Source organism: Velazquezella soli (assembly GCF_977018685.1).
In genome coordinates this window covers 220692-275495 of the sequence record NZ_CDRNXF010000004.1, presented here as the reverse complement: position 1 = coordinate 275495, position 54804 = coordinate 220692, and the positions used below count along the sequence as shown (strand labels likewise).

Genomic DNA, 54804 nt, shown 5'->3' with positions numbered 1-54804 from the left:
GATGCCTTGCGCGAAGACCTGTCGCGGTCGTTGGACGGGTCGGACTGCTTGCGTGTCTTGCGGGGCGGGAGATCGTCGTACTCGTCATCGGCCTTCTGCGCACGCCGGGTGGAGCGTCCATTGCCAATGATGCGGTCGTCCGCGTCGAGACGGAAGTCATCTTTGTCCTGCGATCCGCCAAAAGACGGTTCGACGCGTTTGTCCGATTTTCTGGCTGCCATGATGAGCCGGCATATCCCCGTTACGCGCATCCTGAATGCGCTGTTCTCACAAATTGTCGCCCGAGTTATCTCGCTGCAGTGTAAATGCGGCGATTTAAGGAGATGTAAAATCCGATCGGACGCTATTTAATATGAGTGCCGCCTAAAAAAGGCTGGATTTCTACGTAAAACAGTTGCTTTCTATATACGGTAATTTGCCTGTCGGATCGGTTTGAGTTCCACCTTGGAGGAGGGGAGTGCATGAACAGGATCGTTGAGGCTGTGGTCATCAATGGCGACCGGCGTGTTCCGGTCGGTCTCGTTAGCGTCAAGCAGGCGCTCGAGATGCCACATAACGGTGTCTTTTCCAGCGGCATGTTTGAATTCAGTCATCCGGCCTATGAGGCTGGAAAGACCGATGTGTTTCTGACGCGAGAGGCGCTGACGAAGTTGCAGCTCATGTAGAAGCTCGGTGGCCTTGCCCGCAAACCCGCTACGGCGGCGCTGCATGCCCAGTCGCGTCTTGCGGACGGAACTTCATTCCGGCCCGTGGATTGTCTTCAAAAGGAGATGACCATGGCGAGAAAACCACTCAATGTCGGCTTCACCGGTGATATCGACCCTGAAACGGGCGTCGTTGAAAAAGCAAAATCCACAGCCGCGAAGGTGAAGGACGAAGCGGGAATGGTCGCAGCGCATGCTGTGGATCACCCGGCCGCTACTGCATCCGTTGCCGCATCCATCGGCGTGGCGGCATTTCTACTCGGTTATCTGCTAGGCGTTTCGTCCCGGCCCCACGACAGGCAACGCTGGCTTTGACCCGCGATCCGCGTCCAGCGCTAGCCCTGCCCGATGAGCGGACCGGAACAATCATTGGTTATAGCCGTTTCCTCTAGACCTACCCGGAGACAAAGGAGGCATTCATGCCGAATCGTGACCCATTGCCAACTCCCGGCGTCGAGACTCCCCGTGGTCCCGTGGGGACTGGCGGAGTGCCCGACCGCACGCAGGAAAAGCCGCCGCTGACCCCGACGCAGGATCCGGGGGATACGAAAAACCCGCAGGATCCCACATTGGAGCCGGCTCTGATGCCGACGGGAGACCCGGCAGGCGCTGCCTGATTCGTGGTCCGAAGAAATTGATGATCTACGCCTTCCGGTGACAAGCGCGCCGGGCGGCGTGGCTCGCGATAAGGGTGTGGCTATTGTTAATAACCCCCTAAATTGCACCCGTGCGATCTTGTTATTGCTATTCAATTAGTCAGATCTCACACTGCCGGCTGCATCCACTCGTTTCCTTCGCTGAGGTTTGGAGGCTGCAAGCGGATAAGTCTTTTAGCCTGATCGCGGCTCCCAGGGGTATGGGGAGGAGCCTCGCCATCCGCACGTGAGGGGCAAATGCCAAGTCAGCTTATCCGCAAGCCGGTCAGTTCCGGCCAGCTCAACCTATTGCAGCAAGTCTTCGACGAGACCTGCTCCGAGCACCACATCGATAAAAGCAGTCCAGATGCAGAAGCACTGGCGCTCATTCTCGTCAACTCGCTTCAAAAGGGCGCCGACGAAAAAGAGAAACTGGCTGCATTGGCGGAAACTCTCGCCAAGGCGCGGTAGATTCCGGGTCGAACAGACATTCGGGCCATTCAAGGAACATATCCTGTCTTCGAAAGTTGACCGTGCTCTCGATCAACAACAGACAGGAGGCCAAAATGGCAGAATCCGTAAAGAGCCTGAAGCCAACCGAATCCCAGTCGCCATCCTTCGATCATGTGCCGAGCGAAAATTCGGCATTTAATTCCGAGATCGCCAGCCTCAAGTCCGAGATCGCCAATTTGCGTGATCTGTTGGCAGAAAAAGGCAGCGTTGCTTATGACCGCGTTGCAAGCCGCGCGTCCGATGCCGCAAGCTACGTTTCGGAAGAAGCAAATTCCGTGGCCGCCACTGTCCGCGAGCATCCTGCAGCAACCACGACCCTGATCACCCTGATTGGCGGTATCGGCTTTGCGATCGGCTATCTCGTCGCCAACGCGTCCGTCGACAGCAAGCAGGCCTGGTATCAGCGTTACATCAACGACCGCTTCTAAGAATACCTTATCCGTCTAGCCGGCCGAACTATCCGTTCGGCTGGCGCAGTCGATCCAGAAGGCCTTGGTGAGTTCTGCAAGTCGTTCCGGGTCTATCCTGATCGCAGCATTTGTTGCTCCAGCCGCGGGCACGACCTCAGAGTAATCCTTTAGCGAAAGGTCGCAATAGACCTGGAGCTCAGTCGCAAGACCAAACGGGCACACCCCTCCGATCGGATGGCCAGTTGCCGCCATGACCTCATCGCCGGACAGCATACGCGGTTTGGCGCTGAAGACCGACCTGAACTTCTTATTGTCGATGCGACTATTTCCCGACATTACGACCAACAGCATGACATCGCCCGCTCGCAGGCAGATTGTCTTCGCGATCTGGTCAGGATCGACGCCATGCGCGAGTGCTGCAAGCGGAACGGTCGCCGAACTCTGTTCGGTCTCGATGATCTCGATGTCAGGCGCGCGGGTCGCGAAAAAGCTGCGTACGGATTCAAGGCTCATGGATGCAGCATGACCGAAGCGCATCCAGCGGGCAAGTCTCGCGAGGCATGCAATTCTTGCAATGCTGCGGTGCGAAATTACGTCTGTTTTTTGTGCGTTTCCGCTGTATGTTTAAATCATCGACGGACGCACTCCTCCTCCCAGCGTCCCCGATGGGGCCGGCAACACTCCTCCTCCCAGTTGTTGGCCAGTTTCAGAAGCCCGACGCACCTCCTCCCGCGTCGGGCTTTTCTGTTTTCTGAGGGGCTGGAGCGATGAGATATCGGAAGCGCCTGAAGCTCTCGAAAAGGCCCGCAACTCCAAGAACTTGCGTCGATGTAGCGGATGCAGGGCACCACGATCGCGTCTGGATCGATCGATTTGCGCCCGGTCCTGCAGGCTTGACGCCAAAACGGCCAGACCTTAAATCCTCTGCATCGATATTTGTTTGACAAGCCAGCACGTGGCTAAACTGCCCCGCCTGCGACGATCTTTCTTCAAATACGAAACACAAACGCCCCGGGAAATTCCGAACGGGGCAGTCGGTCATTTGCAAGAGAAAGGCATCGTTATGGCGACTGGTACTGTAAAATGGTTCAACGCAACCAAGGGCTACGGCTTCATCACCCCTGACGACGGTGGCAAGGACGTTTTCGTTCACGTCACCGCGGTCGAGCGCGCAGGCCTCGGCCAGCTGCAGGACGGTCAGAAGATCGGCTTCGAACTGACGACCGACCGCCGTTCCGGCAAGGAATCGGCTGACAGTCTCCGCGCCGTCTAAGATACCCGTTTCATTTATTTATGAAGGCCGGTCATCGACCGGCCTTTTTGCGTTCCGACGATGCCTTTCGAGCAAGGCACAGAGCGCCGTTAACCAAATATTAACCAATTAGCGAGACGATGAACATTAGAGCCAATGTCGTCGACGGCGGCTGTTTCGCATTGCATGCCCATAAGAGTGACCACGGATGTACTGGCACTTGTGATTGGGATCAGAAAGGTCGGGCTAGCCCGACCTTTTTCGTTTCGTATGAGTTGGACGTGCATCGGCAAAGGAGCTGTCTGCTGCGCCCCGCCGGTGCCCTCACTTTGCGAGGGCCGTGATGATCCGGACCCAGGACCTGATCCCCTTGTGGTAGGACTTCAGGTCATACTTCTCGTTCGGCGAGTGGATCCGGTCGTCATTGAGTCCGAAGCCGACCAGCAGACTATCCATTCCGAGCATCTTCTGGAAATCGCCAACGATCGGAATGGAGCCGCCCATGCCGATGATGACGGCTGGATTTGCCCATTCGTCCGAAAGTGCACTCTTGGCCTTGGTCAAGGCCGGTGAGTCGTAGGAAAGCTGGATCGCAGGCGAGCCACCATGCGGGTGGAACTCGACGTTGCAGTCCGCCGGGATCTTGGATGTCACATAGGCGCGGAACGCGTCGCGGATCTTGTCCGGGTCCTGCGTGCCGACGAGGCGGAACGAGATCTTTGCCGAAGCCTTGGCTGCAATCACGGTCTTGAAGCCATCGCCGGTATAGCCACCCCAAATCCCGTTGACCTCGCAGGTCGGTCGGGCCCAGGTCATTTCCAGAACCGAACGGCCCTTTTCGCCGGCCGGCTCTGAGAGCCCGATTTCGCCGAGGAACTTTTCGGCCGAGCGACCAAGCGTCTCCCAGCTTGCCTTGATGTTTTCAGGCGTTTCCTCGACGCCGTCGTAGAAACCCTCAAGGGTGATGCGGCCTGTGTCGTCGCGAAGGCCGGCGATGATACCGGTGAGAATGTGGATCGGGTTTGCGGCAGCACCGCCGTAAAGGCCGGAATGCAGGTCGCGATCGGCAGCGGTGACAGTGATTTCTTCGCCGACCAGGCCGCGAAGGGCGGCAGCGATTGCCGGTGTGTCGGTGTCCCACATGCCCGTATCGCAGACCAGGGCGAAGTCGGCCTTGAGCTCTTCGGCATTGGCTTCGAGGAAAGGCTTCAGCGACGGCGAACCGGATTCTTCCTCGCCCTCGAACAGGATGGTGATGCGGATCGGCAGCGCGCCATGCACGTCCTTATAGGCGCGGCAGGCTTCGACGAAGGTCAGCAACTGGCCCTTGTCGTCGGATGTCCCGCGTCCGGTCATGATCTTGCGGCCACCCGGGAGCTCCTTCAGCTTCGGATCGAAGGGATCATCTTCCCAGAGCTCGATCGGATCGACCGGCTGCACGTCGTAGTGACCGTAGAACAGAACGTGCGGCGCATCCGGCGTTGCTCCCGCGTGATGACCGACCACCATCGGATGACCGGGGGTGTCGCGCAATGATGCTTCAAAGCCCAGCGTCGTCAATTCCTCGACAAGCCACTCAGCCGCTTTGCGGCAATCGTCCTTGAAGGCCGGATCAGTCGAAATCGACTTGATGCGCACGAGATCGAACATCCGATCGATGCTGGCGCTGAGGTTCTGATCGGCACGGTCAAGAACGGGAGAAAGTTCGGTCATAACAATATCCTGTGTGTGGATGCTCGGCGCCGCTGTAGACGTGGCTTGCGACGCTCGTTCCGGAAACTAGCAAGCCTTTATGTCACCGTACAATGGAAAAGGCTGATTGGTGCAGGACAACTAGCGGGCAGTAACGTCGACTGCAACCTTGCACTGACAAGTCTCTGGCGCCCCCTAGAGCTTGCGGGCGTTCTCCAAAATCATCCGCATGTATTCGATCATCAGGTCACGCTCGAATCGCTTGAACCCGGAAAACAGGGCCGCGTCGGCCTCCGCTGCCGCCTCCACCGCACGGGCCTCCAGGCTGCGGCCAAGCGCCGTCAGGGTAATGATCTTTGCCCGCTTGTCGTCAGGATGGGGGATGCGCTCGATGAGACCGTCGCGCTGCATCCGCGCGAGCGTATTGGCAACCGTCGCCTGCTCCACCTCGAGCTTGTCCAGGAGTTGCTTCTGGGTAAGGCCATCCTGCTGCCAGAGTTCCAGGAGAACGGGAAACTGGCCCGGGGAAAAGCCGAGGCTGCTTGAGCGCTGTTGCAGGGATCGCGCAAAACCCTTCGCAAGCTGGTTGGCGAGATAGGTTGCGGAATGAGAGCGATCGAATGCCATGGCTTCGGTATCTTGCTTCCCGGTTGAAAGTCCAAACAGACCTTGCCAGGAAGGATATATCGCACGCCGTGCTTTCGCCAACCCTGCGACGCTTCGCTAGATGCTGTGAGCCGCAAACAAAAACCGCCACGACCGGGAGGGGAGCGGTCGTGGCGGCATGATAGAAGAACAAAGGCCCGGAGAGGGGGTTGAGCCTTTGTCCGGTCTGACGCGGCAGGGGGCAAGCCGGGTGCCAGACTGCGGCGTGATCAATCGCCGGTAAGCTTGAAATGTGCGGCGGAATGCGGCTTTTCAAGGGATTGGTCTATTACAAATCGGTAACGTTGCGGTGAGCGATCGGTGGCGCTGCCGGCGAACTTTTCGTGGACGCCGAAGATGCCTCGGGGTATTCCATCCCCATGAAAAAAGGCGATCATCTCTTCCTCATCGACGGCTCCGGTTTCATCTTCCGGGCGTTTCATGCATTGCCCCCGCTCACCCGCAAATCAGACGGGCTGCCGGTGGGCGCCGTGTCGGGGTTCTGCAACATGTTGTGGAAGCTTCTGACCGATGCGCGCGATACGTCTGTCGGCGTCACGCCGACGCATTTCGCCGTCATTTTCGACTATTCCTCGAAGACCTTCCGCAAGGAGATCTACGATGCGTACAAGGCCAACCGGTCCGCGCCGCCGGAAGAGCTCGTTCCGCAGTTCGGTCTGATCCGCCAGGCGACCCGCGCCTTCAACCTGCCCTGCATCGAGACGGAGGGGTTCGAGGCGGATGACATCATTGCCACCTATGCCCGCCAGGCCGAAGCGACCGGCGCCGACGTCACGATCGTGTCCTCCGACAAGGACCTGATGCAGCTGGTGACGCCGATGGTCCACATGTACGACAGCATGAAGGACAAGCAGATCAGCGTGCCCGACGTCGTCGAAAAGTGGGGGGTAGCGCCTGAAAAGATGATCGATCTCCAGGCTCTGGTCGGCGATTCGGTCGACAACGTGCCGGGTATTCCGGGCATCGGGCCGAAGACGGCAGCGCAGCTTTTGGAAGAGTTCGGCGATCTCGAAACACTTCTTTCCCGCGCCGGAGAGATCAAGCAGGTCAAGCGCCGCGAAAGCATCATCGCCTTTGCCGAGCAGGCGCGCCTGTCGAGGCGACTGGTGGAGCTGCGCACCGATGTTCCCCTGGAGCTCGAACTCGACGCGCTGGTCCTCGAACCCCAGAACGGCCCAAAGCTGATCGGCTTCCTCAAGGCCATGAACTTTGGAACGTTGACGCGAAGGGTTGCCACAGCCTGCGACTGCAACGCCGATGAAATCGAAGCGGCGGATGTCGAGGTCGAATGGGACGATGCCGCCCGCGGTCCAGACCTCGATGCGGGCGAGGCGGCGAAGGCCGATACGGGAGAGGCCACAGCTCCGGCGCCCGCCGAGCGAGCGGTTTCGACGGTCGCAAAGGTAACCGGCGAAGCGACGCCAGCCTCCTTTGCCGAAGCTCGTATCGCCGCATTCGGGCAGGCCAAGCTCGATATGGAAAACTACGTCACGATCCGCGATGTGGAAGTGCTTGATGACTGGATCCGCGCGGCGCGCGAGACCGGTTTCGTCGCCTTCGACACGGAGACGAACTCGCTCGACCCGATGCAGGCCGAACTGGTCGGCTTCTCGCTGGCGATCGCCGACAATACCGAAAGCCCGTCCGGTCTCGAAGTCCGCGCCGCCTATGTTCCGCTCACCCACAAGACCGGTGTCGGCGATCTCCTAGGCGGTGGTCTGGCCGAAAACCAGATGGCCAGCCGCGAAGCGCTGGATCGCCTGAAACCGCTGCTGGAAGATCCGACCGTCCTCAAGGTCGCGCAGAACCTCAAGTTCGATTACCTCGTCATGAAGCGGCACGGCATAACCGTCCAGGCCCATGACGATACGATGCTGATGTCCTACGTGCTGGAGGCCGGAAAGGCCAACCACGGCATGGACGCATTGTCCGAACGCTGGCTCAATCATAAGCCGATCGCGTTCAAGGACGTCGCTGGCTCCGGCAAGAGCGGGGTGACGTTCGATTACGTCGATATCGAGAAGGCGACTGCCTATGCGGCCGAGGACGCGGATGTCACGCTGCGTCTCTGGATGGTGCTGAAACCGCAGCTCGCGGCAGCCGGCCTGACACGCGTCTACGAACGGCTCGAGCGACCGCTGGTCTCTGTTCTTGCCGATATGGAAGAACGTGGCATCACTATCGATCGGCAGATCCTGTCGCGCCTTTCCGGCGAGCTTGCGCAGAAGGCGGCGGCCTTCGAAGACGAGATCTATGCGCTCGCCGGCGAGAAATTCACCATCGGCTCTCCCAAGCAGCTCGGCGATATCCTGTTCGGCAAGATGGGCCTGCCCGGCGGCGCCAAGACCAAGACCGGCCAGTGGTCGACTTCGGCAAGCGTGCTGGAGGATCTGGCGGCAACCGGTCATGATTTGCCCCGCAAGATCGTCGACTGGCGCCAGCTGACAAAGCTGAAATCCACCTACACGGATGCGCTTCCGGGTTACGTCCACCCGGAGACCAAGCGCGTCCACACGTCCTATTCGCTGGCGTCGACCACGACCGGGCGTCTTTCCTCGTCGGAACCCAACCTTCAGAACATCCCGGTCCGCAATGCCGAAGGCCGCAAGATCCGCACCGCATTCATCGCGACCCCCGGCCACAAGCTTCTCTCCGCGGATTACAGCCAGATCGAGCTGCGCGTCCTCGCCCACGTCGCCGACATTCCGCAGCTGCGTCAGGCCTTCGCGGATGGCATCGACATTCACTCGATGACCGCATCGGAAATGTTCGGTGTTCCCGTCGAGGGCATGTCGAGTGAGGTCCGTCGCCGCGCGAAGGCGATCAACTTCGGCATCATCTACGGAATTTCCGCTTTTGGTCTTGCCAACCAGCTGTCTATCGATCGCTCGGAAGCAGGCGATTACATCAAGCGGTATTTCGAGCGCTTTCCCGGTATCAAGGACTACATGGAGCAGACGAAGGCCTTTGCCCGTGAGCATGGCTATGTGGAAACGATCTTCGGCCGTCGCTCCCATTATCCCGATATCAAGTCGTCCAACCCGTCGATGCGCGCCTTCAGTGAACGCGCTGCCATCAACGCCCCGATCCAGGGGTCGGCCGCTGATGTCATCCGCCGTGCGATGATCGGGATGGAGCCTGCCCTGAAGAAGGCCGGTCTCGACGAAAAGGTCCGCATGCTGCTGCAGGTGCATGACGAACTGATCTTCGAAGTCGAGGATGCGGCGATCGAAGAAGCGATCCCGCTGATCGTATCGACCATGGAAGAGGCGACAATGCCGGCTGTTTCGATGCGGGTGCCGCTGAAAGTGGACGCGCGCGCCGCCGCGAACTGGGACGAGGCGCACTGATCTGGCTTGATCAGCCGTTGGGGTAAAGAGACAGAAGAGCTGTCGATAGCAGCTCGTCGGCGTATCGGTGCGCCGACTGGCTGCCTTCATCCGTCATGCCCAGTTCACGACAGCGGTGGTGGACGGTGTCGAGGATCAGGCTGGCAATGCCCTTGGCATGATCAACATTCGCGTTTTCGGAGGTATCCAGCGCCATGGCGAGCGAGGTGATGGACACGATCTCGAGCACGGTCATCCGGGCTTCCAAATTGAGCCTTGCCGTTCCCGCAGCCTCCCCGTCGTCTAAGTCATCAAGCCTTCGCGTTTGGTCCATGCTGCGCCCCTTATGTTAGAAAGTCCACATAGAGGCAAAATCGGGACTGTAAAGTGCCCGTCGTGAAGATAGTCGCAAAATCACACGCGCCGGAAAAGACGTCGTTCCAGCGTGTCGATCAGTGTCTGGGCGGCTTCGCTCAGGGACCCGCTGTTGTCGATCGTTACGACCGAATAGTCGCCATCGACAGTGAGGGAGCCGCGCTCGAGACGCCGCAGGATGTCCTCGCGGCATTCCCGTCCCCGCGCTTCGAGCCGCGCGGCGAGCACGTCGCGCGAGGCAATGACGTTGATGACCAGCATGGCCGGATACGCTGAGTGGAAGTGTGCAAGCGCCGAACGGGAGCCATTGGCGATGACCAGACTGCCACCTTCGACGGCATCGAGCGTATCCTTAGGAATGCCATAGGATAGCCCATGCGCATTCCAGGACACGGCAAAGCGTCCGGCTTTTTCCAACGCAGCGAACTCGTCCTCCGAGACACCGTCGTGGTCCTCGCCGCCGGACGCCGGGTCCCGGGTGATTGTGCGGCGGGCAAACACCACGTCGTCACGATCCGCAAAATGCCGCGCAGCCTCCGCCATCAGCGTGTCCTTGCCCGCACCGCTCGGGCCGACCACGACGACGATCACGCCGCTTTTGCCACTGTCGCTATTCGCCGGGCGGCCGTCCATCAGGCGACCCGCCGACCTTCGCGCCACACGGCACGCGCCACCGGCACGCCCTCCGGACGATGAACCCGGACCAGATCGGCGCGCAGGCCGGTGGCGATCCGGCCGCGATCGTCGAGGCCGACGGTGCGGGCAGGCGTCGCACTCACCATGGCTATCGCCTTCGGCAGCGAGATGCTGTCGACCTCGTCTGCCAGGATGAACGGCGCGTAGAGCAGGCTGAGTGGCACGTAGTCGGACGAAAGCACGTCGAGCACGTCTTTCTCAGCCAGATCGCGGGCGGCAATATTGCCGGAATGCGACTTGCCCCGCACGATATTGGGCGCGCCCATCAGCACGCTCATGCCGGCCTGGTGCGAGGCCTTGGCGGCATCGAGACTGGTCGGGAATTCGGCGAGCTTCACACCGTTGCCGATCGCCTCGTCCACATGCGCAAGCGTCGCATCGTCATGGCTGGCCACCGTAATGCCGTTATCGGCGCAGACCTTCGCGATGGCGATGCGGTGCGGCGTCGAATTGCGCTCGGACTCCTCGACGCGCTTTTCGATGAAGATCTTGAAGGCCTCGTCGGAAAGCCCGCGCTTCTTCTGGTAGTAGAAAATGTACTGGTCCATCGTCTGGAACTGCCGCTGACCCGGCGCATGATCCATCAGCGAAACGAGCCTGACATAAGGGTCGTTGGCAAAATCGGCGAAGTGATCAAGCACATTGTCGGCCGAAACCTCGCAGCGAAGGTGGATCAGGTGTTCGGAGCGCAGGCGGCCCTGGCGTTCGGCGGCCTGGATGGCGTCGGCCATCGCCCGCATCTCGCCCTGCTCGAAGCCGCCATCCTCGTCCGATCCCATACGGAGGCAATCGAACACGGTGGTGATGCCGGAAGAGGCGATCTGCGCGTCATGCGCCTGGATCGCCGCCGTCGCATTCCACCGCACGCCCGGACGCGGCGAATAGTGCTGTTCCAGATGGTCGGTATGCAGCTCGACAAGCCCGGGGATCAGATAATCGCCCTCGAAGTCCTCGCCGACCTGTGCGGACCCCTCGGAAATGTCTGCAATCTTGCCGTCCCGGATCTGGATGGAGCCGGTCACGATGCTGTCCTCCAGCACGATGCGGGCATTTGTGAATACGGTCTCGACGGTCATGGGGTCGTCTTTCTGATATCGGAGGCCGGCGCCAAAGGCAGCCAGCGGTGAACTGTAAAATCTGCGCCACGCTCGCGCTCAGTGAAGAGCGCAATTCCGTTGATGGAGAGCGGTGCGTTGGTAAAATCTGCAAATCTGGTTTCAAGCGCCGTTCGCATCGAAGGCGCCTGTTCGAGCGGAACCTGTCCGGTCAGCGTCATGTGAAAGCGGAACTCGTCCATCACGTAGGGGTAGCCCCAGGTCATCAGGTTGTCGCGGTGTTCGGGTGAAAGGTTCTCCGGTTTGCGCCGGGCAATATCGGCATCCGAAAGCGGCGCGCGGAACGGCTCGAAATCTTGGACCACGCTTGCGGCAAAGGCCTGTAGTTCGGGATAGACCCGGTCCGGCACCAGAGCGAAGAAGCGCCCGAGCTGGCCGATGATGGCATTCGGAATGTCGAATGCAGGTGTTTCCGCTGCAAACGCCTCGAAAGCGTCGATCAGTTCAGCCTCGCTGCGTCCCTCGGCAAGCTCGAACGGCGCCTTCAGCGTCGCATGAAAGGCGTAGCGCCGCGGATCGGCCGTCAGCGCGTGCACGTCCTCAGTGGAAATGCCTTCCACGACCGCCGTCTCGAATCGCTCACCGCTGAAGGCATCGCGGCCGAGCCAACGGGAGGCGGTCTTCGTCAGCGGGTGATCCGCTGCGGGCGAAAAGTAGAGAGCATATCGCAAGGCATGGTTCCGGAATCAGGAAAAGGGCGATGTCCGAGACTAACCATCTGTCGCGCCTCGAGACAGCCTTCGGCTAAAAGATTTCCATGACAGAATGATGATGCGGCAACCTTTTAATGTGTCGGGCCACCGATCAGACGTGAGCGGATCGCGTTGGACACATTGTCGAACAGGAAGACCACCATCAGGATGAGCAGAACCATGTAGGCAACCTTGTCCCAGTCCGCATTGGTGCCCATCGCTTCGAGCAGCTTGAGGCCGATGCCGCCCGCACCGACGGCGCCGATAACAGTCGCCGAACGGGTGTTCGATTCCCAGAAATACAGCGACTGCGAGATGAACACCGGCAGCACCTGCGGCACGACGCCGAAGCGGTTGACGATGACGGAGGGCGCGCCCACCGATTTGACACCCTCGCGCTGCTTGTCATCGACATTCTCCACCGCTTCCGAATAGACCTTGCCGAGCGCACCGGCATCCGTGAAGAAGATCGCCGCGATACCGGGGATCGGTCCGGGGCCGAAGGAGCGGGTGAAGAACAGCGCCCAGATCAGCATGTCGACGGAGCGCAGGAAGTCGAACAAGCGCTTCATGCCCCAGTTGGCGGCCCGGTTGCGGGTAATGTTGCGCGCAGCGATGAAGGCGAGCGGGAAGGCGAACAGCGTCCCGAGGAGCGTGCCGACAAAGGCCATGACCAGCGTCTGAAGCAGTTTCGACAGAATGTCCGCATGCTGCCAGACATTGTTGCCAAGGAAGTCGTCGCGCATGTGGCCGATGTTCGAGCGTTCCGGATCCAGCCGCTCGCCGATCGTTGCAAGGTGTGCAAGCTCGCCCCAGCTCTTGCCCCAGAATGCCGACTTGGTGTCGAACAGGAAGTTTGCCCATCCAAGGAAGCGACGCTGCACATAGACCTGTGCCGGCCGGATTTCCGCCTGCCCCTCGAAGCCGTAATCGACCAGCACCTTGGCTCCGTCTTGGCGGAGTGCCGAGGGCGCATCGGCTGGCGCCGTCGCTGCGTTGCTGTCGATCGTGACTGGATAGACCGTGCCGTTCAGATAGACATCGACCCGGCCCGGCGTCACATCCAGACGGTCCGCATCACTGCCATAGGTCACGCGGTAGCCGCCGCCTTCGGTCGGCTTAAGCCAGGAGATGTCGGAACCTTCGGCATACTGCCCGCGGCTCGACCACTGCGGCTTGACGGTGCCGTCGTCTTGGAAACGCAGGCGCGGCTGGGCGCGCCAGGAATACCAGTCCTGGAGATAGAGCGATGCTCGGTCCCACTGGCCGTTCCTGAAGGCGGGACCGACATTGAAGGCGAAAAAGCAGGCAACCAGATAGGCGAGGATCAGTCCGGAGCCGATCACCAGTCCGTAGCGCTGCAGGAAGGACCGTTGAAACACCTGCGGATAGGTTTCGCGCAAGCGCTCTCTGTCGGATGCATTGATGGCAGGTACCGATGGCATCAGGCTGCTCCCCTGCCAAGTTCGAAGGACTGCTGGCCGATCAGCCGGCGGCGAAGCCAGGACGAGAACTGGTCGATGGCAATGACGCTGACGAGCAGCAGAATGATGATGGCATAGGTCTTGGCCGCATGATCGCGACCGATCGCCAGGCGAAACACCTCGCCGATACCGCCGCCACCGACCGCACCGATAATGGTCGAGGCGCGCACGTTTACCTCGGCGCGCAGCAGCGTGTAGGAGACGAAATTCGGCAGCACCTGCGGAACGATCGCGAAGCGTACCCGCTCGACCCAGGACGCACCGGCGGCCCGCAAACCCTCATCCGGCTTCATGTCCGAATTCTCGACCACCTCGAAGAACAGCTTTCCGAGCGCGCCGATCGTGTGGACGGTGATCGCGATGATCGCCGCGATCGGCCCGATCGACAGGATCGCCGTCAGAAGTCCGGCAATGACGATTTCCGGAAAGGCACGCAGGATTTCCATGATGCGGCGAACGACGAAACGCACAGGCCCGGCACCGACAAGATTGGTGGAGGCGAAGAAGCACAGCAGAAAGGCGATGGCGGAACCGATGATCGTCGAAACCAGCGCGATGTTGATGGTGATGATCAGCTGGTAGAAGAAATTCGGGATGTAGAACGTGTCGGTAAGATAGTGGCGATCGGCCGTATAATCGTATTTCAGCGAGCCGTCGGCATAGGGGGAGGGAAGGTCGAACATCGCCCGGATGATTTCCATCGGGCTGTCAGGCACGAAGCTGCGAATGAAATCGAACATATAGGGCAGGCGTTCGAAGAACTTGCCCGCATTGGCGTCATTGGCGAATTTCAGCGAGGCGAACAGCACGACCAGAAACACGCCGATCGTGATCGCGGTATAGACGCGGCGGGTTCGCAGCTGCTGCCGGTAGTGCTGCATCATCAGGGATGCCGCCGGTCCCAGTCTGCTAGCGGGAGCGCCGCCGAGATGTCCGGTCGTCTGTTTGCTGATCGTCGCCATGCCCGTGTCTCTCGTTGCAGAACGGCGGCACCTTCTGCAGATGCCGCCGCCAGGTCTTTTGAAGGGTGATCAGCCGCCGATAACGGACTTACGGGCGTCGACGATCGTCTGGTAGAAGGCCGGATTGACTTCGATGTAATCCTTGTTCTTGCCCTGGGTGAAGGACTGGAAGCAAGCGAGGTTCTTCTTCGGCAGTTCCATGAAGAAGGCCTTGACCTTGGCCTTCATGTCGGCCGGAACCTTGTTGGAGACCATCAGCGGACCGTTCGGGATCAGCGGCGACTTCCAGACCTGGACGATATCGTCCATGTCGAGGTTACCCTTGGCGACCATCTGGTGCAGGTTGCCGCCGCTATAACCTTCTTCCCACTTGCCAACGCCCGAACCGAAGGTCGTGCCGGCATCGAACTTCTTGTCGAGGACTGCGAGAACCAGGTTCTCGTGGCCGCCGCCGAAGCCGGTTTCGGAGAAATACTGCTTGACCGGCATGCCGATTTCTTTCGGCAGCGCGACATTCGGGACGAGATAGCCCGAGGTCGAATCCGGATCGGCGAAGCCGATCTTCTTGCCCTTCAGGTCAGCCAGCGTCTTGATGCCGCTGTCCTTGCGGGCAACCATGATCGAGTAGTAACCGCTCGAGCCGTCCGAACCCGTGTAGGTCAGGATCGGGTCCACAGCCTTGTCGTCCTTGAGCGCGATGGCTGCGTAGGAAGCCGCACCCATCGAAGCAATGTCGATCGTGCCGCCGAGCAGGCCCTGGATAACGCCGTTATAGTTCGGCGACGGGAACAGCTTCACTTCGGATACGCCGGTCGCAGCCTTCAGGCCATCGGCAACGCACTGGGTGTTACGGATCTGGTCGGCTTCGTTTTCCGAGCCGTCGAGACCGATGCGCAGAACCTTGACGTCCTGGGCAAGGGCGGAACCGGCGAGCAGGCTGAGCGTCGCGGCAGCAAGCAGAGTTTTTCTGAACATGGTGATCTCCTGTTTCCGGATCATCCGGAGTTGGGTCGTGAAGCAACGCGCCCTTAACGTGGGCAGACGATCTGGATGCGGCTCAGGCCCTGGCGCTTGCCAGGCTGCCCATTCCGGCCGATTGCTTTGCGGCAGCCGCGGGGGCCACGGGATTGTTGATGCTGGTCGAGGTCATCGTCTCGTCGATTCCGGCACCGTCGCGGTCCGATCCGTAGATCTCGCTGACGGCCTGCGCGTTCAGCTGCGACGGCGTGCCGTCGAAGACGACGCGGCCGCCGGCCATCCCGATGATCCGCTCGCAGTAGGCGCGCGCCGTATCGAGCGTGTGCAGGTTGGTGATGACGGTAATGCCCTCGCGCTCGTTGATGTCGCGCAGCGCGTCCATCACGATCTTGGCGTTGAGCGGGTCGAGAGAGGCGATCGGCTCATCGGCCAGAAGCATTTTCGGGGCCTGCATCAGGGCGCGGGCGATGGCCACGCGCTGCTGCTGACCGCCCGAAAGCGTGCCGGCGCGCTGCATGGCAGTCTGCTCGATACCAAGACGCTCGAGCGCTGCGATCGCCGCCATGCGCTCGTCGTCGGTAAAGATGTTGAGAAGGCTCATGATGCTGGATCGGTGGTTCAAGCGGCCGAGCATCACGTTGGTCATGACGTCGAGTCGCGGCACCAGATTGAACTGCTGGAAGATCATCGCGCAGTCGCGCTGCCAGTTGCGCAAGTCGGCGCCCTTGAGAGCGGAAACCTCGAGATCGCCAAACCGGATGGAACCGGAGCTCGGCTCCTGCAGGCGGTTGATCATGCGCAGGAGGGTCGACTTGCCGGCGCCGGAGCGACCGATGACGCCGACCATCTGACCTTGAGGTATCTCCACGCTGACGGCGTTGACTGCGATATGATCGCCGAAACGTCGGGTGACATTCCTCAATTCAAACTTCATGTTTTTCAATCCGTCCCATTGCCTGGTGAGGATCGGATTAGCCTTCGTTGATGAACCCTGAATGTCGGTTTTATGTAGGTTTTGTTACATCTTTGCGCGGCTGGAATGCTTTGCTAAGCCGCGTATTTGGCAAGAAAGTCCTCAGCCGAAAGCGCCCGGAAATCGTCGAGTGCGGTGCGCAGCTTGAGGTGATCCCAGTCCCACCACGCAAGGCGATCCATGCCTTCGCCGACCTCCCTCGTAAAGCGTTCCCGGATCAGCTTGGCCGGCACGCCGCCGACGATCGTGTAGGGGGCGACATCCTTTGACACCACGGCTCCGGCGCCGATCACCGCGCCGTTGCCGACCGTCACGCCCGGCAGCACGGTGGCACCGTGGCCGATCCAGACGTCGTGGCCGATCGTCACCCGGTTGTCGCGTCGCCACTCGAAAAAGTCGGTCTCGTCTTCAGCGTCGTCCCAGTAGTTGGCGGCACGATAGGTGAAGTGATGCAGCGTGGCCCGCCATGTCGGGTGGTTCGTTGCATTGATGCGGACGGAAGCGGCCATGTTGACGAATTTGCCGATCGTCGCGCACCAGATGGAGCCGTCCTGCATGATATACGAGTAATCGCCGATCTCGGCCTCGTCGATGCGGCAGCGCTCGGAGATTTCCGTGTAGCGACCGATCGTCGAATTGCTGACGCTCGCCGTCGCGTGGATAACGGGGTTGATACCGACCTTGGCACTCATGCGGCAACTGCCTTTCGTGGTGAAAACGCACTGACATCGAGAATACGGTCCGCAACGGCCTCGCGCACCTCTTCGTCGTGGAAGATGCCGAGCATGGCAACGCCCTCGGCTTTCTTGGCAGCGATCATCTCGATCACAACCCGCCGGTTGGTCGCGTCGAGCGATGCGGTCGGCTCGTCGAGAAGCAGAATGCGGTGGCTGGTGATGAACCCGCGGGCAATGTTGACACGCTGCTGCTCGCCGCCGGAAAAGGTGGCGGGCGGAAGCGACCAGAGTTCGCGCGGTAGGTTGAGTCTGGCGAGCAGTTCAACCGCCCTGTCCTTGGCTTCCGCGGCATCGATACCGCGGGCAACAAGCGGCTCTGCCACCACGTCGACGGCAGCCACGCGCGGCACGGTGCGCAGGAACTGGCTGACGTAACCCATCGTATGCCGGCGAACCTCGATAATCGTGCGCGGATCTGCTGCCGCGATATCGACGATCTTCTCGCGGTGATTCACCAGGATCTGGCCCGCATCGACGGCATAGTTGCCGTAGAGCATTTTCAGGATGGAGCTCTTTCCGATCCCCGAGGGGCCGCCGAGCACGACGCATTCGCCGCCGGCCACGGAAAAGCTGACGTCGTTGACGACCGGCAGCTTGATGCCGTCGCGCAGGTGCATGATGAAGCTTTTGAAGACTTCGGAGACGACGAGTGGAGTGGCCATCGGTCTGTCCTATACCTGGAGAATCGAGGAGACGAGCAACTGCGTGTAGGGCTCGCGCGGGTCGTCGAGGACACGGTCGGTGAGCCCCTGTTCGATCACGTGACCGTCCTTCATCACCATCATCCGGTGCGACAGAAGGCGGGCGACCGCGAGATCATGGGTGACGACAATGGCCGAGAGACCGAGATCGTTGACCAGACCGCGCACAAGGTCGAGCAGCCGTGCCTGTACCGAGACGTCGAGGCCGCCGGTGGGTTCGTCCATGAACACGAGGCGCGGACCTGTCACGAGATTGCGGGCGATCTGCAGACGCTGGCGCATGCCGCCGGAAAAGGCGCGCGGCTGGTCGTCGATGCGATCCGCGGAGATTTCCACGCGTCCCAGCCAGTCGGTCGCCGTTTCGCGGATCTTGCCGTAATGCCGGTCACCGACCGCCATCAGCCGTTCGCCGACATTGGCGCCCGCCGATACCGTCATGCGCAAGCCATCGGCCGGGTTCTGGTGCACGAAACCCCAGTCGGTGCGCATCAGGAACCGCCGTTCCGCCTCACTCATGTGATAGAGATCGCGGAAATTGCCGTCGCGCATCCGGTATTCGACACTGCCGGCGCTCGGCATCAACCGGGTCGACAGGCAGTTAAGCAGCGTCGTCTTGCCGGAACCGGATTCGCCGACGATGGCGAGCACTTCGCCCGGCCACAGATCGAAACTGACATCCTGGCAACCAATCCGGCTGCCATAGAATTTCGAAACGCCGCTGACTTTGAGAAGGGGATTGTCGCTCATTCCGCAGCCTCCTTGTTGGGGGCGAGCATCTCGCCGACATGGCCGTGTTCGCGTCGGTCTTCGCAATGGTCGGTATCGGAGCAGACGAACATCCGTCCGCCCTGGTCGTCGAGCACCACTTCGTCGAGATAGACGCCGTGTGCGCCGCAAAGCGCGCAATCCTGCTCGAATGTCTGGATCTCGAACGGATGGTCCTCGAAATCCAGGCTGACCACTTCGGTATGCGGCGGAACCGCATAGATCCGCTTTTCACGTCCGGCGCCGAACAGCTGCAGCGCATCGGACATGTGCATTTTAGGATTGTCGAATTTCGGCGTCGGCGACGGGTCCATCACGTAACGACCGTCGACCTTCACCGGATAGGCATAGGTCTTGGAGATGCGGCCGTTATGGGCAATGTCCTCGTATAGCTTCACATGCATCAGGCCGTATTCTTCGAGCGCATGCATTTTCCGGGTCTCGGTCTCGCGCGGCTCGAGGAAGCGCAGCGGTTCCGGGATCGGCACCTGATAGACCAGCACCTGGCCTTCGGTCAGCTTCTGCTCGGGAATGCGGTGGCGCGTCTGGATGATCGTCGCGTCCTTCGTGTGGGTGGTGACAGCGACATTGGCGACCTTCTGGAAGAAGGCACGGATGGAGACCGCATTGGTCGTGTCATCGGCACCCTGGTCGATGACCTTCAGCACATCGTCCGGACCGATGATCGCGGCCGTCACCTGCACGCCGCCGGTACCCCAGCCATAGGGCATCGGCATTTCGCGCGAAGCAAACGGTACCTGATAGCCGGGTATAGCGATCGCTTTCAGGATCGCGCGGCGGATCATCCGCTTCGTCTGTTCGTCCAGATAGGCGAAATTGTAGGTGGCGAGATCGGCACTCATTCGGCAGCATCCTTCATCTCGGTATCGCCGTAGCGAGCGGCCTCAACCTCGGCGCGCATCTTGCGCACCATGGCAAGCTCCGCCTGGAAGTCGACGTAATGGGGCAATTTCAGGTGTTCGACGAAGCCCGTCGCCTGCACATTGTCGGAGTGCGAAATGACGAACTCCTCGTCCTGCGCCGGCGCGGTAATGTCCTCGCCAAGCTCTTCCGCACGAAGGGCGCGATCCACCAGCGACATCGACATCGCCTTGCGCTCGCTCTGTCCGAACACGAGACCGTAGCCGCGGGTAAACTGCGGCGGTGCTATGGAGGAGCCCTTGAACTGGTTGATCATCTGGCACTCGGTCAGCTGGATGCGCCCGAGCGAGACCGCGAAGCCGAGTTCCGGCATGTCCATTTCCACCTCCACCTCGCCGATCCGGATCTCGCCGACGAACGGGTGGTTTCGGCCATATCCGCGCTGGGTCGAGTAGCCGAGGGCAAGCAGAAAGCCCTCGTCGCCGCGGGCGAGTGCCTGCAGCCTGAGGTCACGACCCATCGGAAATTCCAGCGGCTCGCGGGTCAGGTCTCCGGCAGCGTGGTCATCGGGCAGGTCGCCGTCCGGCTCGATCAGTCCTTCGTGTGCGAGAATGTCGGAAACGCGCATGATCTCCTCGCCGGACGCCTCTTTGCGTGCAGGATCAGCGATCGCTTCATCCGTCAGAAGCGAGGGATCGAGAAGACGATGGGTGTAATCGAAGGTGGGACCGAGCAACTGGCCGCCCGGCAGATCCTTGTAGGTCGCCGAGACGCGTCGCTCGACCGTCATGGCTGCGGTATCGACCGGAACGGAAGAACCGAACCGGGGCAGCGTGGTGCGGTAAGCTCGAAGTAAAAAGATCGCCTCGATGAGGTCGCCACGGGATTGGCGCACCGCAAGCGCTGCGAGCGACCGGTCATAGAGCGAGGCTTCCGCCATCACCCGATCGACAGCAAGACCAAGCTGTTCGGCGATCTGCTCGATCGTGAGTGCGGGAAGCGCCCGGTCGCCGCGACGGCGGTCGGCAAGCAATGCGTGAGCGTTGGTAATGGCGGCCTCGCCACCCTTGACTGCAACATACATGGGTTTGATCTCCTTCGGCTCAGCCGGCAATCCGGGTGGTGCGCGGCAGGCACAGGAACTGCGCTCCGGCGGTGAGGATGACGTCGACTCCGCGGGGAAAGAGCGCCCTGTTGTCGTCCCAAAGCCTCCCGAACATATCCGGCAGTCCCGAGACTGCGACCGTTTTGGTGCCGAGGATCCCCGGTCCGGTCAGGCTCAGTTCTTCGCCGTCGCCAAGAGCCGAGACCTCGAGGATCAGGGTCGTGGATCGATCCGGGTATTCCTGGGTACCGGCGGCAAACAGGCCGAAGGAAGAGGGCGCTATCCCGGCTTCGATGAAGGCAAAGCTGCTCTGCGCCTTTTCTCGGGTGATCGGTGCACCCGTATGGAAACCGATCCATTCCGGCATCGCAGACTTTGCAAGCCCGGCACTCAGCCAGACGGGGGTATCGTGATCGCAGAGCGTCAGAGCAATCGCGCCAGCCGCATTGCCGAGCGGTTCGGGCTGACCGGCCTGGAGCGCGGCGTCGTAGATTGTTCCGGGCCGCGCCATTCCGTCCATCAGCGTTTTGAAAACGGTCTGGGATTGGAAGACCGGGTCGGCAAACCCACCGGCGAGTGCTTGCGTATGGACGGCCATCAATCGTCTCCCCGTACCATTGTGAAGAAGTCGACGCGGGTCGCCGCGGTCTCTTCGGCTTTCTGTCTGTCCTCAGTGGCGATGCGGCTTTCCGTCGGTGAAAGAAGCGCCGTTTCGACGAAAACGCGGGTCTCCGCCTCCTGCCACAGCGCATCGAAGATCGCAGACAGCCGCGCCTTCTCCTTGTCGGTGCCAAGCGCCTGGGCATGGCCCGCCGTGCCGGTGGCAAGAAGGATGGTTGCGCGGGTGACCGTTGCTTCGCCGAGATTGAAGGGCGAGCCGCCGCCACCGATCCGGCCGCGAACCATCACCAGACCTGTTTCAGGTCCGCGCACGGGTTTGACGGTTGGCTTGTCGGACAGCCCGTTCCAGGCGGTCTTCAGTTCGTCGCAGGATGTCTGCGCCAGAAGCTCGATGCAGCGGCGCCGCTGTTCCGGTTCCGCCAGTGGCTTGTGATTTCCCGCAAGATCCATCGGTCATCTCCTAAATGTCTATTTATATAGACAACCATACAAATTACATGTACCAATAAAGCTGGCGTATAACAAGCGTGTGACAGGGGTACTGATCGGGTGATTGTTCAGAGGCAGAGCGGCGTCGCGTTGTGGCGGCAGATAGCCGACCGTATCCGCACGGCGATCGCGAACGGCGATTACGACGCGACCGGCAAGGTGCCGCCGGAGATTTCGCTGGCGGCGGAATTCGGCGTCAACCGCCATACGGTCAGAAGCGCGCTGGCAGCGCTGGCGCAGGAAGGCATCGTGCGGGCTGTTCAGGGCCGGGGAACGCTGATCGAGCGAAAGGAGCGGCTGAATTTCCCGATTTCCAGGCGCACCCGGTTCAGCGAGGGCATCGGCGATCAGGCCAAGGAAAAGGAAGGTCTGCTGCTGGCGGCATCCGAGGAACCGGCGACATCGGATCTGGCGTCGCGACTGCAGCTACCTGTCGGTGCTGCCGTGATCCGACTTGAAACCTTGCGCAAAGCGGATCGCCGTCCGGTCTCACGGGCAACCGCCTGGTTCCCGGCCGAACGCTTTGCAGGGATCGCAGAGGCCTATCGCGACAGCGGCTCCATCACGGCGGCCTTCGCGGCGCTCGGCCTGACCGACTATCTCCGCGTCTCGACCGAAGTCACGGCGGTGCACGCAGACAGCGGCGATCTTGCGGATCTGGAATTGTCGCCGGGTGCGATCATGCTGGTAACGCGTGCGTTGAACGCAGATCCGGATGGCGTGCCCGTGCAATATGCAATCAGCCGCTTCCCGGCCGACATGGTGCAGTTCACGATCGAGAACTGACAATTGAAAACGCCGGCCCGCATTGTCCATGCGAGCCGGCGCGATCTTGAAGACTTGGCGCGTGTTAATGCGCGGCGGACATGTCGCCCAGAACCTTCTTCGACGCGACGGTGGAATCCGCGTTCAGCACGTAGACCATCGGCACGCCGGTCGCGAGGTTGAGCTTGAGGATCTCTTCCTTGCTGAGACGGTCGAGAACCATCACCAGCGAGCGCAGCGAATTGCCGTGGGCGGCAACGAGAACCTTCTCGCCGCGCAGCACGCGCGGCAGGATCTCGGTCATGTAATAGGGCCATACGCGGGCACCGGTGTCGCGCAGGCTCTCGCCGCCCGGTGGCGGGATGTCGTAGGACCGGCGCCAGATATGGACCTGTTCCTCGCCCCATTTCGCCCGCGCGTCGTCCTTGTTGAGGCCGGAGAGATCGCCGTAGTCGCGCTCGTTCAGGGCCTGGTCGCGGATGGTTTCAAGGTCGGTCTGGCCGAGCTTGTCGAGCACGATCTTCAGCGTATCCTGCGCGCGCTTGAGGTCGGAGGTGAAGGCGATATCGAACTTGATGCCGGTATCGGCAAGCGCCTGGCCGCCGGTCTCGGCTTCCTGAATGCCGAGCGGGGTAAGCTCGGGGTCCTTCCAGCCGGTGAAAAGGTTCTTCAGGTTCCAGTCGCTCTGGCCGTGGCGAACGAGGACGAGTGTACCGCTCATGAATTGAATTCCTCCGATAGTGTCAAGAAAGCCCGAGAACGTCGAGCATGGAATAGAAACCCGGCTTTTCGTCGCGCGCCCAGACGGCCGCAGTCACCGCGCCGCGGGCAAAGATCGAGCGGTCGCGGGCACTGTGCGACAGCGTCACCAGCTCACCTTCGCCGGCAAGAATGACCGAATGATCGCCGACAACGGAGCCGCCGCGAAGCGTCGCAAAGCCGATCGTGCCGGCGGGGCGGGGGCCGGTATGGCCGTCGCGCACCCGAACCGATTGCGTGGCAAGATCGATGCCACGCCCGGCAGCCGCTGCCTCGCCAAGCAGCAGCGCGGTGCCGGATGGCGCATCCACCTTGTGCTTGTGGTGCATCTCGACGATTTCGATATCCCAGCCAATAGCAGGAAGCGCTTTCGCCGCATCGCGCGTCAGCACGCCGAGCAGATTGACGCCAAGGCTCATGTTGCCGGACTTCACGACCCGTGCATGCCGGGCGGCAGCCTCGAATTTTTCCTCGTGCTCCGGTCCGCAGCCGGTCGTGCCGATCACATGCACGATGCGCGCCTGTGCGGCGAGCCCGGCAAACGTCACGCTTGCGTCAGGTGCCGTGAAATCCAGAACGCCATCGGCGTCGAGAAACGCCTTCAGGGGATCGGTGGTAACGGTAACGCCAAGCGGCCCGGTTCCGGCAAGATCACCGGCATCCTTGCCGACGAAAGCTGAGCCTTCCCGTTCGATTGCGGCATGAAGCGTGACGCCGTCGGTCTCGTGGATGATCCGGATCAGGGCCTGGCCCATACGGCCTGCCGCGCCAACCACTACAAGCTTCATGTCGTTTGCGGCCATGGGCGACGGGTTTCCTAGAGAGTTTACGAAAAATCTTTGACGGGCAGTTGCAGGTTGTTGAGGCGAGCGTAGAGCCCGTCCTTGCGCTGCGCAAGAACCTCATGCGTGCCTTCTTCCATCACCCGGCCTTCGTGCATCACGATGATCTTGTCAGCCTTGACGACGGTGGAAAGACGATGCGCGATGACGATGACGGTGCGTCCGCGCATGGCGGTATCAAGCGCCTTCTGAACGGCGGCCTCGGACTCGTTGTCGAGCGCAGACGTCGCTTCGTCGAGCAGCAGGATCGGCGCATTCCGCACCAGTGCGCGGGCAATCGAAAGCCGCTGCCGCTGGCCGCCGGAGAGGCTCATGCCGTTTTCGCCGACAGGCGTTTCATACCCGAGCGGCTGCGCCAGGATGAACTCGTGGGCATAGGCAAGTCTTGCCGCCTCTTCCACTTCGGCATCCGTCGCTTGCGGCCGGCCGTAGCGGATGTTGTCGCGGATGGTGCCTTCAAACAGGTAGGGCTGCTGCGAGACATAGGCGAGCTGATGGCGCAGCGACGACTTGGTGACCTCGGCAATGTTTTGCCCGTCGATCAGGATGGCGCCTTCCGCCGGGTCGTAGAAACGGGGAATGAGGCTGATGATCGTCGATTTTCCGGCGCCGGATGGACCGACAAGCGCCGTCGTCTGGCCACCTTCGGCCACAAGATCGACACCGCGCAGGATCGGGCTGCCACTGCCGTAGGAGAACACGACGTTCTTCAGTTCGACGCGCGCCTTGTCGACGACGAGGTCCTTGGCACCGGCCATTTCCCGCTGTGCCGGCTGCATATCGAGAAGGGCATAAATCATCTGCGCGTTGACGACGGCACGGTCGAGCTGCACCTGCAGCTTGGCGAGGCGTCTTGCCGGGTCATAGGCCATCAGCAGCGCGGTGACGAAGGCAAAGAAAGCGCCTGGAGGTACGTTGTCATAGATCGAGCGGAACGCCGCATAGGCCAGCACGCTTGAGATCGCAAAGCCGGCAAAGGTTTCCGTCAGCGGCGACGTGCGCTCCGACAGACGGGCGATACGGTTGGCGCGGCCTTCTGCCGCTTTGATGATGCGGCTCACCTTGCTGTCGAGTTCGCCTTCCATCGTGAAAGCCTTGACCACGGCGATGCCCTGGATGGTTTCCTGCATGGCGCCAAGCACGCGGCTGTTCTGTTCAACAGCCTCTCTTGTGGCGGCGCGAAGGCGCTTGGAAACATAGCGCAGCGCATAAAGAAGCGGCGGTGCGACTGCAAAGACGATGAGCGACAGGACCCAGTCCTTCGTCACCATCACCCCGATCAGCGCGACCAGCGTCAGGAGATCGCGCGCCGTGGAGGTGACCGTCAGGTTGAGGACGTCACGAACGCCGTTGATGTTCTGGCTGATCTGGGCAGCAAGATGGGCGGATCGGGCTTCGGCAAAGAAGCCGACCGACAGCGACATCAGGTGCGAGTAGATCCGGCGCTGATAGCGGGCGACGATATTGTTGCCGATCTTCGACAGCGTCACGGCCTGGCCGTAGGTGGCAAAGCCGCGCAGCACGAAGGCGGCGAGGATCGATCCGCAGATCAGCCAGACGATATCCGCCCGCTTGTTGGCGAACGCCTCGTTGACGACCTTTTCCATGATCCACGCCGTGAAGGCTGTCGAAAGGGCGACCATCACCAGGCAGGATATTGCAAACGCATAGGATCGCACGTGATCCCGGCCATTCTCGGCGATCACCCGCTTGAGCACGCTCACGATGGTGACGGAATCCACGTGGCGCTTCTTGTCTTTTGCGGCGTTCAATAGGGCATTCCCGTTTCGGCGTCATGCCGGAGTATATTTCCGAAGGCGCTATTAAACGCTTGGGCAGGCTTTTGCCAGCCAATCGCGGGTGATTCCATCGCGCTGTTGCATTCGGGCACGTCGGCCCGGCGCAACTACCGCTGCCAGCAACGGCCTTCCAGCGCAATTCCGTAGGTCGCAGGCGAGCGCGCAAAGCTGGCGAGACCGGCAAGGGCCGCCTGCGGATGCGTGACGACAAAGGTCGGAATGGTCTTCATCAGCTCGTTGTGCGGCGCCTTGTCTTCGAACTCTTCACGAAACGCGGGCTTCGTCAATGCATCAAGGATCCGCGGCGAGATGCCGCCACCGAGAAAGACGCCGCCGCGTGCCATGAAGATGAGCGCGAGGTCACCGGCAAGGCGACCGAGATAGCGGACGAAAAGCTCGATCGTTTCCGCCGCCTGCGGGTTTTCGCCGGAAAGTCCCTGTTCGGTCACTTCGGGCGGAGCGTCCAGGATCGGGGCGATGCCATCGGCAGCACAAACGGCGTTGTAGATGTTGAGAAGACCGCGTCCGGAAATGATTTCCTCAGCCGACACCCGACCGTCGATGCGACGCAGATGCGGGAAGATCTCGAAATCCCGCTTCGAACGCGGACCGATATCCACGTGCCCACCTTCGCCGGGAACCGGGAACCAGGTGTTACGGGCATGGACAAGCCCTGCAACGCCAAGACCTGTCCCGGGACCCAAGACAACGCGCGATGCCTCGGTCGCTTCGGCGATCGGACCAATCGGCTGGCGATCAGCCGCAGTAAGCGAAGCGACGGCCAGTGCCTGTGCCTCGAAATCGTTGAGCACCAGAACCGTATCGAAGCCGAGTTCCCCGATCATCTTCTTCGGACGCACGACCCATTCGCAATTGGTGAGGTCGATCTCGTCACCATCGATCGGGCCGGCGACCGCAAGGATCGCGCTGCGTGGCTTGTGCACGGAGTTCTTCAAGACGACATCGGCGATCGCATCGTCGATCGTTTCATAGTCTGCCGTCTGCACATGCGGGAACTGATCCGGCGCACTCGTTGCATCGACGAGGATGGAGAAGCGGGCATTGGTGCCGCCGATATCGCCGATCAGGATCGGGAAGGCGAATGTGTGCGGTTGCACTTCAGCCATGGCGAATTCTCTCCTCCTACTGGAAATCAACAAGCTTTTCGGCCGTGGCACGGTTGAGCGCCATCGGGATATCGTAGACGGTCGCAAGCCGCGTCAGCGCCTTGACGTCGACGTCATGGGGAAGCGCGCTCAAGGGATCGATAAAGAAGATCAGCATGCCCACCTCGCCGGTTGCGATCATCGCGCCGATCTGCTGGTCCCCGCCAAGCGGACCGCTTTTCAGGCGTGTGACATCGAGATTGGGAGCAGCTTCAAGCACGCGGCCGCCGGTCGTACCGGTCGCGACGATGCGAAACTTGGATAGTGCCGCCTGATGCCGGCGCGCAAATTCCGCCATCTCGTCCTTCTTCAGGTCGTGGGCAATAAGCGCGATGCAGGGAAGCGTCAACATGGAATTCCTCTGCAAAGCCGTCGATCGGATTGCTGCGATTGATGCTGGCCTTCTAGCCTGCCTCCGGCGGGAAGAAAAGATGGTCCCGACGGAATCCCGGTCAGCGCGAAGGACGCGGGCTCGGCAGCGGAACGTCGGAGCCCGGGCCGGGCATATCGCCGTCCGTCATCGTATCCAGACTGCTGGCCGCGGCAGGAAGCGGTACCGATGGAGAGTAGGCCATCCCGCCGCCACCCTGGAAAGTCGCGTCCTGCTCGGAGCGGGAGGGGGCGCGAAGAACCGCAGCGCAGGCCCTGGGAAGGTTGGACAGCATAACCTGGCGCGGCTTTACCGGCTTCTTGTTCGGATCCGCAGGCTTCGGCGGCGCCCAAGGCTCCTTGGTAAACCACCAGGCGAGCGCCTTGCTGTTGCAGTCGTCGGTGGAAGGCGTCGATGCCTGGCGTTCGCAGCCGGCAGCGCCCGGCGGGCAGTTCATGCGGATATGAAAGTGTTCATCATGGCCGTAAACCGGCCGCACCTTGCCAAGCAGGCTCCGGTCGCCGGTCCAGGTCTCGCACAGCTTCTTCTTGATTGCCGGATTGACGAAAACGCGCTGCACCTGCGGATAGCTGGCAGCCTGCATTACAAGACGGGCATGGGTCGGGCTCCAGCGGCGGCTGTCGACGGTCAGGAACTTGCTCTTGTCCAGCATCGAGGTGAACGGAATGTCTTCGCGCTGCGCCGGCGAAAGTGGCCGCTGCGGCTTCGGCGTGAACCAGATGTCGGCATCGAGCCCGATCTGGTGCGAGGCATGGCCGCTTGGCATCGGGCCGCCGCGCGGCATCGAGATGTCACCCACCAGAATGCCCGTGCCCCAGCCGAGACCGGCCGCATCGCGTGAGAACTGTTCCAGCAGGGAGATCATCGCCGGATTGCCCCAGCGGCGATTGCGCGAAAGGCGCATCGCCTGCCAGGTCGGCCCGTCCGTCGGCAAGGCCACGGCGCCGGACTGGCAGCCCTTGGCATAAAAGCCGAGCGGTTCGGCATCGCCTCGGTTGGGCAGTTTAACGGAACCGAACAGCTGTTTGGCGGTCCTTTCCTCCTGGGCGAACGTCGGTTCGGAAATCGCGCCGCAAAACAAAGCGGCAGCAGCCAGGCCCAGAATGGTCTTAGAAATCGGTCTCATGCACATCCGCCGCAAATCAAATCAGTCCTTCTTCTACCGTGAAATGCGATTTTGTTGAAATGGAGATCGCAACCGGTGCCGGATTTCGCGGATAAATCGCTTGTGACAGCGGCTGCCTGTCTTTTGCTGTTATTTGCCCTATGCTTCACTGCAATACGAATGACAAAGGGATGTTGCATGGGCTTGGCTTGGTGGAAGATGGGTTTTGTAACCGTGGCGGCAGTCGCGGTCCTCAGCACATCCGTTGCGGCACAGGATGCTGGCACCAGATGGCGGCATGGCGTCACGCTGATGGGCGAACCGAAACTGCCTGCGGACTTTCCCAACTTTCCATACGTCAATCCGCAAGCTCCCAAGGCCGGCACGCTCAATATGTCGAGTGACGGAACCTACGACAGTTTCAACCCCGTTCTTGGTCTGCGGGGCCAGCCCGCGACCGGCCTGCCGATGGTGTTCGACACGCTGATGAAGCCGAGCGAGGATGAGGTCTCCACCTCTTACGGGTTGCTGGCCGAAAGCGTCAGCTATCCGGATGACGTGGCGTCGGCAACCTTCCGGCTTCGGGCCGAGGCAAAATGGTCGGACGGACAGCCGGTCACCCCCGAAGACGTCGTCTTTACGTTCGAGAAGATCAAGGAACTCAATCCGGTCCAGGCGGGCTACTACAATCACGTGACTGCCGCGGAAAAGACCGGCGACCGCGAGGTCACCTTCCGCTTCGACGAAAAGAACAACCGCGAACTGCCGTCGATCGTCGGTCAGCTGATGATCGTGCCGAAACATTGGTGGGAAGGTGCGAATGCCCAGGGGGTAAAGCGCGACATCGCCAAGACGACGTTGGAGCCGGTCGTCGGGTCCGGGCCCTACAAGCTCGCCAGCTACCAGGCGGGCTCAACCATCCGCTACGAATTGCGTGACGATTATTGGGGCAAGGCGCTGCCGGTCAATGTTGGTACCAACAATTTCCGTACGGTGAACTACACCTATTTCGCGGACCGCGACGTCGAATTCGAGGCCTTCCGTGGCGGCACCGTCGATTTCTGGCAGGAGAATCAGGCGACGCGCTGGGCGACGCGCTACGACTTCCCGGCCTTCAAGGAAGGCCGCGTCAAACGCGAGGAGCTGCCCAACCCGTTCCGCGCGACCGGCATCATGCAGGCATTGGTGCCCAACATGCGCCGCGACATGTTCAAGGACGAGCGTGTTCGCGAAGCGCTGAACCTTGCCTTCGACTTCGAGGAAATCAACCGCACCGTGATGTACGGTCAGTATGTCCGTCTAAACAGCTTCTTCTTCGGAACGGAACTCGCCTCCTCCGGCCTCCCGCAGGGCCGCGAGCTGGAAATCCTCAACGAGATGAAGGACAAGGTCCCCGCAGACGTCTTCACCGCTCCATATGAGAACCCCGTAGCCGGCGATGCCCAGAAGGCGCGCGACAATCTGCGCAAGGCCGTCGGACTGCTCAAGGACGCAGGCTGGGAACTGAAGGGCAACAGGTTGGTCAATGCCAAGACCGGGGCGCCGTTCTCGTTCGAGATCCTGCTCAGCAGCCCGCAGCTGGAACGCATCGTTCTGCCCTATACCCAGACCCTCAAGCGCATTGGCATCGATGCCCGAGTCCGCACGGTCGATCCTGCGCAATATACCAACCGGGCGCGCAGCTTCGATTACGACATGACCTGGAGCATCTGGGCGCAGACACTTAATCCCGGCAACGAGCAACTGTTCTACTGGGGCTCGAAATCCGCCGCGATGGAAGGAAGCCGCAACTATGCGGGTATCGCCGATCCGGCCATCGACAGCCTGATCAACAAGATCATCTTCGCCAAGGACAGGCCTGAACTGATCGCGACCACCCACGCTCTCGACCGCGTGCTTCTGGCCCACCACTATGTCGTGCCGCTTTATTACATGATGGCGATGCGCATTGCTTACTGGGACAAGTTCGACCGGCCTGCGAACCTGCCGGAATACGGCATCGGCTTTCCGGATATCTGGTGGTCGAAAACCGCATCCAAGTGATGCGCGTCGGAAGGCTTGCGCCGTGCGACGCCACCTGTTCCAAATGACCCGATTGATTCGCACCTACGATGAGGATTGCCGTTTGACCCCTGCGCCGGATTTCGGTGATGCGAGAGCAGTCCCAGCAGACGTGCGAAGCGGACGTGCGTCCGGAGTTTTGTCCGGCGTCGGGCCGCAGCCGCAAAGCAGGGTGCTCTGATGGGCGCCTATATTCTTCGTCGCCTGCTGCTGATGATCCCGACGCTGGTCGGTATCATGGCAATCTCCTTCCTTGTCGTGCAGTTCGCGCCCGGCGGGCCTGTCGAGCAGATCATTGCGCAGGTTCAGGGACAGGATAGCGGCGACCGCCTGTCCGGTGGTGGCGATATGATGGGCCAGGGCGGCGGTGGCGATGAATCGCGCTATCGCGGCGCCCAGGGGCTCGATCCGGAATTCATCAAGAAGCTCGAGCAGCAGTTCGGTTTCGACAAACCGCCACTCACCCGCTTCCTCGACATGATGTGGAACTACGCGCGCTTTGATTTCGGCGAAAGCTTCTTCCGCAACACGTCCGTGATCGACCTGATCATCGACAAGCTGCCGGTGTCGATCTCGCTCGGTTTCTGGATTCTGATCGTGTCCTATCTGATCTCGATCCCGCTCGGCATTCGCAAGGCGGTCAAGGACGGCTCGACCTTCGACGTCTGGACGTCGGGCATCGTCATCGTCGGCTATGCGGTTCCGGGCTTCCTGTTCGGCATCCTGTTGATCGTGATGTTCGCAGGCGGTTCCTTCCTCGACTGGTTCCCCCTGCGGGGCCTCGTCTCTGATAATTTCGACCAGCTCACCTGGTGGCAGAAGATCATCGACTATTTCTGGCACCTGACGCTGCCGCTGATCGCGCTGTCGCTATCGGCCTTTGCCACGACAACGCTTCTGACCAAAAATTCCTTTATCGACGAGATCAAGAAACAGTATGTCACGACCGCCCGCGCCAAGGGTCTCAACGAGCGGCAGGTGCTTTATGGCCACGTCTTCCGCAACGCCATGCTGATCGTCATCGCCGGTTTCCCGAGCGCCTTTATCTCGGCCTTCTTTACCGGCTCACTGCTGATTGAGAACATCTTCTCGCTGGATGGGCTCGGCCGCCTCGGCTACCTCTCCATCATCAACCGCGATTATCCGATCGTGTTCGGCACGCTCTACATCTTCTCGCTGATGGGCCTTGTCGTCAGCCTGATCTCCGACCTCGTCTATACCTGGATCGATCCGCGCATCGATTTCGAGCGGAGGGACGTGTGATGCAGACACCTGCCGTGACACCGTCCGAGGCAATCCCCGTCAAGCGCCCGCTGATGTCGCCGACCAATCGGCGACGGCTGGCCAATTTCCGTGCCAACAAGCGCGGCTTCTGGTCCTTCTGGATCTTCATGGTGTTGTTCGTTCTGGCGCTGTCCGCCGAGTTCATCGCCAATGACCGGCCGATCATTGCGTCCTACAAGGGCGAAATCCTCTATCCGGTGATGATTGACTATCCGGAAGAGAAATTCGGCGGCTTTCTCGCCACGACGGATTACCGCTCCGACTTCATCCAGCAGGAAATCGAGGCCAATGGCTGGATGATCTGGCCGCCGATCCGCTATTCCTATCAAACGGTGAATTCGCAGATCCCCCATTCGGCGCCGACAAAACCCTTCTGGCTGATGTCTGCCGATGAACGCTGCAAGGCCTATCCGCAGGGCACACAGGATCCCAATTGCAGCCTCGGCAACCTCAACTGGCTCGGCACGGATGACCAGGCGCGCGACGTGACGGCGCGGATGATCTACGGGTTCCGTCTCTCCGTCCTGTTTGGCCTTGCGCTCACCATCTGTTCGGCCATCATCGGCGTGACATCAGGCGCCATTCAGGGCTATTTCGGCGGCTGGGTCGATCTTCTGATGCAGCGCTTCATCGAGATCTGGTCGTCCATGCCGGTCCTCTATATCCTGCTGATCATCGCAGCCATCCTGCCGCCGGGCTTCTTCGTGCTGCTCGGCATCATGCTGTTGTTCTCCTGGGTGGGCTTTGTCGGCGTCGTGCGTGCGGAATTCCTGCGCGCCCGCAATTTCGAATATGTCCGGGCTGCCCGCGCCTTGGGGGTCGGCAATGCCACGATCATGTATCGGCACCTTTTGCCGAATGCGATGGTCGCGACCCTGACCTTCCTGCCCTTCATCCTGTCGGGCTCGATTGCGACACTGACCTCGCTGGACTTTCTGGGCCTCGGCATGCCGGCCGGATCGCCGTCGCTGGGTGAAATGATCGCCCAGGGCAAGAACAACCTCCAGGCTCCATGGCTCGGCCTCACGGCCTTCTTCACGATGTCGATCATGATGTCGCTGCTGATCTTCATCGGCGAGGCTGTGCGCGATGCCTTCGATCCGAGAAAGACGTTTGGGTGAAACCATGACCGAACCGCTTCTCTCCGTGCATGATCTCTCCGTCGCCTTCCATCAGGGCGGCGCAACGACGCTTGCCGTCGACAAGGTGTCGTTCGACATTAACCCGGGCGAGGTTCTGGCGCTTGTCGGTGAATCCGGTTCCGGCAAGTCGGTAACGGCCAATTCCATCCTCAAGCTTCTGTCCTATCCAGCGGCAAGCCATCCCTCCGGCGAGATCCTGTTTGATGGCCGCGATCTCCTGAAGGCATCGGAACCTGACCTGCGCCGCGTGCGCGGCAACGACATCACGATGATCTTTCAAGAGCCGATGACGTCGCTCAATCCGCTTCACACGATCGAGAAGCAGATCGGCGAGATCCTCGACCTGCATCAGGGCGTCTCCGGCCAGACGGCGCGGGATCGTACGTTGGAACTGCTGAACCAGGTCGGTATCCGCGATCCGGAAAAGCGCCTACAGGCCTATCCGCACGAGCTTTCGGGCGGCCAGCGCCAGCGCGTGATGATCGCCATGGCGCTTGCCAACCGGCCGAAACTGCTGATCGCCGACGAACCGACCACGGCCCTCGACGTCACGGTACAGGCACAGATCCTCGATCTGTTGCGCGCGCTGAAGGGCGAGCACGGCATGTCGATGCTGTTCATCACCCATGATCTCGGCATCGTGCGCAAATTCGCCGATCGCGTCTGCGTCATGACCAAGGGCAAGATCGTCGAGGCCGGCAGCGTCGAGGACGTCTTTACCAAGCCGCAGCACCCTTATACGCAGCACCTCCTGGCATCCGAACCGCGCGGCGAACCGCCGGTCGTCGATCCGGCAAGTCCTGTGGTTATGGAAGGCAAGGACATCCGTGTCTGGTTCCCGGTCAAGGCCGGTTTCATGCGCAGGGTGGTCGATCACGTCAAGGCCGTCGATGGCGTTGACCTGACGCTGCGCGCCGGTGAAACGCTCGGCGTCGTCGGCGAATCCGGTTCCGGCAAGACGACGCTGGGCTTGGCGCTCGCAAGGCTGATTTCGTCTGAAGGCCGCATCGTTTTTATCGGCAACGATATCGGCAACTATTCCTTCAAGCAGATGCGCCCGTTCCGCGACAGGCTGCAGGTCGTGTTTCAGGATCCGTTCGGTTCGCTCAGCCCGCGCATGCCGGTCGGCGAAATCATTGCCGAGGGTCTCAAGGTCCATGAGAGCCAGCTTTCAGCCGACGAGCGCGATGCCCGCGTCGTCTGGGCGCTTGGCGAAGTCGGACTCGATCCGGCCACGCGCTGGCGTTACCCGCACGAATTCTCCGGCGGCCAGCGGCAGCGTATCGCGATTGCCCGCGCCATGGTGCTGAAGCCGCGCTTCGTCATGCTCGACGAACCCACATCGGCGCTCGACATGACCGTGCAGGCGCAGGTCGTTGATCTTCTGCGCGACCTGCAGAAGAAGCATAACCTCGCCTACCTCTTCATCAGCCATGACCTGAAGGTGGTAAAGGCGCTCGCCAACCACGTCATCGTCATGCGGCTCGGCAAGGTGGTCGAAGAGGGCCCGGCCGATCAGATCTTCCGGGCACCCCGCGAGGATTATACCCGCGCCCTGATGGCCGCCGCCTTCAACCTGGAAGCCGTCGAAGCCGGCGCCATCAATCAGTAATCTCAAAATCCGGGAACAGGACATGTCCGAAAAAGGCGCGGTCGTCATCGATCTCAAATTCGAGCAGCGTGAAATGCACGCGGCCCTTGAGGGAGCGTTTCCCGGGCGAACCATCCTGCATGCCGCAGACAAGTCGGCGGATCTGTCCCAGGCGCGCTATGCGGTCATGTGGAAGCCGGATGTCGATCTCTTCCAGCGCGCGCCGAACCTCGACGTGCTCTTTTCCGGCGGCGCCGGCGTCGATTCAATCCTGGCCACACCCGGACTGCCGGATCGCCCGATCGTCCGCTTCGTCGACCAGAGCCTGACGACACGCATGAGCGAATGGGTCGTGCTGCAGGCGCTGAGTCATCTGCGACAGATGCCGACCTACCTTGCCCAGCAGCGTCGCAGCGAGTGGCGCGAGCTCGCCCAGCCGGAGGCGAAGGACCTGACGGTCGGCGTCATGGGTCTCGGCAAGCTCGGTCTCGATTCCGTCGCCAAGCTGAAGATAATGGGCTTCAACGTCGTCGGCTGGTCACGCAGTGCCAAAGTGATCGAAGGCGTCGAGACGTTCGATGCCGATGGGCTGAATGCATTTCTCGGCCGCACCGATATCCTTGTCGGCCTCCTGCCGCTGACGCCGGAGACCCGCGGCCTGTTCGATTCCTCGCTGTTTGCAAAACTTCGCCAGGGCGGCGCTCTTGGCAAACCGGTCTTCATCAACGCCGGCCGCGGCGGCAGCCAGGTCGAGGCCGATCTCGTGTCGGCGCTCGAGACTGGCATGCTGGGTGGAGCGTCACTGGATGTCTTCGAACAGGAGCCATTGTCGAAGGAGAGCCCTTTCTGGTCCATGGACAACGTCATCGTGACGCCGCATGCAGCCTCCGCATCGGATATCCGCGCACTGTTTCGCAATGCCGAGGTGCAGATGCAGCGGTTCGAAGCCGGTGAGGCACTGCAGCACGTCGTGGACCGCACAGCCGGCTATTAGCCCCTGTTCCGATCCCTCGGGGCCGAAACGGAACCATTCGCACCAACCCGCGGTTTAGCTGGCATGGACCGGCTCGACGACGATGAGGCCGGCAATGGAGGAGTGATCATGAACACCCGTTTCGATGCCGACAAACCCTCACCGAACGTTTCGCGCGGCACAAGTTCCAACCCGAACGGCGCACCGGTGCAGGAAACTGCCACCGAAGCGCGCCAGGGCTCCTACGGCCGTCCGATGCTGATCGTGCTGGTCTGCGGTCTCGTTCTTGCGGTCGTCGCCTGGAGCGGCGCCGAGTGGTGGGGCGAATCGACGGATGCCCCGACGGAGCAGACCGCGACGCCGCCGGCCGGCAGCACGACACCTGGCAACTCCACCGGCGCAGCACCCAGCAACGCGCCGGTCACCCAGCCGCAGGCCCCGACAACCAATGATCGTCCCTCCGGAAATCCATGATTGGCCCGTCTCGTTCGGCCGCGATCTCGCGGCCGAATTGCGTTCTGGACTTGCCAAGTCATTTGCCGGTAAGACTTTGCCCGGGATTGGCGCAGGGTTTCGAAATCTCGCGAGACGCCGATAGGGTGGAGCCGGCCATCTGGCCGGGCAGGGGCAGGCATGACGAAGACTGATATTGCGACCAGGGTTTACAACCACACCTGGAAGCTGGACCCGATCATACGCAGTCTGATCGACACCGATTTCTACAAGCTGCTGATGTTGCAGATGATCTGGAAACTTTATCCGGACGTCAACGCGACTTTTTCGGTCATCAACCGGACGACGAGCGTCAAACTCGCCGAGGAAATCGACGAGGCTGCCTTGCGCGAGCAGCTCGACCATGCCCGCACTGTCGGTCTTTCCAAGAAGGAAATGATCTGGCTCACCGGTAACACCTTCTACGGCAAGAAGCAGATTTTCGAGCCGGAATTCCTGACCTGGCTGTCGACCTTTAAACTGCCGGAATACGAACTTTCCAAGCATAACGGCCAATACGAGCTGACCTTCCACGGCAAGTGGATGGAGACGACGATGTGGGAAATCCCCGCATTGGCGATCATCAACGAAATGCGGTCCCGCTCCGCCATGCGGACGCTCGGCTATTTCACCCTCGATGTGCTCTATGCCCGTGCGAAGGCCAAGATGTGGGAGAAGGTCGAGCGTCTGCGCACGCTTCCGGGTCTTCGTATCTCCGATTTCGGCACGCGGCGCCGCCACAGCTTCATGTGGCAGCGCTGGTGTGTCGAGGCCCTGAAGGAAGGCATCGGCGGCGCCTTTACCGGGACGAGCAACGTGCTCCTGGCAATGGATTCCGATCTCGAAGCCGTCGGCACCAACGCGCACGAACTTCCCATGGTCGCTGCAGCCTTGGCGGAGACCGACGAGGACCTGCGTCAGGCACCCTATCAGGTGCTGAAAGACTGGAACCGGCTTTATCACGGCAACCTGTTGATCGTGCTTCCCGATGCGTTCGGCACGGCCGCTTTCCTGCGCGACGCTCCGGACTGGGTTGCCGACTGGACCGGTTTTCGTCCCGACAGCGCGCCGCCGATCGAAGGAGGCGAAAAGATCATCGCCTGGTGGAACAAGATGGGGCGTGATCCGAGAGAAAAGCTGCTGATCTTTTCGGACGGTCTGGATGTCGAAGCAATCGTCGATACCTACCGCCATTTCGAGGGACGGGCACGCATGAGCTTCGGCTGGGGGACAAACCTCACCAATGATTTTGCCGATTGTGCGCCACAGGAAATCGCCGGTCTCAAGCCGATCTCGGTCGTCTGCAAGGTGACCGAAGCGAATGGCCGCCCCGCCGTCAAGCTTTCCGACAATCCCCGCAAGGCAACCGGCGAACCGTCGGAAGTCGAGCGCTATCTCAAATTCTTCGGCCAGGAAGACCGGGTCGACCAAAAGGTCGTCGTCTAGTCATTTCCGCAATCAAAAAGGCCCGGTGAGGAAGCTCGCCGGGCCTTGTCTGTTTGGTGATGTCAGATCGAACTTACTGCTCGATCACCTGAACCACGGTGTTGGTTTCCGGATCAACGATGACGCGCTGGTTGTTGACGACCGTGTACGCGTATTTCGGATTGCTCGGCACAGGTGTCACGACGACGGTCTGCGGGATCCGCTTGCCGACGGCGATCGGCTGCTCGACCCTGTAGGCGGTGGTAGGCAGCGGCTGTTCCTGGACGTAGGTCACGACTTCGCGCGGTGGCGGGTCGATTGCTGTCCCGGCAACGGCGCCGATAACGCCACCAACTGCAGCGCCAACCGGGCCGCCAACGATCGCGCCGGTGACCGCGCCGCCTGCGGCGCCTGTAACAGTACCCTGCTGTGCAAAGGCTTGGCCGGTAAAGGCTGTCGCGAGGATGATGCAGGAAGCAAATGTCAGCTTCTTCATGGTGGTTCTCCTTTTTCTATACGCTCGGGCCTAACAACGGTAGAACTCGCAAACTCGTTCCGGAGCGGTTGTCACCTTTCGTAACCGGATGTAACGTTGTGCGGCGCTCTTGGCATCGGCGGATGTGGAGCAGGGCTTGCCTCTGCCGCGCTTCCGCCTATGTTTTCCTTCAACGCGCAGAGGAATTTGATGTGGAATACCGATTTCTGATTGTCGAAGACAGCTTGCTTGTCGCCATGGACATCGAGGATGCCGTCCATCGCAGCGGGCACGACGTCGTGGGCATTGCACCCGACATGACCGTCGCCTTGAACTACACCCGAGAGACCGACATCGCTTTCGTGGATGTCAGGCTGGCAGACGGCGAGACGGGTCCTGAAATCGCCAAGACGCTTGCCGAATTCGGCATCATCGTCATCATGATCACCGGCAATCCGGGCCTTGTCGCATCCGGAGTTTCAGGCGTTGTGGGCGTTATGGCAAAGCCCCTGACCGATCAGGCCTCCATGGATCTCATCCAGTTTGCGGTGGATCGCAAGAATGGCCGTCAGGGAACGCCGCCGGCAAGGCTGCGGCTGTTCCACTAATTGGTCTGTCCATAGCCGCATCAAGCGGTTATGACGTTACGCAAAGCAATTGCGGGACGATTGATGCGGTATTTCATCACTGGCACGGCGGGATTTATCGGCTTCCATCTGGCGCGGCGTCTGCTCCAGGATGGTCACGAGGTTCTCGGCTTCGATGGAATGACGCCTTATTACAGCCTCAAGCTCAAGGAAGCCCGCGTCGCCGGCCTCGTGCAGTTTCCCTCCTTCCGCCCCGTCGAGGCGATGCTGGAAGACCGGGAAACGCTGCATGCGGCAACCCGCGAATTCAAACCTGACGTGATCGTCCATCTCGCCGCCCAGGCGGGCGTCCGGTATAGTCTCGAAAACCCCAAGGCCTATCTCGATAGCAATCTGATCGGATCGTGGAACGTGCTCGAAGCGGCCCGCGAAGCCAATGTCGGCCACCTTCTGCTGGCCTCGACCTCCTCGGTCTACGGTGCCAATCCGGATATTCCCTTCCGCGAAACCGACAAGGCCGACGAGCCGCTCACCTTCTATGCGGCCAGCAAGAAGGCAATGGAGGCGATGGCCCATAGCTACGCCCATCTCTACAAGATCCCGACCACGGCCTTCCGCTTTTTCACCGTCTACGGCCCCTGGGGCCGGCCGGACATGGCGCTGTTTAAATTCGTCAAGGCGATGATCGAGGATCAGGAAATCGAGATCTACGGCGAAGGCAAGATGAGCCGCGATTTCACCTATATCGACGACCTCGTCGATTCGATCGTGGATCTCGCGTCGATCATTCCGTCTGAAGACAACCGCGTCGCCGGTATCGACACGCTGTCGCATCAGGGTCCGTTCCGCATCGTCAATATCGGCGGTGGTCAGCCTGCCGGTCTGATGGATTTCGTCGAAACGATCGAGAAGATCATGGGCAAGCCGGCCAAACGGAAAATGCTGCCGATGCAGCAGGGCGACGTCCCCCGCACCTTCGCAAGCCCCGACCTGCTGCTCGCACTGACCGGCCGCAAACCCGAGATCGGCCTCAACGAGGGCGTCGGGGCTTTCGTCGAATGGTATCTGGAACACCGCAGCCAGATCGACTAGCGCTCGGGATGTTCAACGGGGGAAGTCTGAAGATTGGGTTGGGAAGTGATGGCGGACAGAGCGGGATTCGAACCCGCGATACGCTCTCACGTATACACACTTTCCAGGCGTGCGCCTTCAACCACTCGGCCACCTGTCCTTAAAACCGACGCAAGCCTTGGGCGAAGCAGCGGTCGGCGCGATATATACCAATGAATTTGCAAGGATCAACCGGAATCTGGACGATTTGCGCCAGTTGCACAAATCTTATGTCATGCGTTGTCACGGATCAGGCTTGCCACTATTTTGCTTCCTGCAGCGATTGAGTGCCATCAGGGGAGCCTGCGATGAGGACGGTAAGGTTTCTGATGCGGGCTTTGAGCCTCGCGGCGCTCATCGCAGCCGTCGTCGCCGGCACGATGGACTCGGTCAATTCGGTTTCCTCCTCCTCGGTCGTCATGACGAGCCTCGGCAATGCCTGGCTGAACTTCGATCCCGAAGGCCTGACGATGGCGGAGATTTCCGCCAATTCCTATGTAGGCTCGGATATCTGGCGTCCCTACGTGGCCCCGGTTCTGGCGCAGCCGGCCTTTGCGATCTTTCTCGGGCTGGCACTGTTTTTCTGGATGGTCGGATACAGGAAACCCGCGCCGTTCGGGCGTTTTTCTGCTAGATAGGGCAAGAGGCAGGCGAGGCGCGCCTCACTCGGGAGGTTGAAATGTTCTTGATCGATATGTTCAGCAAGAAAACTGTCATGCCATCGGTCGAAAAGGCCCTGCCCGGCAGAGAGACACCGGTCGCAACGTCGGACCATCATTTCGTCAACGGCCGCGCGCTGAAGGAACCCTATCCGGAAGGTCTGGATGTGGCGTATTTCGGCATGGGTTGCTTCTGGGGCGCCGAGCGGCTGTTCTGGCAAGTCCCGGGCGTTCATGTCACCTCGGTCGGCTTCGCGGGCGGCTTGACCCCGAACCCGACCTATCACGAGACAACAACCGGGCTGACCGGGCACGCGGAAATCGTGAAAGTCGTGTTCGATCCGGAGATCGTCTCCTACCGTCAGCTTCTGAAGCTGTTTTTCGAGGAGCACGATCCGACGCAAGGGATGCGGCAGGGCAATGATATCGGCACGACCTATCGGTCCGCGCTCTATACCACGTCGGCAGAGCAGGTGGTTGCGGCAGGCAAGGCGCTTGCCGCGTTTCAGGCTGCATTGACTGCTGCGGGGCGTGACGTCTCGATCACGACCGAGATCGCGCCGATTGGCAATTACTACTACGCCGAGGAGTGCCATCAGCAGTATCTGGCGAAGAACCCGGGCGGCTATTGTGGCTTGCGCGGAACAGGGGTTAGCTGTCCCGTCGCCTAGCCGGGCTGGCTGCCTAAAATCATCCCAGGCCGCTATGGATTTGAGCGACGCCGGCGCGAATTTGGTGAAGCCTTGAGCAGGGTTGCGACCTGCCTGTGGTTTTTTACCAAACGAAAAAAATCTCGTGAAATTTTCCAACACCCATGCAAGAGTATTCGACAGCCAAGCCTTCGAAGAGGGGGGCAGGTGACCGTGAGCGATACCTTTGTGAGGCGCTGCGGGAGGACCTAACTTAAAAAAACAGGGCTGAATGATGAAAAAAACACTTTTGAGCCTCGTCGCCGTGGCCGCGCTGTCGTCGACAGCGATCGCCGCTGAAGTCAAGCCGGCGCTCGTCTATGGCACCGGCGGCAAGTTCGACAAATCGTTCAACGAAGCAGCCTATGCCGGCGCCGAGCAGTTCAAAAAGGAAACCGGCACCGACTATCGCGACTTCGAGCCGAAGGACGATACGCAGGGCGAGCAGGCTATCCGCAACTTCGCAAGCCGCGGATATAACCCGGTCGTCGCCGTTTCCTTTGCCTGGACTTCGGCGATGGAGAAGGTTGCCGCGGAATTTCCGGACACCAAGTTCGTCATCGTCGATTCCGTCGTTGACCTGAAGAACGTGCGTTCCGTTCTCTATAAGGAAGAGGAAGGATCGTATCTCGTCGGCGTTCTCGCAGGCCTCGCCTCGAAGACCGGCAAGGTCGGCTTCATCGGCGGTATGGATATTCCGCTGATCCGCAAGTTCGGTTGCGGCTACGCCCAGGGCGTCAAGGCAGCAAAGCCTGATGCGCAGGTGTTCCAGAACATGACCGGCACAACCGGCGCGGCCTGGAACGACCCGGTTCGCGGTGGCGAGCTCACCAAGAACCAGATCGATCAGGGTGCCGACGTGGTTTACGCGGCAGCGGGTGCGACCGGTCTTGGCGTGCTTCAGACGGCGGCCGACAACAAGAAGTTCTCGATCGGCGTCGACAGCAACCAGAACCATCTGCATCCGGGTTCGGTCCTGACCTCAATGGTCAAGCGCGTCGATCTGGCTGTCTACAATGCCTACAAGGATCTGAAGGACGACAAGTTCACGGCCGGCATCCAGTCGCTCGGCGTCAAGGAAGACGGCGTTTCAGCCGCGATCGACGACAGCAACAGGTCGCTGATCACTCCTGAAATGCAGGCAGCCGTCGACAAGGCCAAGTCTGACATCATTGCCGGCACCGTCAAGGTTCACGACTACATGTCGGACAACGCCTGCCCGATGTAAGCAGGTAACCATCAAAGGGCGCATGGCGATCGATGTCGTCATGCGCCCTTTTTGTATATCCAGTGGAAGGGCGGATCATTGAGCTTCGAACCTGCGAAAGAGCCGGCGATCGAACTTGTCGGGATCGACAAGAAGTTTGGCGCTGTGCACGCGAACAAGAACATCAACCTCACGGTTGCCAAAGGCTCGATCCACGGCATTATCGGCGAAAACGGCGCCGGTAAGTCGACGCTGATGTCGATCCTCTACGGATTCTATCAGGCCGATGAGGGCGAGATTCGCATCTCCGGCAAGCCGGTGACGATCCGCGACAGCCAGGCCGCGATCTCGTCGGGCATCGGCATGGTGCACCAGCACTTCATGCTGGTCGAAAATTTCACGGTGCTCGAAAACGTCATGCTGGGCGCCGAGGGCGGCCAGTTACTGCGCCGGGGCGTGGCCAGTGCCCGCAAGGAGCTGAAGCGTCTGGAGGACGATTACGGCCTCGACGTCGATCCTGATGCGGTGATCGAGGAATTGCCGGTCGGACGCCAGCAGCGTGTCGAGATCCTGAAGGCCCTCTATCGCGGCGCCGAAATCCTCATTCTCGACGAGCCGACCGGCGTGTTGACACCGCCCGAGGCGGACCACCTGTTCAAGGTCCTGCGCGTGCTGCGTGACCAGGGCAAGACGATCATTCTAATCACCCACAAGCTGCGCGAGATCATGGCGATCACCGATACGGTCTCCGTCATGCGCCGCGGCGAGATCGTGGCCACGCGCAAGACTGCTGAGACGACGGTGGAAGAACTTGCCGAACTGATGGTCGGTCGCCGGGTTCTGTTGCGTGTCGAAAAGGGCGCGGCCGATCCGGGCAAGGTTCTGCTGTCGGTCAAGAACCTCACCGTCAAGGACAGCCGAGGCGTGACGATGGTCGACGACGTGTCGTTCGAAGTCCGCGCCGGAGAGATCGTCGGCATTGCCGGTGTTGCCGGAAACGGCCAGTCGGAACTGCTGGAGGCCATCGCCGGCATCCGCAAGCCGTCCTCCGGCGAGATTATCGTCAACGGCCAGTCGATTGCCGGTTCAGATCCCGCCATGTTGCGCGCGCTCGGCCTCGCGCACATTCCGGAAGACCGCCATCACATGGGCCTGGTCCTCAAATTCGAGGAGTATGAGAATTCCATCCTCGGCTACCACCGCGACCGCCGCTATGGCGGTGCAATGCTGGACCTCGATGCGATCCGCAAGCAGGCCGAGGAACAGATCGTCAAATACGACATCCGCCCGCCGAATGCGCGGCTGAAAACCGCCAACTTCTCCGGCGGCAACCAGCAGAAGATCGTCGTTGCCCGTGAGATCGAACGCGACCCGGACGTGCTGATCATTGGCCAGCCCACTCGCGGCGTCGATATCGGCGCGATCGAGTTCATCCACAAGCGCATCATCGATACGCGCGATGCCGGCAAGGCCGTGCTTCTGGTCTCGGTCGAACTCGACGAGATCCGCTCCCTGTCGGACCGCATCCTTGTCATGTTTGCCGGCAAGGTCGTCGGCGAAAAGTCGGGCGAGGCAGGTGAGCAGACGCTGGGCCTGATGATGGCCGGGATCGCAGCATGATCCGGCCGGGAATGATATTTTTGGAGTTTACGATGCCTGGGCTTCTCCTTGCAAACGACTGGAAGGGAGAGGGCGCATGAGCACCGCATCCGTGCCCTTGCCTGGCTGGATCAATTACGGCGTCATACCGCTGGTCAACCTCGCGCTCGCCTTCTTCTTTTCCGGCATCGTGGTGTGGGCGATCGGCGAAAACCCGTTCGAAGCCCTGCAACTGCTTCTGGTCGGTGCGCTTGGCCGCGGCGAAGGCATCGGCTTCACGCTGTTTTATACCACGAGCTTCATCTTCACCGGCCTGTCGGTCGCAGTGGCCATCCATTCGGGCCTGTTCAACATCGGCTCGGAAGGCCAGGCCTATCTGGGTGGTCTCGGTGCTGCGCTGGTGGCGCTCTCGCTCGATGCCTATGTTCCCTGGTACGTGACGATGCCGTTTGCAGTGATCGGGGCAGCACTGTTCGGCGCCGCCTGCGCCGCAATCCCTGCCTGGCTCCAGGCAAAGCGCGGCAGTCACGTCGTCATCACCACGATCATGTTCAATTTCATCGTCTCATCGCTGATGAACTACGTGCTGGTGCATATGCTGATCGTGCCGGGCAAGATGGCGCCGGAAAGCCGCACCTTTCTGCCGGGCGGCCAGTTGCCGAAGCTCGATTGGCTGATCGCGATGTTCGGCGGCAAGCTCGGCGCTGCACCGCTCAACTTCTCGTTCCTGATCGCACTCATCATGTGCTTCCTGGTCTGGGTTCTGATCTGGCGCACCAAGCTCGGCTATGAAATGCGCACGCTCGGCATCAGCCCATCCGCCGCAAGCTATGCCGGTATCGGGTATTCGAAGATCGTCATGATCACGATGCTGATCTCCGGAGGCCTTGCCGGCATGATGGCGCTGAATCCCGTCATGGGCGCGTCTGCCCGTCTGCAGATCGAATTCGTCGGTGGCGCCGGCTTTGTCGGCATCGCGGTGTCGCTGATGGGACGCAACCACCCGGCCGGCATCGTCCTTTCGGCACTGCTGTTCGGCATCCTCTATCAGGGCGGTGCCGAGCTTTCGTTCGACATGCCGGCGATCACGCGTGACATGATCGTCGTCATCCAGGGCATGGTCATCCTGTTTGCCGGTGCGCTCGAATATATGCTGCGACCGGCAATCGTGCGTGCCTACCAGCAGTTTGCCCGATCGCCGGCAGGGGGGAGATAGGCGCATGGATTATTTCGAAGTTTTTATCAGCATTCTCGGTTCTGCGATCCGCCTGTCGATCCCGCTGCTGTTTACTGCACTCGCTGGCCTGTTTTCCGAGCGTGCCGGTATTTTCGACATCGGGCTTGAAGGCAAGATGCTGGTATCGGCGTTCGCCTCGGCCTGCGTTGCCTATTACACCGGCAATGCCTGGGCGGGACTTGGTGCAGGCATCGTCACCGCCATCCTGTTCTCCATGCTGCACGGCTTTGCCTCGATCACCAACCGGGGCAACCAGATCGTCTCCGGCGTGGCACTGAACTTCATCGCGGCGGGCCTCACCATCGTGCTCGGCCAAGCCTGGTTCAGCCAGGGCGGACGCACGGGACAGGTACCCGCATCCGGCCGCTTCTCCAGCATCACGCTTCCCGGCGCAGACATGATGCGTGAAGTGCCGATCATCGGTCCGCTCTATGCGAACGTGATCTCCGGCCACAATATCCTCACCTACATCGCCTTCCTGATGGTACCGCTGTCCTGGTGGATCCTCTACCGCACGCGCTTTGGTCTTCGTCTTCGCGCGGTCGGCGAAAATCCCGGTGCAGTCGATACGGCGGGCATTTCTGTCAGCTGGCTGCGCTACCGGGCCTTGATTGTCACAGGCTTTCTCGCAGGCTTTGCCGGCACTTATCTGGCGATCGCGCAATCGGCAGCCTTCATCAACAACATGTCGGCCGGCAAGGGTTACATCGCGCTTGCAGCACTGATCTTCGCCAAGTGGAAACCGGTGCCGGTCATGTTCGCCTGCCTGCTGTTCGGCTTCCTCGATGCATTCGCGAACTTCATGCAGGGCAAGTCGCTTCCGCTGATCGGCGAAGTGCCGGTGCAGATTTTCCAGGCGCTGCCCTATATCCTCACCTGCGTGCTACTCGCCGGCTTTATCGGCATTGCCCGCCCGCCCAAGGCCGGCGGTGTCCCCTATACCAAGGAGCGCTAATCGCGATGTCCGAATTTTCGCCACACGACCTGTTCGAAGCTGCCCGCGATGCCATGTCGAAAGCGCATGCGCCCTATTCCAAGTTCCCGGTCGGTGCCGCCATCCTTGCCGATGACGGCAAGGTCTATCTCGGCGCCAATATCGAAAACCTGTCCTTCCCTCAAGGCTGGTGCGCCGAACCGACGGCAATCGGCGCCATGATCATGGGCGGCGGCAAGAAGGTGAAGTCGCTTGCGGTGATTGCCGAAAAGCTTCCGCTCTGCACGCCCTGCGGCGGCTGTCGCCAGAAGATCTCCGAATTCGCCTCTGCCGATACGCTCATCTATCTCTGCGATGACGCCGGCGTGCAGAAGACCGTGACTATGGCAGAACTTCTGCCCTACGCCTTTGAGACGGATACGATCGGATGAGAGACGTCATCGATCTGCTCGTCGATCGGCTGGACGGCCTCATTCCGCGCCATGCGATCGTGCTGGGCTCCGGCCTCGGAACGCTGGTGGAGGAAGTCCGCGATCAGGTTCGTATTCCCTATACGATGCTGGAGGGCTTTCCCGTCAGCGGCGTCACGGGCCATGCCGGCGAACTGGTTGCCGGGTACCTCGGCGAAGAGCCTGTGATCATGCTGTCCGGCCGTGCCCACTATTACGAGCACGGCGATGCCAAGGCGATGCGCTTTCCGATCGAGGTCATGCGCGGGTTGGGTGTCCAGACCATGATCCTCACCAATTCCGCAGGCTCGCTCCGGGAAGACATGCCGCCGGGTTCGGTCATGCAGATCTCCGATCACATCAACTATTCCGGCATGAACCCTTTGATCGGCGAACGCGGCGACCAGCGCTTCGTCGGCATGACCTCGGCCTATGATGCGGGCCTGACGCTGGATATGCGCAATGCCGCGATACGAGCCGGCATTCCGCTGTTTTCCGGCGTCTACATGTGGTTCTCAGGCCCGAGCTTCGAAACGCCTGCGGAAATTCGCATGGCACGAACGCTCGGCGCCGATGCCGTCGGCATGTCCACCGTGCCGGAAGTCATCCTCGCCCGCTATTTCGGTATGAAGGTCGCAGCAGCGTCCGTGATCACGAATTTCGGCGCCGGAATGACAGGCGCCGAACTCAGCCATGATGAAACCAAGGATATGGCACCGGTCGGCGGCCAGCGGCTGGCTGCCGTTCTCAAGGAAATGCTCGCCTGATTCCCGTTTCAATTCAGCTGGATAACTGTCCGCCGGCGACCGCACGCGTCCCGACGGCTTGCATATAATCCTTTCAACGATAAATATGTCCGCTCTTTAAGGGAGGCAGATCATGGAACTGCATAGTCCACGCGAAGCAGCATCCTTTGCGCTCTCGCTTCTTGACCTTACGAACCTGCGCGACGACTGCGACGATGCCGCGATCGAGACATTGTGCGCGCGGGCGCAGACCCCGTATGGGGCCGCGGCCGCAATCTGCATCTGGCCGCGTTTCGTCGCCCAGGCGCGCGGGATCCTGGGGCACGGTCACAAGGTCCGCATTGCCACGGTCGTGAATTTTCCAAGTGGTGACCTGCCGGTCGCCGCCGTGGTCGAAGAGACCCGGCAGGCTGTGGAAGATGGCGCCGACGAGATCGATCTGGTCATTCCCTATCGCAAGCTGATGGCGGGCGATGAGCAGGCGGTAACCGACATGGTCGAGGCCGTGCGCGCAGCCTGCCCGCAATCCTGCCTCAAGGTCATTCTCGAGACCGGGGAACTGAAGGACGCATCGCTCGTGGGACGCGGCTCGGAACTCGCAATCGCTGCCGGTGCCGATTTCATCAAGACCTCCACCGGCAAGGTGTCCGTCAACGCGACGCTGGAAGCGGCAGACAGCATGCTGCGTGCCATCCGCGCGTCCAAGAAGCGCATCGGCTTCAAGCCGGCCGGTGGCATCAGTACGGTGGCGGATGCAGACCTCTACCTCCGGCTTGCCGAATCGACCATGGGTCCGAACTGGCTCATGCCGTCGACATTCCGCTTCGGCGCGTCCAGTCTTCTCGACGATATCCTGGGCGTGTTGAGCGGCGCACCCGCATCCCGCGCTTCCACCGGCTACTAGGCGCCATGATCCCGCAGGAGATCATCCGTCGCAAACGCGATGGCGAGGTTCTGTCATCGAATGACATCGCCGCATTCATCGCGGCGATGACGGATGAGACGATCTCCGAAGGGCAGGTTGCAGCCTTCGCCATGGCCGTCTTTTTCAAGGGCATGTCGCGGGACGAAACGATCGCGCTGACGCTGGCGATGCGCGATTCCGGTCGTGTGCTGCAATGGTCGGATGCCGGGCGCCCGGTGGCCGACAAGCATTCGACCGGTGGCGTCGGCGACAATGTCTCGCTGATGCTTGCACCGCTTGCGGCCGCCTGCGGCCTCGCCGTTCCGATGATCTCCGGTCGCGGCCTTGGCCATACCGGCGGCACGCTCGACAAGCTTGAGGCCATACCCGGTTACGACGTGATGCCGGATGAAATGCGCCTGCGTGCCATCGTCCGGGATATCGGTTGCGCCATCGTCGGCCAGACACAGGAACTGGCACCGGCCGATCGCAGACTCTACGCCATCCGCGATGTCACCGCGACGGTAGAGGCCGTCTCTCTGATCACCGCCTCTATCCTCTCGAAAAAGCTTGCAGCCGGTCTCGAAACTCTGGTCCTCGACGTGAAAGTCGGCAGCGGTGCCTTCATGCGCTCCACGGCTGAAGCTGAGCTTCTGGCCCGTTCGCTGGTCGATGTCGCCAATGGTGCAGGTCTGAAGACCGTGGCGCTGCTGACGGACATGAACCAGCCGCTTGCCGATGCAGCCGGTAACGCGCTGGAGATCAGAAACTGTCTCTCGGTTCTCAAGGGAGAGAAAGTAGGGACGCGACTGGAAAGCGTCGTGATTGCCGAAACAGCGGAAATGCTGGTTCTGAGCAATCTCGTTGCGACGATCAAAGAGGCTGAAGAGGTTGCGCGACGGGCACTGGCATCCGGTGCAGCCCTGGAACGCTTTGCTCGCATGACCCATGCGCTGGGCGGTCCGGCAGATTTCTGCGATAGGCCGGCGGATGTCTATCTTGCAGAGGCGCCAGTCATTCGCCCGGTCCTCGCTCCTGCCGATGGCTTCCTCGCCAGCTGCGAAACACGGGCACTCGGCATGGCGGTGGTGGAGCTTGGCGGTGGCAGGCGCCGTGCCGGAGACGCGATCGATCACCGTGTCGGACTCGATGCCATTCTCCCGCTTGGCACCAAGGTCTCAAAAGGGCAGCCGATCGCCATGGTCCATGCAGCAACGCAAGACGATGCAGCACGCACCGTAGCCGACGTCACCGCCTGCTATTCGGTGTCTGACGAAGCGCCTGTCCTGCCGCCGGTCATCCTCGGTCGGGTCGAGTAATCGCTAAGGGATCAGCGTCAGGCTGCCATCTTCGACCTGGAAGGATTTCAGTTTTTTCAGGAAGGTCATGCCGATCAGCGTGCCGGAAAGCGCTTCGTCGCGCAGCACGAAGGCATCGACCTGTCTGACCCGGACGTTGCCGATCTCGATGCGATCGAGGATGATGCGCGCGCCGTCTGTCTTGCCGTTCGCCGTATTCATCTGATACCGGAAATCGAGACTGTTGACCCCGAAGCCCAGCTTGCGGGCCGTGCTTTCGTTGATGGTGACTGCCGATGCGCCCGTGTCGACCAGCCCTTCCACCGTCTTGCCGTTGATCCGGAACTGGCCGCTGAAATGGCCTCTGCCATCGGCCGACAGCCGCACCCGGCCGGGGGACACGGAAGCGGGTTGGGCCTTCGCAGAGCTCGGCGTTTCCGCAGTGCCGCTCGCAGGCTCCGGCACGCGATCAACAAGCGTCATCACCGCCGGTATCTGCGTTGCAAGCAGAGCTGCGAGGCCAGCGAAAACAAGGGTGCGCAGAAGCATGGTCATCCTTTGCGAGTTCGCCTTGAAGGTAGCAAAGGACAATGAAAAAATGGCCCGCGAAAAGCTTCGCAGGCCATTGGCATGAAATCTAGGTAAGCAAAGTCTGAACTGCGTTACTTCGTGCCGTACATCCGGTCACCAGCGTCGCCAAGGCCGGGCATGATATAGCCCTTTTCATTGAGGTGGCTGTCGATCGAAGCCGTATAGATCTTCACGTCGGGATGCGCGTCCTGGAAATTCTTGAGACCTTCCGGGGCTGCAAGAAGGCAGAGGAAACGGATGTTCTTTGCCCCACGCTCCTTGAGCTTTTCGATCGCGGCGATCGCCGAATTGCCCGTCGCGAGCATCGGATCAACGACAATCAGCAATCGCTCATCGAGATTTTCAGGCGCCTTGAAATAGTATTCGACCGGCTGCAACGTGTCATGGTCCCGGTAGAGGCCGATATGCGAGACACGGGCCGATGGCACCAGCTCGAGCATTCCCTCCAGAAGGCCGTTGCCGGCGCGCAGGATCGAGACGAACACGAGCTTCTTGCCTTCGACGACAGGCGCCTGCATCTGCGTCAGCGGCGTCTCGATCGTCTCCATGGTGAGGTCGAGATCGCGCGTCACTTCATAGCAGAGAAGCATGGAAATCTCGCGCAACAGCCGCCGAAAGCCGGCCGTCGAGGTTTCCTTCTTGCGCATGATGGTCAGCTTGTGCTGCACCAGCGGATGATCGATGACAGTCACGCCGTCCATGGTTTTACCTCTCTGTTATCAGTGTCTTCATCCGGGAAAATGACCGCGCGCGCAAGTCGTCATTGTGCCGCGGTAGCGTCAAACCGGGCAAGCAGTGCGCCGCGGGTCGCCTCGTCCACAAAAGCCGCCTCGATCGCGACACGGGTCATGGCATCGATTTCTGCATCGCTAAAACCCATGATCTCCGCCGCAATGTCGTATTCCCGGGCAAGCGAAGTCTTGAAGAACGGCGGGTCATCGGAATTGATGCAGACCCGCACACCAGCAGCCTTCAGGGCTTTCAGGGGATGGCTCTCGAAATCCGGAAAGACCTGCAGCGCGATATTCGAACCGGGGCAGACTTCCAGCACGGTTCCGAGCTCGACCAGCCGCTCGACCAGAGCGGGATCTTCGATGGCGCGAACGCCGTGGCCTATCCGCGATGGACGCACGAGATCGAGCGCGTCGGACACGCTGAATGCCCCGGAGACTTCGCCGGCATGGATCGTCAGACCAAGACCCGCGTCGCGAGCAATATCGAATGCGCGCGCATAATCGGCAACGCGGCCCATACGCTCCTCGCCGGCCATGTTGAAACCCGTGATCAGCGGGTTCCGGCATCGGGCGGCGTATTCCGCGGCGGCAATCACGCTGTCAGGGCCGAAATGCCGCTCGCCGGTCACGATGATGCGTGTCTCGATCCCGGTCTTTTCCTTCGCGGCGTGAATACCGTCGCAGAGACCGGCGAGATAGGCGTCGGCACCGAGCCCGATGCGGTCGCCATGATCAGGCGATACGATGATCTCGCTGTAAATCGTGTTGCAGGCGGCAAGCTCGCAGAGATAGGTCTCCGTCAGCAGCGCATAGTCGGCTTCTGTTCGGAACAACGAGGCGATGGCGTCGTAGCTCAGGATGAACTCGGAAAAATCCTTCCAGGTATAGGTGTCACCGGAGTGGAGAGGGGCGATGTCCACGCCGTATTTCTGGGCTTGCGCCCGTGCCAGATGCGGCGGCGTGGCACCTTCGATGTGGCAGTGGATCTCGGCCTTCACAAAGTTCTTCGTCACAGAAAACTCCATCCGTGTCTTCCGGCAGGAATGCCGAGATGGGCAGCGACTGTCTCACCGATGTCGGCGAAAGTCGGCCGAAGCCCGATCGAGCGGGAGCGAATGCCGGGACCGAACGCCATGATCGGCACCCGCTCGCGTGTGTGGTCGGTGCCGCGCCAGGTCGGATCGCAGCCGTGGTCGGCGGTGATGATCACCATATCGCCCGGTTGAAGCCGGCGATGCACTTCCGGAAGCGACCGGTCGAACTCTTCGAGAGCGGCCGCATAGCCCGCGACGTCGCGACGGTGTCCGTAGAGCATGTCGAAATCGACGAAGTTGGTGAAGACGAGATCGCCTTGCTCGGCTTGCGCCATCGTGTCGAGCGTCGCATTCATCAGGGCGTGGTTGCCGTTTGCCTTGATCACGCGGCTGATGCCCTGGTGCGCGAAGATATCACCGATCTTGCCGACGGCGTGGACGGTTCGGCCCGCCGAAACCAGCCGGTCGAGCAATGTCGGCTCCGGCGGCAGCACTGAATAGTCGCGCCGGTTGCCGGTTCGCTCGAACGTCTCCGGCGTCTCGCCAGTGAATGGTCGGGCAATCACCCTTCCGATATTCAAGGGATCGAGCAGCGTCCGCACGGTCTCGCACAGCTTCAACAACCGCTCCAGCCCGAAATGGGTCTCGTGCGCGGCGATCTGGAAGACGCTGTCGCTGGACGTATAGCAGATCGGCTTGCCCGTCCGGATATGCTCTTCTCCGAGTTTTGCAATTATGTCTGTGCCCGAAGCGTGGAAGTTGCCGAGAATGCCGGGGATTTCGGCTTCGCGGCAGATCGCCTCGACGAGTTCGGGCGAAAACGCATCGCCTTCGGTCGGGAAATAACCCCAGTCGAAGGTGACCGGCGTGCCGGCGATTTCCCAATGTCCCGACGGCGTGTCCTTGCCGAGCGACAGTTCGTTTGCCGCGCCGTGAAGGCCGAAGACGCGTTCGGGCCGCTGCATGCCGATCGGGTAGTCGCCGCTGGCAAGCTTTGCGATTTCGAGCAGGCCGAGCGAGGACATGTTCGGAAGGCTGAGCGGTCCCTGCCTCAAGCCGGCTCGGTCCGCGGCACCAGCGGCGCAGAATTCGGCAATATGGCCGAACGTGTTGGAGCCAAGGTCATTATACGCCTGCGCATCCTGGCCGCCGCCGACGCCGAAGGAATCGAGAACGAAGAGGAAGGCCCGTGCCATCTGTCACCCGGAAATTGAAATCGCCTGTGCGGACAAGTGACACAAATCACCTGCCCGGATGGCGATACATATAGTCGCGCGATCATGTTGGCAAAGGGGAAGCAGAGGACCGCGTCAGCAGCCGTTACAGTCGATACTGGTTCCGACGCGTTGACGGTAGTAGTACTGGCGGCTGAGCGTGATCGTCTGGAGCTGAGGTGGAAGCAGTCCCGGCATGATCATCAGCAACTTGTGCGTAACCGATAGCTCTGTACGCACCAGAAACGTGCTGGCTGTGCGCATGTCGCTCGGAACGTTGACGGTGCTGCCCACCGCGTACGGCTTGCCGTTAGACTGATCCCACGACCAGGCAACGGTCGGATTGCTGTTTGCGTCCAGCTGCACGCCGGTGATCTTCAGGCTCAGGTTCTGCGGCGCGTAGGGCGCAAAGATGCTGCCCGTCACATCCTTCATTGTGGCAAGCCACGTCGGGGTCACGCTCGCCTGCTGGGTCGTAATGTCGGCAATCGTGCTTGCGGAACTCGCGGTTCGCTTGGAGACACTGAGCGCAATCGTCAGCTCGAATGCCGTGATGTAGAGAAAGATCAGAAGCGGCACGATCAACGCGAACTCGACGGCGCCCGCGCCCTTCGTGTCAAGGATCAATGCCCTGAAGCGGCAGAGCCATCCGGTCTGTGCAGCCCGCCTGGTTGTTGGGGTCGCCATCACGGATAGTCCTCGTTCTGGAATGCAGCCGTTTCGACGATCAGGAAGTAGTTGGGCCGTGTCCCGTTGGTTGGCCGGACATTGGTTATGTAGGGCCGCACCAGATCGGTGATGACCTCCCATTTGTAATAGGCCCTCAGCATATTGACGGTCTTTGGCCCGCCCGGCGAATAGTAGTTGATGGAGGCCGTATCCAGTTCGCCGAATGTCGTGTTTGCGGGTGTCCGGGGCACTGTCTTCGGGATCGCTGAGAAGGTCGTAAAGGTGCGAACGTCGAGCCAGAGCTTGTTCGGGGTCGCGATTTCCGATGCATCGCATTTGATCAGGATCGCAATCTCGCCGCAGAACGCGGTCCGGAATTTCGTCCGGTCCATATCGGTGCCGGGACGGCCGAGAGCGTAGGTGATGTTGCCTGTTCTGATCTTGCGGGCCATCGTGTCGACGGCATTGGCAACCAGTTGCTCGCCGGCGAAGGCAACAAAGGTTTCGATGATGGCAAAGACGATCACGAAATAGGGGATGGCCAGGAGCGCAAATTCGATCGCCGCGGCACCATCCGTGGACCGGCTGAACCGGCGCCATGGACGCCGAGAGTGCGTCGCCGGCACGCGCGACGCGCCAGCGCCGTCAGTGTGCCTATCGTTCTGATGCATTGCCGCCCCCGGTCCATTCGAGCCGCAATACTAGGAGGGGAATATTGATATTCCGTTGCCGAATGGGATTAGAGTTTAGGCACCTGTGTTCACGTAGAGCAGGTCGGGCGACGCAGCTGGGCAATTTTGTGTCTGGCGTCGTATCAGATCAAGGCCGTCAGGGCGTTGCACCAGCCGTATTCTTGAATTCCACATGCTGCTCGCAGTTGGGCGTGCAGGAGAGAACAGAGCGCTCGGTCTGACGGTACACGCGAACCGTATTGCCTTCGTCAATAGAGACGAGAATACGTTCGTCGGCAATTGCATTGCCGTCCTCATCGAGCAGGACGAGATTGGTCGTTCCAAACGCACGGCCCGTCAGGACGATGGTTGTCGGGTCGGCCACGGTCGCGTCGGCGACTTCCGCGTTGCCAACAATCACCTTGG

The 54804-nt window shown here is 60.9% G+C and carries 61 protein-coding genes and 1 tRNA gene (2 of these 62 running past the window's edge); 27 read left to right on the top strand and 35 right to left on the bottom strand.

All coding sequences use genetic code 11. From position 1 onward, the window contains the following. A protein-coding gene (locus tag AC0JZ8_RS05015; RefSeq protein ID WP_471891954.1) for a transglycosylase domain-containing protein crosses the window boundary here: on the bottom strand, positions 1–221 show its 5' end (the start). Its footprint begins 2341 nt before the window's first position; only the first 221 of its 2562 coding nucleotides appear in the window; its start codon is at positions 219–221; the stop codon falls past the left edge of the window. A 240-nt stretch (positions 222–461) separates the two neighbouring features. On the opposite strand from AC0JZ8_RS05015, the gene AC0JZ8_RS05010 reads away from it, so the two are divergent. The 5 genes from AC0JZ8_RS05010 to AC0JZ8_RS04990 all read left to right on the top strand — a co-directional run bounded on the left by AC0JZ8_RS05010 (position 462) and on the right by AC0JZ8_RS04990 (position 2280). Beyond that, positions 462–665, top strand: a complete 204-nt coding sequence (locus AC0JZ8_RS05010) for a hypothetical protein (protein ID WP_471891953.1) — start codon at positions 462–464, stop codon at positions 663–665. A 111-nt stretch (positions 666–776) separates the two neighbouring features. Next, positions 777–1019 (top strand): hypothetical protein, encoded by a 243-nt coding sequence (locus AC0JZ8_RS05005; RefSeq protein WP_062454177.1) that lies wholly within the window; start codon positions 777–779, stop codon positions 1017–1019. 104 nt (positions 1020–1123) lie between these two features. Then, positions 1124–1321, top strand: a complete 198-nt coding sequence (locus AC0JZ8_RS05000) for a hypothetical protein (protein WP_062454176.1) — start codon at positions 1124–1126, stop codon at positions 1319–1321. Positions 1322–1597: 276 nt separating this feature from the next. After that, on the top strand, positions 1598–1810 hold the full coding sequence (locus tag AC0JZ8_RS04995; protein WP_062454175.1) for a hypothetical protein: 213 nt from the start codon (positions 1598–1600) through the stop codon (positions 1808–1810). Positions 1811–1905: 95 nt separating this feature from the next. Further along, positions 1906–2280 carry a hypothetical protein gene (locus tag AC0JZ8_RS04990; protein ID WP_139283901.1) on the top strand — a complete coding sequence of 125 codons (375 nt, stop codon included), beginning with the start codon at positions 1906–1908 and terminating at the stop codon, positions 2278–2280. 15 nt (positions 2281–2295) lie between these two features. On the opposite strand, the gene AC0JZ8_RS04985 is transcribed toward AC0JZ8_RS04990, so the two are convergent. After that, positions 2296–2775, bottom strand: coding sequence for a YbaK/EbsC family protein (locus tag AC0JZ8_RS04985; protein ID WP_471891952.1), 480 nt, complete (start codon positions 2773–2775; stop codon positions 2296–2298). Positions 2776–3325: 550 nt separating this feature from the next. On the opposite strand from AC0JZ8_RS04985, the gene AC0JZ8_RS04980 reads away from it, so the two are divergent. Further along, on the top strand, positions 3326–3535 hold the full coding sequence (locus AC0JZ8_RS04980) for a cold-shock protein (protein WP_062454173.1): 210 nt from the start codon (positions 3326–3328) through the stop codon (positions 3533–3535). A gap of 303 nt (positions 3536–3838) precedes the next feature. On the opposite strand, the gene AC0JZ8_RS04975 is transcribed toward AC0JZ8_RS04980, so the two are convergent. From AC0JZ8_RS04975 to AC0JZ8_RS04965, 3 genes are all read right to left on the bottom strand, one after another. Further along, a complete protein-coding gene (locus AC0JZ8_RS04975) occupies positions 3839–5227 on the bottom strand; it encodes a dipeptidase (protein ID WP_092663960.1) in 1389 nt (462 codons plus the stop codon). 174 nt (positions 5228–5401) lie between these two features. Beyond that, the gene (locus tag AC0JZ8_RS04970) at positions 5402–5833 is read right to left on the bottom strand and encodes a MarR family winged helix-turn-helix transcriptional regulator (RefSeq protein ID WP_062454171.1); all 432 of its coding nucleotides are present in this window, start codon (positions 5831–5833) and stop codon (positions 5402–5404) included. A gap of 248 nt (positions 5834–6081) precedes the next feature. Further along, a complete protein-coding gene (locus tag AC0JZ8_RS04965) occupies positions 6082–6294 on the bottom strand; it encodes a hypothetical protein (RefSeq protein WP_471893408.1) in 213 nt (70 codons plus the stop codon). Between AC0JZ8_RS04965 and polA the strand changes: the two genes are divergently transcribed. Continuing rightward, entirely contained in the window at positions 6232–9222 is a 2991-nt protein-coding gene (polA, locus tag AC0JZ8_RS04960) for a DNA polymerase I (protein WP_471891951.1), read from the top strand. The genes AC0JZ8_RS04965 and polA overlap by 63 nt on opposite strands. Before the next feature lie 10 nt (positions 9223–9232). Here polA and AC0JZ8_RS04955 read toward each other — a convergent pair whose 3' ends face one another. The 15 genes from AC0JZ8_RS04955 to phnG all read right to left on the bottom strand — a co-directional run bounded on the left by AC0JZ8_RS04955 (position 9233) and on the right by phnG (position 21737). Next, positions 9233–9457: a hypothetical protein gene (locus tag AC0JZ8_RS04955; RefSeq protein ID WP_062454169.1), complete on the bottom strand. Its 225-nt coding sequence runs from the start codon at positions 9455–9457 to the stop codon at positions 9233–9235. Between the two features lie 158 nt (positions 9458–9615). Then, positions 9616–10209, bottom strand: a complete 594-nt coding sequence (gene phnN / locus AC0JZ8_RS04950; RefSeq protein ID WP_062454168.1) for a phosphonate metabolism protein/1,5-bisphosphokinase (PRPP-forming) PhnN — start codon at positions 10207–10209, stop codon at positions 9616–9618. After that, the gene (locus tag AC0JZ8_RS04945; protein WP_062454167.1) at positions 10209–11348 is read right to left on the bottom strand and encodes an alpha-D-ribose 1-methylphosphonate 5-triphosphate diphosphatase; all 1140 of its coding nucleotides are present in this window, start codon (positions 11346–11348) and stop codon (positions 10209–10211) included. The genes phnN and AC0JZ8_RS04945 overlap by 1 nt, the downstream gene beginning before the upstream one ends. After that, on the bottom strand, positions 11345–12058 hold the full coding sequence (locus tag AC0JZ8_RS04940; RefSeq protein WP_471891950.1) for a DUF1045 domain-containing protein: 714 nt from the start codon (positions 12056–12058) through the stop codon (positions 11345–11347). Before AC0JZ8_RS04940 ends, AC0JZ8_RS04945 begins: the two co-directional genes overlap by 4 nt. Positions 12059–12171: 113 nt before the next feature. Beyond that, complete coding sequence (phnE, locus tag AC0JZ8_RS04935) at positions 12172–13524, bottom strand: phosphonate ABC transporter, permease protein PhnE (RefSeq protein WP_471891949.1); 1353 nt, start codon at positions 13522–13524, stop codon at positions 12172–12174. Continuing rightward, positions 13524–14444, bottom strand: a complete 921-nt coding sequence (phnE, locus tag AC0JZ8_RS04930; protein ID WP_092664139.1) for a phosphonate ABC transporter, permease protein PhnE — start codon at positions 14442–14444, stop codon at positions 13524–13526. Before phnE (AC0JZ8_RS04930) ends, phnE (AC0JZ8_RS04935) begins: the two co-directional genes overlap by 1 nt. A gap of 150 nt (positions 14445–14594) precedes the next feature. Next, positions 14595–15500, bottom strand: coding sequence for a phosphonate ABC transporter substrate-binding protein (gene phnD, locus AC0JZ8_RS04925; protein WP_062578625.1), 906 nt, complete (start codon positions 15498–15500; stop codon positions 14595–14597). 82 nt (positions 15501–15582) lie between these two features. After that, entirely contained in the window at positions 15583–16437 is an 855-nt protein-coding gene (gene phnC / locus AC0JZ8_RS04920; RefSeq protein WP_471891948.1) for a phosphonate ABC transporter ATP-binding protein, read from the bottom strand. Positions 16438–16550: 113 nt separating this feature from the next. Beyond that, positions 16551–17168, bottom strand: coding sequence for a DapH/DapD/GlmU-related protein (locus tag AC0JZ8_RS04915; RefSeq protein WP_471891947.1), 618 nt, complete (start codon positions 17166–17168; stop codon positions 16551–16553). Further along, entirely contained in the window at positions 17165–17875 is a 711-nt protein-coding gene (phnL, locus tag AC0JZ8_RS04910) for a phosphonate C-P lyase system protein PhnL (protein WP_471891946.1), read from the bottom strand. The genes AC0JZ8_RS04915 and phnL overlap by 4 nt, the downstream gene beginning before the upstream one ends. Positions 17876–17884: 9 nt before the next feature. Then, positions 17885–18661: a phosphonate C-P lyase system protein PhnK gene (gene phnK, locus AC0JZ8_RS04905; protein WP_062578633.1), complete on the bottom strand. Its 777-nt coding sequence runs from the start codon at positions 18659–18661 to the stop codon at positions 17885–17887. Then, the gene (locus AC0JZ8_RS04900) at positions 18658–19542 is read right to left on the bottom strand and encodes an alpha-D-ribose 1-methylphosphonate 5-phosphate C-P-lyase PhnJ (protein WP_113109309.1); all 885 of its coding nucleotides are present in this window, start codon (positions 19540–19542) and stop codon (positions 18658–18660) included. Before AC0JZ8_RS04900 ends, phnK begins: the two co-directional genes overlap by 4 nt. Next, entirely contained in the window at positions 19539–20645 is a 1107-nt protein-coding gene (locus AC0JZ8_RS04895; RefSeq protein WP_471891945.1) for a carbon-phosphorus lyase complex subunit, read from the bottom strand. Before AC0JZ8_RS04895 ends, AC0JZ8_RS04900 begins: the two co-directional genes overlap by 4 nt. A gap of 19 nt (positions 20646–20664) precedes the next feature. Next, positions 20665–21264, bottom strand: a complete 600-nt coding sequence (gene phnH / locus AC0JZ8_RS04890; protein WP_430250659.1) for a phosphonate C-P lyase system protein PhnH — start codon at positions 21262–21264, stop codon at positions 20665–20667. Next, positions 21264–21737, bottom strand: coding sequence for a phosphonate C-P lyase system protein PhnG (phnG, locus tag AC0JZ8_RS04885; protein ID WP_471891944.1), 474 nt, complete (start codon positions 21735–21737; stop codon positions 21264–21266). Before phnG ends, phnH begins: the two co-directional genes overlap by 1 nt. Before the next feature lie 99 nt (positions 21738–21836). Here phnG and phnF point away from each other — a divergent pair, with 99 nt between their 5' ends. Next, positions 21837–22562, top strand: coding sequence for a phosphonate metabolism transcriptional regulator PhnF (phnF, locus tag AC0JZ8_RS04880; protein ID WP_471891943.1), 726 nt, complete (start codon positions 21837–21839; stop codon positions 22560–22562). A 64-nt stretch (positions 22563–22626) separates the two neighbouring features. Here the strand turns inward: phnF and AC0JZ8_RS04875 are convergent, their stop codons facing one another. From AC0JZ8_RS04875 to mepA, 6 genes are all read right to left on the bottom strand, one after another. After that, positions 22627–23262: a 2,3-bisphosphoglycerate-dependent phosphoglycerate mutase gene (locus AC0JZ8_RS04875; RefSeq protein ID WP_062454154.1), complete on the bottom strand. Its 636-nt coding sequence runs from the start codon at positions 23260–23262 to the stop codon at positions 22627–22629. 22 nt (positions 23263–23284) lie between these two features. Next, the gene (dapB, locus tag AC0JZ8_RS04870; protein WP_471891942.1) at positions 23285–24103 is read right to left on the bottom strand and encodes a 4-hydroxy-tetrahydrodipicolinate reductase; all 819 of its coding nucleotides are present in this window, start codon (positions 24101–24103) and stop codon (positions 23285–23287) included. Between the two features lie 23 nt (positions 24104–24126). Continuing rightward, complete coding sequence (locus AC0JZ8_RS04865; protein WP_471891941.1) at positions 24127–25914, bottom strand: ABC transporter ATP-binding protein; 1788 nt, start codon at positions 25912–25914, stop codon at positions 24127–24129. A gap of 134 nt (positions 25915–26048) precedes the next feature. Beyond that, complete coding sequence (locus tag AC0JZ8_RS04860; protein WP_113109315.1) at positions 26049–27068, bottom strand: glucokinase; 1020 nt, start codon at positions 27066–27068, stop codon at positions 26049–26051. A gap of 16 nt (positions 27069–27084) precedes the next feature. After that, positions 27085–27459: a methylglyoxal synthase gene (locus AC0JZ8_RS04855; RefSeq protein ID WP_471891940.1), complete on the bottom strand. Its 375-nt coding sequence runs from the start codon at positions 27457–27459 to the stop codon at positions 27085–27087. A 100-nt stretch (positions 27460–27559) separates the two neighbouring features. Further along, positions 27560–28624: a penicillin-insensitive murein endopeptidase gene (gene mepA / locus AC0JZ8_RS04850; RefSeq protein ID WP_471891939.1), complete on the bottom strand. Its 1065-nt coding sequence runs from the start codon at positions 28622–28624 to the stop codon at positions 27560–27562. A gap of 177 nt (positions 28625–28801) precedes the next feature. Here mepA and AC0JZ8_RS04845 point away from each other — a divergent pair, with 177 nt between their 5' ends. From AC0JZ8_RS04845 to pncB, 7 genes are all read left to right on the top strand, one after another. Then, positions 28802–30646: an extracellular solute-binding protein gene (locus AC0JZ8_RS04845; protein WP_471891938.1), complete on the top strand. Its 1845-nt coding sequence runs from the start codon at positions 28802–28804 to the stop codon at positions 30644–30646. 198 nt (positions 30647–30844) lie between these two features. Further along, positions 30845–31927, top strand: coding sequence for a microcin C ABC transporter permease YejB (locus tag AC0JZ8_RS04840; RefSeq protein ID WP_113166896.1), 1083 nt, complete (start codon positions 30845–30847; stop codon positions 31925–31927). After that, complete coding sequence (locus AC0JZ8_RS04835; protein ID WP_471891937.1) at positions 31927–33069, top strand: ABC transporter permease; 1143 nt, start codon at positions 31927–31929, stop codon at positions 33067–33069. Before AC0JZ8_RS04840 ends, AC0JZ8_RS04835 begins: the two co-directional genes overlap by 1 nt. A 4-nt stretch (positions 33070–33073) precedes the next feature. Beyond that, on the top strand, positions 33074–34702 hold the full coding sequence (locus AC0JZ8_RS04830; protein WP_471891936.1) for an ABC transporter ATP-binding protein: 1629 nt from the start codon (positions 33074–33076) through the stop codon (positions 34700–34702). A 22-nt stretch (positions 34703–34724) separates the two neighbouring features. After that, the gene (locus AC0JZ8_RS04825; protein ID WP_113166898.1) at positions 34725–35675 is read left to right on the top strand and encodes a 2-hydroxyacid dehydrogenase; all 951 of its coding nucleotides are present in this window, start codon (positions 34725–34727) and stop codon (positions 35673–35675) included. A gap of 108 nt (positions 35676–35783) precedes the next feature. Then, the gene (locus AC0JZ8_RS04820; protein WP_162734897.1) at positions 35784–36128 is read left to right on the top strand and encodes a hypothetical protein; all 345 of its coding nucleotides are present in this window, start codon (positions 35784–35786) and stop codon (positions 36126–36128) included. A 159-nt stretch (positions 36129–36287) separates the two neighbouring features. Beyond that, the gene (gene pncB / locus AC0JZ8_RS04815; protein ID WP_062578663.1) at positions 36288–37592 is read left to right on the top strand and encodes a nicotinate phosphoribosyltransferase; all 1305 of its coding nucleotides are present in this window, start codon (positions 36288–36290) and stop codon (positions 37590–37592) included. A gap of 73 nt (positions 37593–37665) precedes the next feature. On the opposite strand, the gene AC0JZ8_RS04810 is transcribed toward pncB, so the two are convergent. Continuing rightward, positions 37666–38067: a DUF1236 domain-containing protein gene (locus AC0JZ8_RS04810; RefSeq protein WP_062454142.1), complete on the bottom strand. Its 402-nt coding sequence runs from the start codon at positions 38065–38067 to the stop codon at positions 37666–37668. A gap of 191 nt (positions 38068–38258) precedes the next feature. On the opposite strand from AC0JZ8_RS04810, the gene AC0JZ8_RS04805 reads away from it, so the two are divergent. Next, the gene (locus tag AC0JZ8_RS04805; protein ID WP_062454141.1) at positions 38259–38654 is read left to right on the top strand and encodes a response regulator; all 396 of its coding nucleotides are present in this window, start codon (positions 38259–38261) and stop codon (positions 38652–38654) included. Positions 38655–38717: 63 nt separating this feature from the next. Beyond that, positions 38718–39725, top strand: coding sequence for an NAD-dependent epimerase/dehydratase family protein (locus AC0JZ8_RS04800; protein ID WP_184654241.1), 1008 nt, complete (start codon positions 38718–38720; stop codon positions 39723–39725). 49 nt (positions 39726–39774) lie between these two features. On the opposite strand, the gene AC0JZ8_RS04795 is transcribed toward AC0JZ8_RS04800, so the two are convergent. Next, positions 39775–39864, bottom strand: a tRNA-Ser gene (locus tag AC0JZ8_RS04795). Positions 39865–40051: 187 nt separating this feature from the next. Between AC0JZ8_RS04795 and AC0JZ8_RS04790 the strand changes: the two genes are divergently transcribed. From AC0JZ8_RS04790 to deoA, 10 genes are all read left to right on the top strand, one after another. Further along, entirely contained in the window at positions 40052–40381 is a 330-nt protein-coding gene (locus tag AC0JZ8_RS04790) for a hypothetical protein (RefSeq protein WP_062578669.1), read from the top strand. A 41-nt stretch (positions 40382–40422) separates the two neighbouring features. Next, positions 40423–41073: a peptide-methionine (S)-S-oxide reductase MsrA gene (gene msrA, locus AC0JZ8_RS04785; protein WP_062454138.1), complete on the top strand. Its 651-nt coding sequence runs from the start codon at positions 40423–40425 to the stop codon at positions 41071–41073. A 253-nt stretch (positions 41074–41326) separates the two neighbouring features. Continuing rightward, positions 41327–42319 carry a BMP family lipoprotein gene (locus AC0JZ8_RS04780; RefSeq protein ID WP_471893326.1) on the top strand — a complete coding sequence of 331 codons (993 nt, stop codon included), beginning with the start codon at positions 41327–41329 and terminating at the stop codon, positions 42317–42319. A gap of 78 nt (positions 42320–42397) precedes the next feature. Then, complete coding sequence (locus AC0JZ8_RS04775) at positions 42398–43918, top strand: ABC transporter ATP-binding protein (protein ID WP_471891935.1); 1521 nt, start codon at positions 42398–42400, stop codon at positions 43916–43918. A 76-nt stretch (positions 43919–43994) separates the two neighbouring features. After that, positions 43995–45113 carry an ABC transporter permease gene (locus tag AC0JZ8_RS04770; protein WP_471891934.1) on the top strand — a complete coding sequence of 373 codons (1119 nt, stop codon included), beginning with the start codon at positions 43995–43997 and terminating at the stop codon, positions 45111–45113. A 4-nt stretch (positions 45114–45117) separates the two neighbouring features. Then, a complete protein-coding gene (locus tag AC0JZ8_RS04765) occupies positions 45118–46089 on the top strand; it encodes an ABC transporter permease (protein WP_062454135.1) in 972 nt (323 codons plus the stop codon). A 5-nt stretch (positions 46090–46094) separates the two neighbouring features. After that, on the top strand, positions 46095–46499 hold the full coding sequence (locus AC0JZ8_RS04760) for a cytidine deaminase (protein WP_062454134.1): 405 nt from the start codon (positions 46095–46097) through the stop codon (positions 46497–46499). After that, positions 46496–47284 carry a purine-nucleoside phosphorylase gene (locus tag AC0JZ8_RS04755; RefSeq protein ID WP_062454133.1) on the top strand — a complete coding sequence of 263 codons (789 nt, stop codon included), beginning with the start codon at positions 46496–46498 and terminating at the stop codon, positions 47282–47284. Before AC0JZ8_RS04760 ends, AC0JZ8_RS04755 begins: the two co-directional genes overlap by 4 nt. A 112-nt stretch (positions 47285–47396) precedes the next feature. Further along, the gene (deoC, locus tag AC0JZ8_RS04750) at positions 47397–48167 is read left to right on the top strand and encodes a deoxyribose-phosphate aldolase (RefSeq protein ID WP_471891933.1); all 771 of its coding nucleotides are present in this window, start codon (positions 47397–47399) and stop codon (positions 48165–48167) included. Positions 48168–48172: 5 nt separating this feature from the next. Further along, positions 48173–49486 carry a thymidine phosphorylase gene (deoA, locus tag AC0JZ8_RS04745; protein WP_192087666.1) on the top strand — a complete coding sequence of 438 codons (1314 nt, stop codon included), beginning with the start codon at positions 48173–48175 and terminating at the stop codon, positions 49484–49486. Between the two features lie 3 nt (positions 49487–49489). Here the strand turns inward: deoA and AC0JZ8_RS04740 are convergent, their stop codons facing one another. From AC0JZ8_RS04740 to AC0JZ8_RS04710, 7 genes are all read right to left on the bottom strand, one after another. Further along, on the bottom strand, positions 49490–50014 hold the full coding sequence (locus tag AC0JZ8_RS04740; RefSeq protein WP_471893325.1) for a TIGR02281 family clan AA aspartic protease: 525 nt from the start codon (positions 50012–50014) through the stop codon (positions 49490–49492). Between the two features lie 113 nt (positions 50015–50127). Next, on the bottom strand, positions 50128–50757 hold the full coding sequence (gene upp / locus AC0JZ8_RS04735) for a uracil phosphoribosyltransferase (protein WP_062454129.1): 630 nt from the start codon (positions 50755–50757) through the stop codon (positions 50128–50130). A gap of 59 nt (positions 50758–50816) precedes the next feature. Then, positions 50817–51803: an adenosine deaminase gene (locus tag AC0JZ8_RS04730; RefSeq protein WP_471891932.1), complete on the bottom strand. Its 987-nt coding sequence runs from the start codon at positions 51801–51803 to the stop codon at positions 50817–50819. Then, complete coding sequence (locus AC0JZ8_RS04725; RefSeq protein WP_471891931.1) at positions 51800–53020, bottom strand: phosphopentomutase; 1221 nt, start codon at positions 53018–53020, stop codon at positions 51800–51802. Before AC0JZ8_RS04725 ends, AC0JZ8_RS04730 begins: the two co-directional genes overlap by 4 nt. 114 nt (positions 53021–53134) lie before the next feature. Further along, a complete protein-coding gene (locus AC0JZ8_RS04720) occupies positions 53135–53725 on the bottom strand; it encodes a TadE/TadG family type IV pilus assembly protein (RefSeq protein ID WP_092663895.1) in 591 nt (196 codons plus the stop codon). Then, complete coding sequence (locus tag AC0JZ8_RS04715) at positions 53725–54378, bottom strand: TadE/TadG family type IV pilus assembly protein (protein WP_062454126.1); 654 nt, start codon at positions 54376–54378, stop codon at positions 53725–53727. Before AC0JZ8_RS04715 ends, AC0JZ8_RS04720 begins: the two co-directional genes overlap by 1 nt. Before the next feature lie 157 nt (positions 54379–54535). Next, positions 54536–54804, bottom strand: partial view of a pilus assembly protein N-terminal domain-containing protein gene (locus AC0JZ8_RS04710; protein ID WP_092664131.1) — the 3' portion only. Its footprint extends 130 nt past the window's final position; only the last 269 of its 399 coding nucleotides appear in the window; the start codon falls outside the window, past its right edge — the gene reads right to left on this strand; it ends in the stop codon at positions 54536–54538.

Excerpts from the sequence above, each read along its gene's own strand:
- AC0JZ8_RS05010 (WP_471891953.1), top strand. The coding sequence starts at position 462 with ATGAACAGGATCGTTGAGGCTGTGGTCATCAATGGCGACCGGCGTGTT.
- AC0JZ8_RS05005 (WP_062454177.1), top strand. The coding sequence starts at position 777 with ATGGCGAGAAAACCACTCAATGTCGGCTTCACCGGTGATATCGACCCT.
- AC0JZ8_RS05000 (WP_062454176.1), top strand. The coding sequence starts at position 1,124 with ATGCCGAATCGTGACCCATTGCCAACTCCCGGCGTCGAGACTCCCCGT.
- AC0JZ8_RS04995 (WP_062454175.1), top strand. The coding sequence starts at position 1,598 with ATGCCAAGTCAGCTTATCCGCAAGCCGGTCAGTTCCGGCCAGCTCAAC.
- AC0JZ8_RS04990 (WP_139283901.1), top strand. The coding sequence starts at position 1,906 with ATGGCAGAATCCGTAAAGAGCCTGAAGCCAACCGAATCCCAGTCGCCA.
- AC0JZ8_RS04985 (WP_471891952.1), bottom strand. The coding sequence starts at position 2,775 with ATGAGCCTTGAATCCGTACGCAGCTTTTTCGCGACCCGCGCGCCTGAC.
- AC0JZ8_RS04980 (WP_062454173.1), top strand. The coding sequence starts at position 3,326 with ATGGCGACTGGTACTGTAAAATGGTTCAACGCAACCAAGGGCTACGGC.
- AC0JZ8_RS04975 (WP_092663960.1), bottom strand. The coding sequence starts at position 5,227 with ATGACCGAACTTTCTCCCGTTCTTGACCGTGCCGATCAGAACCTCAGC.
- AC0JZ8_RS04970 (WP_062454171.1), bottom strand. The coding sequence starts at position 5,833 with ATGGCATTCGATCGCTCTCATTCCGCAACCTATCTCGCCAACCAGCTT.
- polA (WP_471891951.1), top strand. The coding sequence starts at position 6,232 with ATGAAAAAAGGCGATCATCTCTTCCTCATCGACGGCTCCGGTTTCATC.
- AC0JZ8_RS04965 (WP_471893408.1), bottom strand. The coding sequence starts at position 6,294 with ATGAAACGCCCGGAAGATGAAACCGGAGCCGTCGATGAGGAAGAGATG.
- AC0JZ8_RS04955 (WP_062454169.1), bottom strand. The coding sequence starts at position 9,457 with ATGACCGTGCTCGAGATCGTGTCCATCACCTCGCTCGCCATGGCGCTG.
- phnN (WP_062454168.1), bottom strand. The coding sequence starts at position 10,209 with ATGGACGGCCGCCCGGCGAATAGCGACAGTGGCAAAAGCGGCGTGATC.
- AC0JZ8_RS04945 (WP_062454167.1), bottom strand. The coding sequence starts at position 11,348 with ATGACCGTCGAGACCGTATTCACAAATGCCCGCATCGTGCTGGAGGAC.
- phnE (WP_471891949.1), bottom strand. The coding sequence starts at position 13,524 with ATGCCATCGGTACCTGCCATCAATGCATCCGACAGAGAGCGCTTGCGC.
- phnE (WP_092664139.1), bottom strand. The coding sequence starts at position 14,444 with ATGCAGCACTACCGGCAGCAGCTGCGAACCCGCCGCGTCTATACCGCG.
- phnD (WP_062578625.1), bottom strand. The coding sequence starts at position 15,500 with ATGTTCAGAAAAACTCTGCTTGCTGCCGCGACGCTCAGCCTGCTCGCC.
- phnC (WP_471891948.1), bottom strand. The coding sequence starts at position 16,437 with ATGAAGTTTGAATTGAGGAATGTCACCCGACGTTTCGGCGATCATATC.
- AC0JZ8_RS04915 (WP_471891947.1), bottom strand. The coding sequence starts at position 17,168 with ATGAGTGCCAAGGTCGGTATCAACCCCGTTATCCACGCGACGGCGAGC.
- phnL (WP_471891946.1), bottom strand. The coding sequence starts at position 17,875 with ATGGCCACTCCACTCGTCGTCTCCGAAGTCTTCAAAAGCTTCATCATG.
- phnK (WP_062578633.1), bottom strand. The coding sequence starts at position 18,661 with ATGAGCGACAATCCCCTTCTCAAAGTCAGCGGCGTTTCGAAATTCTAT.
- AC0JZ8_RS04900 (WP_113109309.1), bottom strand. The coding sequence starts at position 19,542 with ATGAGTGCCGATCTCGCCACCTACAATTTCGCCTATCTGGACGAACAG.
- AC0JZ8_RS04895 (WP_471891945.1), bottom strand. The coding sequence starts at position 20,645 with ATGTATGTTGCAGTCAAGGGTGGCGAGGCCGCCATTACCAACGCTCAC.
- phnH (WP_430250659.1), bottom strand. The coding sequence starts at position 21,264 with ATGGCCGTCCATACGCAAGCACTCGCCGGTGGGTTTGCCGACCCGGTC.
- phnG (WP_471891944.1), bottom strand. The coding sequence starts at position 21,737 with ATGGATCTTGCGGGAAATCACAAGCCACTGGCGGAACCGGAACAGCGG.
- AC0JZ8_RS04875 (WP_062454154.1), bottom strand. The coding sequence starts at position 23,262 with ATGAGCGGTACACTCGTCCTCGTTCGCCACGGCCAGAGCGACTGGAAC.
- dapB (WP_471891942.1), bottom strand. The coding sequence starts at position 24,103 with ATGGCCGCAAACGACATGAAGCTTGTAGTGGTTGGCGCGGCAGGCCGT.
- AC0JZ8_RS04860 (WP_113109315.1), bottom strand. The coding sequence starts at position 27,068 with ATGGCTGAAGTGCAACCGCACACATTCGCCTTCCCGATCCTGATCGGC.
- AC0JZ8_RS04855 (WP_471891940.1), bottom strand. The coding sequence starts at position 27,459 with ATGTTGACGCTTCCCTGCATCGCGCTTATTGCCCACGACCTGAAGAAG.
- mepA (WP_471891939.1), bottom strand. The coding sequence starts at position 28,624 with ATGAGACCGATTTCTAAGACCATTCTGGGCCTGGCTGCTGCCGCTTTG.
- AC0JZ8_RS04845 (WP_471891938.1), top strand. The coding sequence starts at position 28,802 with ATGGGCTTGGCTTGGTGGAAGATGGGTTTTGTAACCGTGGCGGCAGTC.
- AC0JZ8_RS04840 (WP_113166896.1), top strand. The coding sequence starts at position 30,845 with ATGGGCGCCTATATTCTTCGTCGCCTGCTGCTGATGATCCCGACGCTG.
- AC0JZ8_RS04835 (WP_471891937.1), top strand. The coding sequence starts at position 31,927 with ATGCAGACACCTGCCGTGACACCGTCCGAGGCAATCCCCGTCAAGCGC.
- AC0JZ8_RS04830 (WP_471891936.1), top strand. The coding sequence starts at position 33,074 with ATGACCGAACCGCTTCTCTCCGTGCATGATCTCTCCGTCGCCTTCCAT.
- AC0JZ8_RS04825 (WP_113166898.1), top strand. The coding sequence starts at position 34,725 with ATGTCCGAAAAAGGCGCGGTCGTCATCGATCTCAAATTCGAGCAGCGT.
- AC0JZ8_RS04820 (WP_162734897.1), top strand. The coding sequence starts at position 35,784 with ATGAACACCCGTTTCGATGCCGACAAACCCTCACCGAACGTTTCGCGC.
- pncB (WP_062578663.1), top strand. The coding sequence starts at position 36,288 with ATGACGAAGACTGATATTGCGACCAGGGTTTACAACCACACCTGGAAG.
- AC0JZ8_RS04810 (WP_062454142.1), bottom strand. The coding sequence starts at position 38,067 with ATGAAGAAGCTGACATTTGCTTCCTGCATCATCCTCGCGACAGCCTTT.
- AC0JZ8_RS04800 (WP_184654241.1), top strand. The coding sequence starts at position 38,718 with ATGCGGTATTTCATCACTGGCACGGCGGGATTTATCGGCTTCCATCTG.
- AC0JZ8_RS04790 (WP_062578669.1), top strand. The coding sequence starts at position 40,052 with ATGAGGACGGTAAGGTTTCTGATGCGGGCTTTGAGCCTCGCGGCGCTC.
- msrA (WP_062454138.1), top strand. The coding sequence starts at position 40,423 with ATGTTCTTGATCGATATGTTCAGCAAGAAAACTGTCATGCCATCGGTC.
- AC0JZ8_RS04780 (WP_471893326.1), top strand. The coding sequence starts at position 41,327 with ATGAAAAAAACACTTTTGAGCCTCGTCGCCGTGGCCGCGCTGTCGTCG.
- AC0JZ8_RS04770 (WP_471891934.1), top strand. The coding sequence starts at position 43,995 with ATGAGCACCGCATCCGTGCCCTTGCCTGGCTGGATCAATTACGGCGTC.
- AC0JZ8_RS04765 (WP_062454135.1), top strand. The coding sequence starts at position 45,118 with ATGGATTATTTCGAAGTTTTTATCAGCATTCTCGGTTCTGCGATCCGC.
- AC0JZ8_RS04760 (WP_062454134.1), top strand. The coding sequence starts at position 46,095 with ATGTCCGAATTTTCGCCACACGACCTGTTCGAAGCTGCCCGCGATGCC.
- AC0JZ8_RS04755 (WP_062454133.1), top strand. The coding sequence starts at position 46,496 with ATGAGAGACGTCATCGATCTGCTCGTCGATCGGCTGGACGGCCTCATT.
- deoC (WP_471891933.1), top strand. The coding sequence starts at position 47,397 with ATGGAACTGCATAGTCCACGCGAAGCAGCATCCTTTGCGCTCTCGCTT.
- deoA (WP_192087666.1), top strand. The coding sequence starts at position 48,173 with ATGATCCCGCAGGAGATCATCCGTCGCAAACGCGATGGCGAGGTTCTG.
- AC0JZ8_RS04740 (WP_471893325.1), bottom strand. The coding sequence starts at position 50,014 with ATGCTTCTGCGCACCCTTGTTTTCGCTGGCCTCGCAGCTCTGCTTGCA.
- upp (WP_062454129.1), bottom strand. The coding sequence starts at position 50,757 with ATGGACGGCGTGACTGTCATCGATCATCCGCTGGTGCAGCACAAGCTG.
- AC0JZ8_RS04725 (WP_471891931.1), bottom strand. The coding sequence starts at position 53,020 with ATGGCACGGGCCTTCCTCTTCGTTCTCGATTCCTTCGGCGTCGGCGGC.
- AC0JZ8_RS04720 (WP_092663895.1), bottom strand. The coding sequence starts at position 53,725 with ATGGCGACCCCAACAACCAGGCGGGCTGCACAGACCGGATGGCTCTGC.
- AC0JZ8_RS04715 (WP_062454126.1), bottom strand. The coding sequence starts at position 54,378 with ATGCATCAGAACGATAGGCACACTGACGGCGCTGGCGCGTCGCGCGTG.